Annotated in this window: 59 protein-coding genes (1 of these 59 only partly in view); 30 read left to right on the top strand and 29 right to left on the bottom strand. The window is 73.4% G+C overall.

Annotated elements, in window-relative coordinates:
* The first annotated feature begins 54 nt into the window (after positions 1 to 54).
* The 6 genes from IOD16_RS07375 (at position 55) to IOD16_RS07400 (ending at position 3676) form a co-directional block, all read left to right on the top strand.
* Positions 55 to 534, top strand: a complete 480-nt coding sequence (locus IOD16_RS07375) for a DUF2975 domain-containing protein (RefSeq protein ID WP_123742929.1) — start codon at positions 55 to 57, stop codon at positions 532 to 534.
* Complete coding sequence (locus tag IOD16_RS07380) at positions 534 to 788, top strand: helix-turn-helix domain-containing protein (protein WP_123742928.1); 255 nt, start codon at positions 534 to 536, stop codon at positions 786 to 788. Before IOD16_RS07375 ends, IOD16_RS07380 begins: the two co-directional genes overlap by 1 nt.
* Complete coding sequence (locus tag IOD16_RS07385; RefSeq protein WP_201439433.1) at positions 785 to 1717, top strand: ABC transporter ATP-binding protein; 933 nt, start codon at positions 785 to 787, stop codon at positions 1715 to 1717. The genes IOD16_RS07380 and IOD16_RS07385 overlap by 4 nt, the downstream gene beginning before the upstream one ends.
* The gene (locus IOD16_RS07390; RefSeq protein ID WP_201439434.1) at positions 1714 to 2490 is read left to right on the top strand and encodes a hypothetical protein; all 777 of its coding nucleotides are present in this window, start codon (positions 1714 to 1716) and stop codon (positions 2488 to 2490) included. Before IOD16_RS07385 ends, IOD16_RS07390 begins: the two co-directional genes overlap by 4 nt.
* Before the next feature lie 179 nt (positions 2491 to 2669).
* Entirely contained in the window at positions 2670 to 3152 is a 483-nt protein-coding gene (locus IOD16_RS07395) for a methylated-DNA--[protein]-cysteine S-methyltransferase (protein ID WP_201441235.1), read from the top strand.
* Positions 3153 to 3202: 50 nt separating this feature from the next.
* The gene (locus IOD16_RS07400; protein ID WP_201439435.1) at positions 3203 to 3676 is read left to right on the top strand and encodes a YcxB family protein; all 474 of its coding nucleotides are present in this window, start codon (positions 3203 to 3205) and stop codon (positions 3674 to 3676) included.
* An 88-nt stretch (positions 3677 to 3764) separates the two neighbouring features.
* On the opposite strand, the gene IOD16_RS07405 is transcribed toward IOD16_RS07400, so the two are convergent.
* The 5 genes from IOD16_RS07405 to IOD16_RS07425 all read right to left on the bottom strand — a co-directional run bounded on the left by IOD16_RS07405 (position 3765) and on the right by IOD16_RS07425 (position 9390).
* Positions 3765 to 4658, bottom strand: coding sequence for a glycoside hydrolase family 11 protein (locus IOD16_RS07405; protein WP_201439436.1), 894 nt, complete (start codon positions 4656 to 4658; stop codon positions 3765 to 3767).
* A gap of 254 nt (positions 4659 to 4912) precedes the next feature.
* On the bottom strand, positions 4913 to 7021 hold the full coding sequence (locus IOD16_RS07410; protein ID WP_201439437.1) for a CotH kinase family protein: 2109 nt from the start codon (positions 7019 to 7021) through the stop codon (positions 4913 to 4915).
* Positions 7012 to 7845 (bottom strand): polyphosphate polymerase domain-containing protein, encoded by an 834-nt coding sequence (locus IOD16_RS07415; RefSeq protein WP_201439438.1) that lies wholly within the window; start codon positions 7843 to 7845, stop codon positions 7012 to 7014. Before IOD16_RS07415 ends, IOD16_RS07410 begins: the two co-directional genes overlap by 10 nt.
* Positions 7842 to 8444, bottom strand: a complete 603-nt coding sequence (locus IOD16_RS07420; protein ID WP_201439439.1) for a DUF4956 domain-containing protein — start codon at positions 8442 to 8444, stop codon at positions 7842 to 7844. The genes IOD16_RS07415 and IOD16_RS07420 overlap by 4 nt, the downstream gene beginning before the upstream one ends.
* A 379-nt stretch (positions 8445 to 8823) precedes the next feature.
* Positions 8824 to 9390: a TetR/AcrR family transcriptional regulator gene (locus IOD16_RS07425; RefSeq protein ID WP_201439440.1), complete on the bottom strand. Its 567-nt coding sequence runs from the start codon at positions 9388 to 9390 to the stop codon at positions 8824 to 8826.
* An 81-nt stretch (positions 9391 to 9471) separates the two neighbouring features.
* On the opposite strand from IOD16_RS07425, the gene IOD16_RS07430 reads away from it, so the two are divergent.
* The 3 genes from IOD16_RS07430 to IOD16_RS07440 all read left to right on the top strand — a co-directional run bounded on the left by IOD16_RS07430 (position 9472) and on the right by IOD16_RS07440 (position 13382).
* Positions 9472 to 9966, top strand: coding sequence for an FBP domain-containing protein (locus IOD16_RS07430; protein ID WP_123742919.1), 495 nt, complete (start codon positions 9472 to 9474; stop codon positions 9964 to 9966).
* 152 nt (positions 9967 to 10118) lie between these two features.
* Positions 10119 to 11570, top strand: coding sequence for a DHA2 family efflux MFS transporter permease subunit (locus IOD16_RS07435; protein WP_201439441.1), 1452 nt, complete (start codon positions 10119 to 10121; stop codon positions 11568 to 11570).
* A gap of 234 nt (positions 11571 to 11804) precedes the next feature.
* Positions 11805 to 13382: a right-handed parallel beta-helix repeat-containing protein gene (locus IOD16_RS07440; protein WP_236594797.1), complete on the top strand. Its 1578-nt coding sequence runs from the start codon at positions 11805 to 11807 to the stop codon at positions 13380 to 13382.
* Between the two features lie 56 nt (positions 13383 to 13438).
* Here the strand turns inward: IOD16_RS07440 and IOD16_RS07445 are convergent, their stop codons facing one another.
* Positions 13439 to 13579, bottom strand: a complete 141-nt coding sequence (locus tag IOD16_RS07445) for a hypothetical protein (protein WP_201439442.1) — start codon at positions 13577 to 13579, stop codon at positions 13439 to 13441.
* Positions 13546 to 14454 (bottom strand): hypothetical protein, encoded by a 909-nt coding sequence (locus IOD16_RS07450; RefSeq protein WP_201439443.1) that lies wholly within the window; start codon positions 14452 to 14454, stop codon positions 13546 to 13548. The genes IOD16_RS07445 and IOD16_RS07450 overlap by 34 nt, the downstream gene beginning before the upstream one ends.
* Before the next feature lie 138 nt (positions 14455 to 14592).
* On the opposite strand from IOD16_RS07450, the gene IOD16_RS07455 reads away from it, so the two are divergent.
* Genes IOD16_RS07455 through IOD16_RS07470 form a run of 4 tightly spaced genes read left to right on the top strand, consistent with a single transcriptional unit; the run spans position 14593 to position 18029 of the window.
* The gene (locus tag IOD16_RS07455) at positions 14593 to 14985 is read left to right on the top strand and encodes a GntR family transcriptional regulator (RefSeq protein WP_201439444.1); all 393 of its coding nucleotides are present in this window, start codon (positions 14593 to 14595) and stop codon (positions 14983 to 14985) included.
* On the top strand, positions 14982 to 15863 hold the full coding sequence (locus IOD16_RS07460) for an ABC transporter ATP-binding protein (protein WP_201439445.1): 882 nt from the start codon (positions 14982 to 14984) through the stop codon (positions 15861 to 15863). Before IOD16_RS07455 ends, IOD16_RS07460 begins: the two co-directional genes overlap by 4 nt.
* Positions 15860 to 16852, top strand: coding sequence for an ABC transporter permease subunit (locus IOD16_RS07465; protein ID WP_201439446.1), 993 nt, complete (start codon positions 15860 to 15862; stop codon positions 16850 to 16852). The genes IOD16_RS07460 and IOD16_RS07465 overlap by 4 nt, the downstream gene beginning before the upstream one ends.
* A 22-nt stretch (positions 16853 to 16874) precedes the next feature.
* Positions 16875 to 18029 carry an alpha/beta hydrolase family protein gene (locus IOD16_RS07470; protein WP_201439447.1) on the top strand — a complete coding sequence of 385 codons (1155 nt, stop codon included), beginning with the start codon at positions 16875 to 16877 and terminating at the stop codon, positions 18027 to 18029.
* On the opposite strand, the gene IOD16_RS07475 is transcribed toward IOD16_RS07470, so the two are convergent.
* On the bottom strand, positions 17993 to 18688 hold the full coding sequence (locus IOD16_RS07475; RefSeq protein WP_123742910.1) for a GntR family transcriptional regulator: 696 nt from the start codon (positions 18686 to 18688) through the stop codon (positions 17993 to 17995). The two genes, IOD16_RS07470 and IOD16_RS07475, sit on opposite strands and share 37 nt — an antisense overlap.
* A gap of 28 nt (positions 18689 to 18716) precedes the next feature.
* On the opposite strand from IOD16_RS07475, the gene IOD16_RS07480 reads away from it, so the two are divergent.
* From IOD16_RS07480 to IOD16_RS07490, 3 genes are read left to right on the top strand one after another with little or no spacing between them, the layout of a single operon-like run.
* A complete protein-coding gene (locus IOD16_RS07480) occupies positions 18717 to 19133 on the top strand; it encodes a VOC family protein (protein WP_201439448.1) in 417 nt (138 codons plus the stop codon).
* Positions 19130 to 19807 carry an SDR family NAD(P)-dependent oxidoreductase gene (locus tag IOD16_RS07485; protein WP_201439449.1) on the top strand — a complete coding sequence of 226 codons (678 nt, stop codon included), beginning with the start codon at positions 19130 to 19132 and terminating at the stop codon, positions 19805 to 19807. The genes IOD16_RS07480 and IOD16_RS07485 overlap by 4 nt, the downstream gene beginning before the upstream one ends.
* A 9-nt stretch (positions 19808 to 19816) precedes the next feature.
* Entirely contained in the window at positions 19817 to 20773 is a 957-nt protein-coding gene (locus IOD16_RS07490) for an LLM class flavin-dependent oxidoreductase (protein ID WP_236594798.1), read from the top strand.
* A 23-nt stretch (positions 20774 to 20796) separates the two neighbouring features.
* On the opposite strand, the gene IOD16_RS07495 is transcribed toward IOD16_RS07490, so the two are convergent.
* Positions 20797 to 21378, bottom strand: a complete 582-nt coding sequence (locus IOD16_RS07495; protein WP_201439451.1) for a TetR/AcrR family transcriptional regulator — start codon at positions 21376 to 21378, stop codon at positions 20797 to 20799.
* 89 nt (positions 21379 to 21467) lie between these two features.
* On the opposite strand from IOD16_RS07495, the gene IOD16_RS07500 reads away from it, so the two are divergent.
* The 9 genes from IOD16_RS07500 (at position 21468) to IOD16_RS07540 (ending at position 30024) form a co-directional block, all read left to right on the top strand.
* Complete coding sequence (locus IOD16_RS07500) at positions 21468 to 22214, top strand: class I SAM-dependent methyltransferase (RefSeq protein ID WP_201439452.1); 747 nt, start codon at positions 21468 to 21470, stop codon at positions 22212 to 22214.
* Between the two features lie 84 nt (positions 22215 to 22298).
* A complete protein-coding gene (locus tag IOD16_RS07505; protein WP_201439453.1) occupies positions 22299 to 23591 on the top strand; it encodes a sensor histidine kinase in 1293 nt (430 codons plus the stop codon).
* A complete protein-coding gene (locus IOD16_RS07510) occupies positions 23588 to 24274 on the top strand; it encodes a response regulator (RefSeq protein WP_123742903.1) in 687 nt (228 codons plus the stop codon). Before IOD16_RS07505 ends, IOD16_RS07510 begins: the two co-directional genes overlap by 4 nt.
* A 60-nt stretch (positions 24275 to 24334) precedes the next feature.
* The gene (locus IOD16_RS07515; protein ID WP_201439454.1) at positions 24335 to 25228 is read left to right on the top strand and encodes an ABC transporter ATP-binding protein; all 894 of its coding nucleotides are present in this window, start codon (positions 24335 to 24337) and stop codon (positions 25226 to 25228) included.
* Complete coding sequence (locus IOD16_RS07520; RefSeq protein WP_201439455.1) at positions 25228 to 26343, top strand: ABC transporter permease; 1116 nt, start codon at positions 25228 to 25230, stop codon at positions 26341 to 26343. The genes IOD16_RS07515 and IOD16_RS07520 overlap by 1 nt, the downstream gene beginning before the upstream one ends.
* 151 nt (positions 26344 to 26494) lie before the next feature.
* Positions 26495 to 27088: an RNA polymerase sigma factor gene (locus IOD16_RS07525; protein WP_201439456.1), complete on the top strand. Its 594-nt coding sequence runs from the start codon at positions 26495 to 26497 to the stop codon at positions 27086 to 27088.
* Positions 27081 to 28154 carry a CU044_5270 family protein gene (locus tag IOD16_RS07530; RefSeq protein WP_201439457.1) on the top strand — a complete coding sequence of 358 codons (1074 nt, stop codon included), beginning with the start codon at positions 27081 to 27083 and terminating at the stop codon, positions 28152 to 28154. The genes IOD16_RS07525 and IOD16_RS07530 overlap by 8 nt, the downstream gene beginning before the upstream one ends.
* Before the next feature lie 131 nt (positions 28155 to 28285).
* Positions 28286 to 28792: a SigE family RNA polymerase sigma factor gene (locus tag IOD16_RS07535; protein WP_201439458.1), complete on the top strand. Its 507-nt coding sequence runs from the start codon at positions 28286 to 28288 to the stop codon at positions 28790 to 28792.
* On the top strand, positions 28789 to 30024 hold the full coding sequence (locus tag IOD16_RS07540; RefSeq protein WP_201439459.1) for a hypothetical protein: 1236 nt from the start codon (positions 28789 to 28791) through the stop codon (positions 30022 to 30024). The genes IOD16_RS07535 and IOD16_RS07540 overlap by 4 nt, the downstream gene beginning before the upstream one ends.
* 61 nt (positions 30025 to 30085) lie before the next feature.
* On the opposite strand, the gene IOD16_RS39980 is transcribed toward IOD16_RS07540, so the two are convergent.
* The gene (locus IOD16_RS39980; RefSeq protein ID WP_236594799.1) at positions 30086 to 31297 is read right to left on the bottom strand and encodes a pectate lyase; all 1212 of its coding nucleotides are present in this window, start codon (positions 31295 to 31297) and stop codon (positions 30086 to 30088) included.
* A gap of 218 nt (positions 31298 to 31515) precedes the next feature.
* On the opposite strand from IOD16_RS39980, the gene IOD16_RS07555 reads away from it, so the two are divergent.
* Positions 31516 to 32361: an SDR family oxidoreductase gene (locus tag IOD16_RS07555; RefSeq protein WP_201439460.1), complete on the top strand. Its 846-nt coding sequence runs from the start codon at positions 31516 to 31518 to the stop codon at positions 32359 to 32361.
* Between the two features lie 6 nt (positions 32362 to 32367).
* Here IOD16_RS07555 and IOD16_RS07560 read toward each other — a convergent pair whose 3' ends face one another.
* The 12 genes from IOD16_RS07560 to IOD16_RS07615 form a co-directional block, all read right to left on the bottom strand.
* On the bottom strand, positions 32368 to 32919 hold the full coding sequence (locus IOD16_RS07560) for a GNAT family N-acetyltransferase (RefSeq protein ID WP_236594800.1): 552 nt from the start codon (positions 32917 to 32919) through the stop codon (positions 32368 to 32370).
* Positions 32916 to 34388, bottom strand: coding sequence for an ABC transporter ATP-binding protein (locus IOD16_RS07565; RefSeq protein WP_236594801.1), 1473 nt, complete (start codon positions 34386 to 34388; stop codon positions 32916 to 32918). Before IOD16_RS07565 ends, IOD16_RS07560 begins: the two co-directional genes overlap by 4 nt.
* Positions 34385 to 35155, bottom strand: coding sequence for an ABC transporter permease (locus tag IOD16_RS07570; protein ID WP_236594802.1), 771 nt, complete (start codon positions 35153 to 35155; stop codon positions 34385 to 34387). Before IOD16_RS07570 ends, IOD16_RS07565 begins: the two co-directional genes overlap by 4 nt.
* A complete protein-coding gene (locus IOD16_RS07575; RefSeq protein ID WP_201439461.1) occupies positions 35152 to 36096 on the bottom strand; it encodes an ABC transporter permease in 945 nt (314 codons plus the stop codon). The genes IOD16_RS07570 and IOD16_RS07575 overlap by 4 nt, the downstream gene beginning before the upstream one ends.
* Positions 36093 to 37628 (bottom strand): ABC transporter substrate-binding protein, encoded by a 1536-nt coding sequence (locus IOD16_RS07580; RefSeq protein WP_201439462.1) that lies wholly within the window; start codon positions 37626 to 37628, stop codon positions 36093 to 36095. Before IOD16_RS07580 ends, IOD16_RS07575 begins: the two co-directional genes overlap by 4 nt.
* A gap of 10 nt (positions 37629 to 37638) precedes the next feature.
* On the bottom strand, positions 37639 to 38433 hold the full coding sequence (locus tag IOD16_RS07585; protein ID WP_201439463.1) for a class I SAM-dependent methyltransferase: 795 nt from the start codon (positions 38431 to 38433) through the stop codon (positions 37639 to 37641).
* Positions 38430 to 39611 carry an MFS transporter gene (locus tag IOD16_RS07590; RefSeq protein ID WP_201439464.1) on the bottom strand — a complete coding sequence of 394 codons (1182 nt, stop codon included), beginning with the start codon at positions 39609 to 39611 and terminating at the stop codon, positions 38430 to 38432. Before IOD16_RS07590 ends, IOD16_RS07585 begins: the two co-directional genes overlap by 4 nt.
* On the bottom strand, positions 39608 to 40609 hold the full coding sequence (locus IOD16_RS07595) for a dipeptide epimerase (RefSeq protein WP_236594803.1): 1002 nt from the start codon (positions 40607 to 40609) through the stop codon (positions 39608 to 39610). Before IOD16_RS07595 ends, IOD16_RS07590 begins: the two co-directional genes overlap by 4 nt.
* A complete protein-coding gene (locus tag IOD16_RS07600; protein WP_442978096.1) occupies positions 40606 to 41679 on the bottom strand; it encodes a PLP-dependent cysteine synthase family protein in 1074 nt (357 codons plus the stop codon). Before IOD16_RS07600 ends, IOD16_RS07595 begins: the two co-directional genes overlap by 4 nt.
* On the bottom strand, positions 41676 to 42512 hold the full coding sequence (locus tag IOD16_RS07605) for a Rossmann-like domain-containing protein (protein ID WP_236594804.1): 837 nt from the start codon (positions 42510 to 42512) through the stop codon (positions 41676 to 41678). Before IOD16_RS07605 ends, IOD16_RS07600 begins: the two co-directional genes overlap by 4 nt.
* A complete protein-coding gene (locus IOD16_RS07610; protein WP_201439465.1) occupies positions 42509 to 43765 on the bottom strand; it encodes an ATP-grasp domain-containing protein in 1257 nt (418 codons plus the stop codon). Before IOD16_RS07610 ends, IOD16_RS07605 begins: the two co-directional genes overlap by 4 nt.
* 142 nt (positions 43766 to 43907) lie before the next feature.
* Positions 43908 to 44438, bottom strand: a complete 531-nt coding sequence (locus tag IOD16_RS07615) for a CGNR zinc finger domain-containing protein (protein WP_201439466.1) — start codon at positions 44436 to 44438, stop codon at positions 43908 to 43910.
* 39 nt (positions 44439 to 44477) lie between these two features.
* Here IOD16_RS07615 and IOD16_RS07620 point away from each other — a divergent pair, with 39 nt between their 5' ends.
* Positions 44478 to 45410 carry an EamA family transporter gene (locus tag IOD16_RS07620; RefSeq protein WP_201439467.1) on the top strand — a complete coding sequence of 311 codons (933 nt, stop codon included), beginning with the start codon at positions 44478 to 44480 and terminating at the stop codon, positions 45408 to 45410.
* A gap of 1 nt (position 45411) precedes the next feature.
* Here IOD16_RS07620 and IOD16_RS07625 read toward each other — a convergent pair whose 3' ends face one another.
* Positions 45412 to 46641, bottom strand: a complete 1230-nt coding sequence (locus IOD16_RS07625; protein WP_201439468.1) for a serine hydrolase domain-containing protein — start codon at positions 46639 to 46641, stop codon at positions 45412 to 45414.
* 230 nt (positions 46642 to 46871) lie between these two features.
* Between IOD16_RS07625 and IOD16_RS07630 the strand changes: the two genes are divergently transcribed.
* Positions 46872 to 47612 carry a GbsR/MarR family transcriptional regulator gene (locus IOD16_RS07630; RefSeq protein ID WP_201439469.1) on the top strand — a complete coding sequence of 247 codons (741 nt, stop codon included), beginning with the start codon at positions 46872 to 46874 and terminating at the stop codon, positions 47610 to 47612.
* Between the two features lie 10 nt (positions 47613 to 47622).
* Here IOD16_RS07630 and IOD16_RS07635 read toward each other — a convergent pair whose 3' ends face one another.
* The 5 genes from IOD16_RS07635 to IOD16_RS07655 form a co-directional block, all read right to left on the bottom strand.
* On the bottom strand, positions 47623 to 48102 hold the full coding sequence (locus IOD16_RS07635) for a DinB family protein (protein ID WP_201439470.1): 480 nt from the start codon (positions 48100 to 48102) through the stop codon (positions 47623 to 47625).
* A gap of 21 nt (positions 48103 to 48123) precedes the next feature.
* A complete protein-coding gene (locus tag IOD16_RS07640) occupies positions 48124 to 49050 on the bottom strand; it encodes an alpha/beta hydrolase family protein (protein ID WP_201439471.1) in 927 nt (308 codons plus the stop codon).
* A 174-nt stretch (positions 49051 to 49224) separates the two neighbouring features.
* Positions 49225 to 50229, bottom strand: a complete 1005-nt coding sequence (locus IOD16_RS07645; RefSeq protein WP_201439472.1) for a tetratricopeptide repeat protein — start codon at positions 50227 to 50229, stop codon at positions 49225 to 49227.
* 181 nt (positions 50230 to 50410) lie between these two features.
* Positions 50411 to 50782 carry an RNA-binding S4 domain-containing protein gene (locus IOD16_RS07650; protein ID WP_123742885.1) on the bottom strand — a complete coding sequence of 124 codons (372 nt, stop codon included), beginning with the start codon at positions 50780 to 50782 and terminating at the stop codon, positions 50411 to 50413.
* A 74-nt stretch (positions 50783 to 50856) separates the two neighbouring features.
* Positions 50857 to 52209, bottom strand: coding sequence for an alpha/beta fold hydrolase (locus IOD16_RS07655; protein WP_201439473.1), 1353 nt, complete (start codon positions 52207 to 52209; stop codon positions 50857 to 50859).
* A gap of 103 nt (positions 52210 to 52312) precedes the next feature.
* Between IOD16_RS07655 and IOD16_RS07660 the strand changes: the two genes are divergently transcribed.
* Together IOD16_RS07660 and IOD16_RS07665 are read left to right on the top strand one after the other, a co-directional pair.
* Positions 52313 to 53353 (top strand): sensor histidine kinase, encoded by a 1041-nt coding sequence (locus IOD16_RS07660; protein ID WP_201439474.1) that lies wholly within the window; start codon positions 52313 to 52315, stop codon positions 53351 to 53353.
* Positions 53350 to 53979 (top strand): response regulator, encoded by a 630-nt coding sequence (locus IOD16_RS07665; protein ID WP_201439475.1) that lies wholly within the window; start codon positions 53350 to 53352, stop codon positions 53977 to 53979. The genes IOD16_RS07660 and IOD16_RS07665 overlap by 4 nt, the downstream gene beginning before the upstream one ends.
* Positions 53980 to 54027: 48 nt before the next feature.
* On the opposite strand, the gene IOD16_RS07670 is transcribed toward IOD16_RS07665, so the two are convergent.
* Positions 54028 to 55125, bottom strand: partial view of a serine hydrolase domain-containing protein gene (locus tag IOD16_RS07670; protein ID WP_201439476.1) — the 3' portion only. Its footprint extends 93 nt past the window's final position; 1098 of the gene's 1191 nt are visible here — the last part of the coding sequence; its start codon lies off the right edge, out of view; its stop codon occupies positions 54028 to 54030.

Consider the following 55125-nt stretch of genomic DNA (forward strand, 5'->3'; position numbering starts at 1 on the left):
GTGAAACGATAGGTACCGATTGACATTCGATAGGTAGCGCGCGAGACTCGATGCATGGTCACAACGCATCGAGCGGTTGTCGCGCTCCGGGTGTTCCTCGTGCTGATGTTCGGCGTCCTGGTCCTGTTCCAAGTCATGTCGCTGCCGGGGCAGTTCCGGCACATGGCCGAGGAGTCGCCGGACCTGGCCCACCTGAGGTGGCCGCTGACCGCCGTGTCGGTGTTCTGGGTGCTGTGCGTGCAGGTCGTCGTGGTGTCCATCTGGAAGCTGCTCACCCTGGTCGAGAAGGACCGCATCTTCAGCGAGGCGTCGTTGAAGTGGGTGGACGCGATCGTGTGGGCCATCGCCGCCGCGTGGGTCGTGTTCCAGTGCTTCTTCCTCTACGTCGGCTTCAACGCGGACGACCCCGGCGTGCCGCTCGTGCTGTTCCTCATGTCGATCGGCATCACCGTGGTGGGGCTGCTGATGGTGGTGATGCGCGCGCTGCTGCGGCAGGCCACCACGCTGCGGTCCGACATGGAGCAGGTGATCTGATGGCGATCATCGTGCGCATCGACGTCGAGTTGGCCAAGCGCAAGATGAGCGTCGGCGAGTTCGCCGAGCGGATCGGGCTCACGCCGTCGAACGTGGCGGTGCTGAAGAACGGGCGGGCGAAGGCGGTGCGGTTCAGCACGCTGGAAGCCATGTGCCGGGTGCTGGAGTGCCAGCCCGGCGACCTGCTCGAATGGGTGGACGACGACGAGGACGGCGTCATCGTCGCCCCGACCGGGGACGAGGGCGACCGGTGATCGAGGTGCGCGGACTGACCAGGCGGTACGGCGACGTGCTCGCGGTGGACGACCTGAGCTTCACCGTCGAGCCCGGCAAGGTGACCGGGTTCCTCGGCCCGAACGGCGCGGGCAAGTCCACCACGATGCGGGTCGTGCTCGGCCTCGACCGGCCGACCTCCGGCACGGCGCTGGTGAACGGGCGGCCGTACGCGGCGTTCGCCGAGCCGCTCCGGGAGGTCGGCGCGCTGCTCGACCCCGGCGCGGCGCACCCCGGCCGCACCGGGCGCGCTCACCTGCGCGTGGCCGCCCGGTCGAACGGCCTCCCGCGCCGCCGGGTGGAGGAGGTGATCGAACGGGTGGGCCTCGGTCGCGCGGCACGCCGGCGGATCAAGGGCTACTCGCTCGGCATGAGGCAGCGGCTGGGCATCGCGACGGCGTTGATCGGCGACCCCGCCGTGCTGATGTTCGACGAGCCGATCAACGGGCTCGACCTCGACGGCGTCCGGTGGATCCGCGGCCTGCTGCGGCAGCTCGCCGACGAGGGCCGCACCGTGCTGATCTCCAGCCACCTGCTCGGCGAGATGGAGCAGATCGCCGACCGGCTGGTCGTCATCGGCCGCGGCCGGCTCATCGCCGACGCCACGACGGAGCAGATCCTGAGCGGGCTCGGGCACGTCCAGGTGCGCGTGCTGAGCCCCGAACCGGACCACCTGCTCGCCGGGCTCCGCGAGCACGGGTTCGACGCGCAGCGGGTCGGCGCGCGCGAGCTGCGGGTCGACGGCGGCACCGCCGAGGAGGTCGGCGGGCTCGCCCACGCGCTCAACGTCCCGCTGCACCACCTGTCCGAGGTGCGACAGTCCCTTGAGGACGCTTACCTGGAACTGACCAACAGCAGTGTCGAGTACCACGGCCGCGAGCCCGTGCTCACGACGGAGGAGGCACGGTGACGGCGACGGCGCGAGAGGTCGGCGTCGGCCGCGTGTTCGCGCGCGCCTGCGCCGCCGAGTGGACGCGGCTGTGGACGGTGAAGGCGACCTGGTGGTTCCTGGCGGCGGCGGCCGTGACGATGGTGGGCATCGCCACCATCGCGGGCCTGGAAGCGGCCGCCGACCCCGATCCGACGCCGGGCGGCACGGCGTGGACGGCGGCGGCCGTCACCGGCTTGCCGGGCCAGTTCGCGCTGCTCGCCCTCGCCCTCACCGCCGTGACGTCCGACTACGCGACGGGCGGGATCGTGCCCAGTCTCCAGTGGACGCCGCGGCGCGCGGTCCTGTTCCTGTCCCGGGCGAGCGTGGCGGTGGGCGCGGCCACGGTCGTCGGCGTGCTGCTGGCGTCCGCCGCGACCCTCGCGTCCTTCGTCGCGGCACGGCCGCTGCTCACCCTGGCGGGCGGCTGGGACGTGCTGCCCGACGTCGCGTTCGTCTTCGCCGCCGGGTCGGCGTTCGCGCTCGGGCTCGGCTTCCTGCTCCGCAACACCGCGGGCACCCTGGTCACGGTGTTCCTGCTGATGCTCGTGCTGCCGCTGATGCTGCCGAACTTCGGCTACGAGTGGACGTCCGCGCTCGCCGACCTGCTGCCCGGTTCGGGGGCGGCGTTCCTGCTGATCGGGGAAGTGCCCGGGATGACGCGGACGTCCTCGGTGGTCACCATGCTCTGCTGGGCGGGCGGCGCCCTGCTGCTGGGGTGGCTGCGCCTGGCCCGGGACGACGCCAACCGCTGACCCGCGCTGTTACGATGCGCCGTTCCACCCCGGCGGAAGGCGCCTTCTCCATGCACGGCAACGAAGTCGAGGCCGACGCGCGGCGCGACCCGCACGAGGACCGGTCGCCCGCGCGGCGTGCTCGCGTGGTGACGCCCGTGCCGGATGCGGTGGCCGTGCACGCGGTGGTCGTGCACGCGGTGGTCGTGCACGCGGTGGTCGACAGCCCGGTCGGCCGGCTCACGCTGGTGGCGCGGGGCGGTGTGCTCGCGGGTCTGTACCTGCCGGAACACCGCCACCGGCCGGCGCTGGAGACCTTCGGCGAGCGGGACGCGTCGCCGTTCGGCGAGGTGGTCGCCCAGCTGGAGGAGTACTTCGCGGGCCGGCGGACGGTGTTCGACCTGCCGCTGGCGATGACGGGCACCCCGTTCCAGCGGACGGTGTGGGACGCGCTGAAGGAGATCCCGCACGGCGAGACGACGTCCTACGGCGAGCTGGCCGCCCGCATCGGCCGGCCCACCGCGCCCCGCGCGGTCGGGCTGGCCAACGGCAGGAACCCCGTCAGCATCATCGTGCCCTGCCACCGGGTCGTCGGCTCGACCGGCGGTCTGACCGGGTACGGCGGCGGCATCGAGCGCAAGCGCGCGCTGCTGGCCTTCGAACGCGGCGAGCTCTCCTGGTGAGGGCCGGTGATCCGCCGTCGTCACCGCCGCGACCCGACTAGCATCCGCGAGTGCGGATTATCCTCCAGGTCCCCTATGACGAGCAGCGCCTGCGCCGGACGATCAAGTTCGTGCTGCGCCCGTCGGTCAAGAAGCTGCGCCTCGCGGGCGCGGTCATGGCGCCGCTCGGCGTCCTGCTGCTGCTCCTGGGCGTCGGCCCGCTGGTGCCGCTCCTGCTGATCGGCCTGGGTCTGCTCTACGCGTTCGCGCTGGAGCCGTTCATGGTGCGGCAGAGCCTGCGCGCCCAGAACCCCGTCGTCCGGCAGGGCTACCAGCTGGTCGTGGACGACGCCGGCTTCACCATGGAGGCCGAGGCGTACGCGCAGCGGATGGCCTGGTCGACGGTCCAGCGGGTCGAGGAGCAGCCCGACGCGTGGTTCCTGGTGATCAGCAAGGTGCAGGCCCTGGCGGTCCACAAGCACCTGATGACCGAGGAGCAGCGGGCCGAGTTCGCCGCCCTCCTGGCTCAGCGGGTGCGCCCCTGAGCCGGGCCGGCCACGCCGCGGACAGCGCGGTGGCGCGGCGGCCGGGGCCGCCGCGCCACGGAGGTGCGGGTGTCTCGTATCAGGGGGGTCAGCCGGCGGCGCAGGAGACCGAGGGCCAGGTCCAGTTGCCGTTCGCCTGGATCGTCACGCCGAAGTTGTTGCCGCTGCCGTTGGGCTTCGCGGTCAACGTCTGCGCGTTCGGGTAGCTCGCGCTGATGTTCCAGGTCGACAGGACCTTCGCGGGCGACGGCACGTTCATCGTCACGGTCCAGTTGGACGAGCCGCTGACCGAGACGTTGAGGTTGTAGCGGTCGCTCCACTTGTCGCCCGCCGACAGGGAGGCGGTGCAGCCGCCCGTGCCCGGGTTGCCGGGGTTGCCGGTGGAGGTGCCGTCGACGGTGATGTTCGAGCTGCCGCTGCTCTGGTAGCCCTCGGTCGCCAGGATCATGTAGTCGTGGCTGCCCAGGTTCATCCCGTTGCGGGCCCACGCGTCGAAGTGGTTGCCGGACGTGATGCTGCCGCCCGTCTTCTTCGACTGCCGGACGCTCCAGTACTGGTCGAAGGTCTTGTTCCCCTCGATCGACGGCGCGTTGTACCGGGTCGTCTTGTAGATGTCGTAAGTGCCGCCGTCGGTGGTGACCGTGCCCTTGTACGTGCCGGTCGGGCGGTAAGTGCCCCAGTTGTCGACGATGTAGTACTCGACGAGCGGGTTGCGGGTCCAGCCGTAGAGGGTGAGGTAGGCGTTGCCCGACGGGTTGAAGCTGCCGGAGTAGTTGACCGTCCGCCGACTGCCGGTGGCCCAGCCCTTGCCCGCCACGAAGTTGCCGGTGTTGCGCCACGACGTGCTGTAGTTGCCGCCGGAGCCCAGGTCCATCGAGACCGTGCCCTGGCTGTCGGTCCAGAACGAGAAGAAGTACCCGTTGTTGGTGCCCGTTTGATTGGTGGTCACGGCCGCCTGGGCGTTCGACGTCACGATTGCCATGAGCAGGAAAGTGATCGCCGTCAACGGGAGCAGCCTCCCGCCTCTGATCTTGCCTGACATCGGCGAAATTCCTTTCAGCAGCGCTGCTGATCGACGGGAAATAGCATCAAGTCGACGCCCGGAGCTGTCAACGGTTTGCGAAACTTTCCGGTCGGGGCGGTAGATCGGATTCAGGTGGTCGAGTCGGAATGCATTCGCCCATGCCCGCGTGCCCGGCACCGCGAGTGGTGTCGGGCACGCGGGTCCGCCGGGCGTCAGCCGGCGGTGCAGGTGAGCGTTGGTGTGCTCGGCGCGCCCGCGGACGACCCGAGGAACCCGAACGTGGTGGCGGCGCCCGCGCCGACCGAGCCGTTGTGCGCGGCGTTGCGGGCGGTGACCGTCGAGCCCTGGCTGGTCACGGTGGCGTTCCAGGCCTGGGTGACCGTCTCGCCGCCCGCGTAGGTCCACGAGACGGTCCAGTTGCCGATCGGCGACGTGCCCGCGGTGACGCGGACCTCGCCCTGGAACCCGCCTTGCCACTGGTTGACCACCGCGTACGCGGCCGAACACCGCGCACCGCCGGGCTGGGTGGTCGTGGTCGTCGTCGTAGTGGTGGTCGTGGTGGTGGTGCCCGTGGTCGTGGAGGTCGGCGTCGTGGTCGACGTCGGCGTGGTCGAACCGCCCCAGCCCGACGTCGAGTCGAGCCACGTGATGCGGCGCTGCATCCAGTCCCGCATCGCCTGCACCTGGCCCTGCCAGGTGGGCGCGGTCGGGGTGCGGAAGAAGCTGACGGTCGGCGAGCTGAGGTTCGGCCAGCGCTGGAAGTTGCGCTGCGCGCCGTTGGTCAGCGGCCGGGACAGGGCGTCGACCCGGGCCGCCAGCGAGGAGTCGGAGAGCAGGCCGCGCCGCAACGACTGCCAGCGCGACTTGACCTGGTTGACGAACGCCGGGTCGCGCAGCAGCTGCGCGTACCAGTCGTTGGCGATCGGCTGCCGGGTCTGCAGGTGCTGCCAGCCGGCGACCTGGTCGTTCTGGAAGAACCCGCCGACGCCGAAGGTGAGGTCGAAGTCCCACAGCGGCCCGGCGAAGATCTTGCTGTCCCGGTCCTTGTAGAAGTGGGCGCTGCGGAGGTAGGCGTCCATGCCGCGGCTCAGCTCGTTGACGATCATGTGGTCGACGAACGACGGTACGTCGATGTACTTCTGGTACCCGGTGGTCGGGTCGGCGAAGTTCGGCGCCCGGAGCACGTCGTGGAACTCCTGGATGTGACCGCGCAACCAGTCCCGCTGCTGGGTGTTCAACGGGTCGGGGTCGGCCACCTCCAGGTAGTTCCAACAGGTGTTCGTCGGCCCGGTGCACGCCAGCGTCGGCTCCTCGGCCGCCATCCACTCGAACTTGAAGATGTACCCGCCCTGGATCTTGGGCAGGGTGGTGTCGTCCTCGTCCAGTCCCTTGAGGTCCAACCGGTTCTTCGAGTTCTTGATGGTCTCGACCATCATGTAGACGCCCATGTAGTCACCGGCGCCCACGGGGGTGGCGTCGGTGTTGAGGTAGAACTCGACGAACTTGTACCGGGGCGCCTTGAGCCCCATCTCGCGGCCGAGGTCGTAGATGAACGCCTCGCGGATCAGGGACTTGTCGGTGAACGGGCCGCGCAGCACCCAGTCGGAGTCGGCGGGCATGCCGAGCACCGGGTAGTCGGCGTCGTCGCCCGCGTTGTCCCAGAACTCCAGCCGGTACGGCGCCTTCTCGAACGAGGCCGACGACTGCCCGCGCAGCTTGAACCCGCCGCGCGTGGCGACCGTCGGGGTCGCGGCCAACGACGTCGTGCCGCCCGCCTGCGGTTCGAAGATCATGGTGGCGCCGTCGAAGTACTCGCGCTGGGGCTTGCCCGCGCCGTAGGAGTCGATCGCGACCACCGGCAGGTCGTGCGCCGTGGCGGTGGCCTCGCGGGCGACGTACATCGCCGTGCCGGGACGGCCGGACGCCGCGTTGGCGACGAACGCCTGCGCGCGCAACTGGGTGGTCCGGGTGAGCTGCACCGGTGAGCCCTGGTAGGGCGTCGACTGGGCGTCGGGCAGCTGGCCGTTGGTGGTGTAGCGGATCTGGGCGCCGGCGATCGCGGTGCTCAGCGACACCGACACCTGTCCCTGGAACGTGCCGCTGGGCACGGAGAACGTGATGTCCCCGACCAGGTCCTCGGCCGCCGTCGCGGCGGCGATGGCGTCGGCGGCGGCCGTGCCGCCGGCGGACCCGGCGGGGGAGCCCGGTTCGGCGCCTGCCGACAACGGGATGAGCAGACCGGTGAGGAGCACGGCGGCGACCGCCAGGCCCTGGGCCTTGTGGGTTGCCGCGGCGCCGTTGCTGCGGGAGGTCAAACGCACGATGCCTCCTGTTCGGGTCGGTGGGACGGGGTGGTCGGTGCCGCGCCCGCCGACGACGTGGCGTCGCGGAAGTGGCGGCGCAACGTCCGCCGCCACGGCGCGTCGGGCAGGTCGAGGCGGAGCGCGGCCAGACCGGTGGCGTACTTGGAGATCCGGGCGGGACGCACCCCTCGCTGCCACAGCATCCGGTCGACCGGCGACGCGGCCGACGCGGTCTTGGTCTCGATCACGGCCAAGCCGGACAGGCGCAGCGCGGCGGCGTCGTGCCGCCAGGACAGCGCGGTGTCGATGGTGACCCGGCTCGCGGACTCCGGCAGCAGCAGCGTGGTGCGCTGGTAGCCGGTGACCAGGACCGGGTCGAGCGAGCCGTCGTCGCCGGGCGCGATCGACTCGCGGGAGAGCGCCTCGTCGACGAAGTCGCGTCCCGGGCGGACCGTGTCGCAGTCGCCCGGGTGGTAGGGCAGCCGGTGCTTGGTGATGCTGCCCCGGGCGCCGCTGATCTTGACCTCCAGCCAGCACTCGGCGGAGTCGAGGTACGTGCGGGTGCGCACCTTGAACCGGCGTCGCCTGCGGTAGGCCGCGGAGTGGTAGCTGTCCAGCCGCGGCGTGTCGAAGTAGACCGACTCGTAGCGGAACGTCCGCTCACCGCCGATGTCGAGCACCCGCGCGTGCGGCGCGAGCTGCTCCAGCAGGTGCGGCAGCGTCGCGGCCGGCACGACGTACTTGCGGTCGACCCTGGTCTGCAGCGCGGCCCGCTCGATCAGCTCGGCCAGCCCGACCGGGCTCATCCGCGCGAGGGCGGGCATGGCGGTCGTCGTGGTCATCGGCGCGCTCCGGGGTGTGCGGTCGCGGCGGGCGCCTTGGTGAGGGCGTGCTCGGTCAGCGCGTACCGGACGTCGACGATCGTGGTCTCGTTCACCAGGTCCAGCCGCTGCACCGTGACGGAGTGCACCCTGGCGTTGAGCAGTTGCTCCAGGTGCGCCACGAGCGTGACGTGGTCGGTGATGGCCGAGTCCAGGACCAGGACCTGGTGCCGGTAGTGGCGGAACAGCCTCCGGTTGTCGCCGAGGAACATCACCACGACGATCAGCGCCATGAGGCCGCCGTTGAGCCACAGCGAGGACGTGCTCAACGCGCCGAGCAGGCCCAGGGCCAGGGCGGAGAAGTAGTACGCCACCTCGTGCTGGTCGAGCTCCGTCGACCGCAGGCGGATGATCGACAGCACGCCGAACAGCGCCATGCCGAGCCCGATGCCCGCGCCGGTGTTGCTGGTGCTCAGCGCGCTCGCGACGGCGAGCACGCCGATGTTGACACCCAGGTAGGCGACGACCAGGTCACGGCGGCGATGTCGTGGGAAGTAGAGCCCGAAGACGAGCAGCGCCACCGCACAGATGTCGATCGCGAACAGGACGAGTTGGGACATCTCGTTCGTTCCTCCTACAGCCGCGTGCCGAGGTCGGCTGGGCACCGCCCGCTTCTTGGCGGGGGTCTGCAGGACGGTCGCCGAAACTTTCGAATATTCGGGTAAACTTTCGGGAACTGGTTCGAAACGATAGGGGGCACCACGGTGTCACGTCAATGAACTGGAGGTGTACCGACGCATACCGTGGGAGGGAGAGTTCGCTGGTAGAGGCCATTCGGACGCGGCTGGAGCGGCCTTTCGGCGGGCCGGCAGCGCAGCACGAACCGTCATCAGCCCATGTCAGCGGGTGTCGAAAGTTTCGACTCCCGCTCTCGTGCTGGAGCACGGGCGGTCGGCGGCGTCACGCTCCACGCGGACGTGTGGAGCGGCGGTGCGCCCGTCAGGACGGCCAGTTGCCGAGGGCCACGTGGAGCACGTCGAGGGTCTTCGACCACGACGCCTCGGTGTCGCGCGGGTGGTGGCCGAAGCCGCCCGACGCCTCCAGGGTCGTGTAGCCGTGCAGCGTGCTGTGCAGCATCCGCACGGCGTCGGTCTCGGCCGGCTCGGGCAGGTGGTAGCCGCGCAGGATGGCGCGGGTCATCTCGGAGTGCCGGTCCGCCCGGCTGGTGGCCGCGATCTCCGGGGTCAGGTCGACCCGCATGGCGGCGTAGCGCCCGGGGTGCTGCCGGGCGTAGTCGCGGTAGGCGTTGGCGAAGGCGACCAGCGCGTCCTTGCCCGCGCGCCCGGCCAGTGCGGAGGCGGCGCGGTCGGCGAGCTCGGACAACGCCAGCACGGCCACCCGCTCCCGGAGGTCCCGCGCGTTCTTCAGGTGGGAGTACAGGCTCGCGTCCTTGACGCCGAACCGGCGGGCGAGCGCGGAGACGGTCAGGTGGTCGAACCCGATCTCGTCCGCCAGTTCCGCCGCCGCCTGGACCAGTCGTTCGACGGTCAGCCCCGCGCGTGCCATGTCGCCCTCCCTCAACCTAGGGGTCCTAGGCTAACACTTATACATTTGTCGCTTCTGGCTAGCTGACGTAGTTTGGCGGGCATGGAACCCGTGACCGAGCGCGAGATCCGCGCGTCCTTCGTCAACTGCACCAAGGGCGAGGCGAAACGCCTGTCCGTGCCGGGTGACCTGGCCACGCGACCGTGGGACGACCTGGACTTCCTGGGCTGGCGCGACCCGGCGTCACCGCAGCGCGCCTACCTGGTGACCCCGTCCGGTGACGGCCTGGTGGGCGTGGCGCTGCGCCTGGCCGCACCGCACGCCGGCCGGCCCCGCCGCACCATGTGCTCGCTGTGCCTGACCACGCACCAAGGCGGCGGTGTCTCCCTCATGACGGCGCGCAAGACCGGGCGCGAGGGCCAGCAGGGCAACTCCGTGGGCGTCTACCTGTGCGCCGACCTGGCCTGCTCGCTCTACCTGCGCGGCAAGAAGGACGCCGGCCCCGGCGCGCGGCTGCACGAGTCGCTCACCTCGGCCGAGAAAGCCGACCGGACCGCGGCGAAGCTCGCCGCCTTCCTCGCGCGGGTGACCGGCTGAACGCCGGCCGTCACCACCTCTGTGGACTGTGCCCGCGAGTTCGCCGACGGGAAAAAGTGAGGTGGTGTCGGGAACTCCGGAGGTAGGGTTGAGGGGTTCGGGGCGCCGTCGCCTCTTCGTCGCGCCCTTCTTTTCCTCTGGGGGATCCACGCATGACTTCCGCAGGTGTGTCCGACGCCGTGACGTCGCCGCCCGCGCTCACCCGCGCCGACCGCGCCGTGATCGGCGTGCTGCTCGTGGCCACGTTCGTGGTCATCCTGAACGAGACCATCATGGGCGTCGCACTGCCCGTGCTGCTGACCGAGCTGAACGTGACCGCCGCCGTGGGGCAGTGGCTCACCGCCGGCTTCCTGCTGACCATGTCGGTGGTCATCCCGATCACCGGCTACCTCATCCAACGGGTCTCCACGCGCGTGCTCTACGGCGTGGCGATGGGCCTGTTCAGCGCCGGCACGCTGCTCGCGGCGCTGGCGCCCGGCTTCACGGTGCTCCTCGCGGCACGCGTCGTGCAGGCCTGCGGCACGGCCATCATGCTGCCGCTGCTCATGACGACCGTCATGACGCTCGTGCCGCCGGCCCGGCGCGGCGCGGTGATGGGCAACATCTCCATCGTCATCTCCGTCGCGCCCGCCATCGGGCCGACGGTGTCCGGTGTGGTGCTCGACATGTTCAGCTGGCGCGCCATGTTCTGGGTCGTGCTGCCGATCTCGGTGGCCGCGCTGGTGCTCGGGCTGCGCTGGGTCACCCGCATCGGCGAGGCGAGCAGCGCGCCGCTCGACGTCGTGTCGGTCGTGCTGTCGGTGTTCGGCTTCGGCGGCCTGGTCTACGGCCTGTCGAGCATCGGGCACAGCGGCGGCGGCTCGTCCGCCACGCTGTGGGCGTCGCTCGCGGTCGGCGTGCTCGGCATCGTCGCGTTCGTGCTGCGGCAGGTGCGGTTGCAGCGGCACGAACGGGCGCTGCTCGACCTGCGCACGTTCGCCTTCCGCACGTTCACGCTGGCCAGCGCCCTGATGATGGTGATGATGGGCCTGCTGCTCGGCGTCGTCACGATCCTGCCGATCTACACCCAGAACGTGCTGGGGCTCGACCCGCTCGCCACCGGCCTGCTGCTGCTGCCGGGCGGTCTGCTGATGGGGCTGCTGTCGCCGTTCGTCGGCCGCCTCTACGACCGGGTGGGGCCGCGCGTCCTGCTCATCGTCGGCACGGTCGCCACCAGCGGCTCGCTGTGGTTCGCCACGACGTTCGACGAGGGCACGCCCACGCCGCTCGTGCTGGTGTTCCACCTCGTGCTGAGCCTGGGCCTGGCGTTCTCGTTCACGCCGCTGTTCTCCTCCGGCCTCGGCGCCCTGCCCGCCCGGCTCTACTCGCACGGCAGCGCGATCTTCAGCACGACCCAGCAGCTCGCCGCCGCGGCGGGCGTGGCGTTGCTGGTCAGCGTGATGAGCGCGCGTGCCGCCGAGCTGGCCGCGGCCGGCGGGGCGACCACCGGCGCCGAGATGGGCGGCATGCACTCCGCGATCGTGCTGGCGGCGATCCTGTCGCTGGTCGCGGTGGCCGGTTCGTTCATGGTCAAGGCGGGCAAGGCCGAAGAGGCCCCGCACTAGCGATCGGCGGGCGCGGGGGCGGCATTCGTCCCCGCGCCCGGTCCGACGGTCGCGGCAATTCGTTCATCATTGTGAAACCGCCGTTCATCATTGTGAAACCGCAGGGTCGTCCGCACCGGACATTGCGTGCTTCCGAAGATGTGCGTTAGCGTGCCCGGGATCGCTCCCAGAATGGGTTTGCGCAGTTCAGAAGCGTGAACCCAGGCCGCTTCGCGTCATCCCAAGGGAGAAACAATGAGGTTGAAACCCTTTGTCGTCGCCGCCGCGGTGAGCGCGGTCGCGGCCCTCGGGTCACCCGGCGCCACCGCGACCGCGGCGACCACGCACCACGAAGCCGAAACCGCGCCGGCGGTGTGTTCGGGCGTCATCGAGAGCAACTGGTCGGGTTACTCGGGCACGGGCTTCTGCAACGCGGACAACGCCGTCGGCGCCCACGCGCAGTTCACCGTCACCGCGCCGGCCGCGGGTGCCGCGACCGTCCTGGTCCGGTTCGCCAACGGCGGCACGTCCGCCCGCGCCGCCGACCTCGTGGTCAACGGCTCCACCGCGCAGGCGGTCTCGTTCGAGGCGACGGGCGCGTGGTCGACCTGGGCCTCGAAGACCCTGTCCGTGACGGTGCCGGCGGGCGCCGTCACCATCCGGCTCAGCCCCATCACCTCGGCCGGCCTGCCGAACGTCGACCACCTGGACTTCACCCAGGACGGCACGCCGCCGCCCGCCGGCGCGCTGTACGTGGCGACCGACGGCGACGACGGCAACCCCGGCACGCTCGCCGCGCCCCTGCGCACCATCCAGCGCGGCGTCGACCTGGCCGAGCCCGGTGACACGATCACCGTCCGCGGCGGCACGTACGCGCCGAGCACGAACATCCAGCTGCTCAAGAACGGCACCGCGAGCGCGCCGATCACCCTGCGCGCCCACGACGGCGAACGCGTGGTCATCGACGGCGAGAACATGCCGCACACGCCGGGCGCGGTCGGCTCCAGCATCCCGCGCGCGGAACGCGGCGCCGTCCACATCGAGGGCGACCACTGGCGGCTGATCGGTCTGGAGATCGTGCACGGCCCTTACGGCGTGTTCGGCCTGGACGTCGGCAACACCGTCTTCGACCGGCTCGTCACGCGCGACAACTACGAGTCCGGCCTGCACCTCCAAGGCGCGTCGAGCGACAACCAGATCATCAACCTGGACGCGTACGGCAACCGCGACCCGCGCAAGAACGGCGAGAGCGCCGACGGCCTGGCCATCAAGGAAGGCTCCGGCTCCGGCAACGTCGTGCGCGGCGCGCGGCTCTGGAACAACTCCGACGACGGCCTGGACTACTGGATGTTCTCCTCGCCGATCCTGCTGGAGAACAGCCTGGCCTGGGGCAACGGCTTCAACCGCTGGAACCTGCCCGGGTTCACCGGCGACGGCAACGGGTTCAAGCTGGGCGGCAACGGCGTCGCCGCCGACCACACCGTGCGCAACACGATGACGTGGGACAACGCGGCCGGCGGCTTCGTGGACAACAACAACCCCGGCCGGCACCGGGTCGAGCGCAGCACCGCGTGGGACAACCCGAAGACCGGGTTCCAGTTCGACCGCTCGGCCGCCGCGCTGACCAAGAACCTGGCCGCGGCCAACGGCGCGAACGTCTCGCTCGGCTCGAACTCCGGCGGCAGCGGCAACTCCTGGGACCTCGGCGGCTCGTGGTCGTTCGCGAGCACGGACCCGGGCACGATCACGGGTCCGCGCGCCGCCGACGGCTCGATCCCGTCCTCCACCTTCCTGCGCCCGGCCAACGGCGCCGACGTGGGAGCGCGTTTCTAGGTCCGGCACCGAGGCGGGGCCGGGCACGACGTCCAGCCCCGCCGTCGTGCCCGGCGCTACCCGCAGCGCCAGACCGTGGGCAGCTGCCTGGCGCCCGGCGCGGGCACGCTGCGCCCGGCGACGGCGCCGTCGTCGGCGGACACGTCCGCGCTCGGCTGGTCGGTCAGCGCGGCGGTCTGGGCGTCGAACCGCCACACGCCCAGGTGCCGGTGCCCTCGGACCAGCCGACCGACTGACCGGCCCGGTTGACCGAGTGCACGTAGGCGCTGCCCGCCGGCCGGGACGGGACGCCGTCCTGGTTCCACAGCGCGCCCTTGCCGTCGTAACCCGACGCGGGGTAGGTCTCGCCCGCGACGCGACCGTTGGACAGGTCCCGGCCCCGCACGGTGACCGTGCCGGAAGGGTTGGCGAGCTTGCGGGCCGTGCCCGCCTTCCATAGGTACAGCGCGGTGGCCGAGCCGGAGTCGCGGGTCGGCAGGTGTTCGACGAGCACCGTGCCGTCCTGGTCGATCGCCTTGGCCCGCGCGTGCCCGGTGGTCGGCAGCCCGGTCAACAGCACCGGCGCGGAGCCGTTCGCGGGCCACAGCACGGGTGTGGAGATGGAGTGCGGCGCGGTGTCCGGTGGTGTGCTGGACGCGTTGCCGACGATGTCGCCGTTGTCGTTGACGCCCTCGGCCGCCGCGCCGCTGAAACCGGCCGGCGTGGGCAGCGCCTCCAGCGCACCGCCGCGTGAGCGGATGGCACGCCCGGCGGCGGAGCCGACCACGGTGCCCTGCCGGTTCACGTCGGTCACCGCCGGGTTGACGCCCCCGAACCGGCCGAGGTCGGTGGCCTGGCCGTCGACCCAGCGCATCGCCCTCATCGTGATGGACCAGCCGCTCTTGACCGCCCAGCCGTAGCCCGCGTAGCCGCCCCCGCTGTCGGCGGCCGTGACGGCGCCGTCGGGCAGGTCCGCCGGCAGCGCGAGGTAGCTCGGCGCGCACGTCGCGGCGGACGCGGCCGGCGCGGCGACCGCGATCAGCGCGCCGGCAAGGGCCGCGACGGCCGCGACGGCCGTGTGCTTGGTGCTCATGGTGCTCCCTGTGGACGGTGGAATTCCTGTGCGCACCACCGTCAAGGCGCCTGCTGACCGCCCGCTGACCGGTGGCCGACTCGACACGCTCTTCCTAGGTACCTATAGTGCTAGGTAGGTAGATAAATGGAGGTGTGCGTGATCGAGTTCCACCTGGACGGCAGGTCGGGCCTGTCGCCGTACCAGCAGCTTGTCCGGCAGGTGCGGCACGCGCTGCGGCTGGGCCTGCTGCGCGAGGGCGACCAGCTGCCGAAGGTGAAGGACGTGGTGGCGGACCTCGCGATCAACCCGAACACGGTGCTCAAGGCCTACCGCGAACTCGAGCACGACGGCCTGGTCGCCGCCCGTCCCGGCGTGGGCACCTTCGTCACGGGCACGCTGTCCGGCACTTCGCCCGCCGCGCTCGCGCCCCTGCGCCAGGACCTGCGGCGCTGGCTCGCCAAGGCCCGCCGCGCCGGCCTGGACGACGAGGGCGTCGAGGCGTTGTTCCTCACCACGTTCCGCGCCGCGGCCGCGGAGGACATCGCGTGACCGCGCTGCGCGCCGAGGGGTTGGGCAAGAAGTACAAGCGGCGCTGGGCGTTGGCCGGTTGCACGCTGGACGTGCCCGCCGGGCACGTGACCGGGCTGGTCGGCCCGAACGGCGCGGGCAAGTCGACGCTGCTCGGCCTCGCGGCCGGGATGCTCGAACCGTCGAGCGGCACGATCGAGGTGTGCGGCGGCGTGCCGGGCAGCGGTCCGACCCAGCTGGCGAAGGTCGGCTTCGTCGCGCAGGACGCCCCCGTCTACGCGAACCTGACCGTCGAGGAGCACCTGCGCCTCGGCGCGCGCCTCAACCCCGGCTGGGACGACGGGCTGGCGCGGGCCCGGATCGCGCGGATCGGGCTCGACCCGGCGCTGGCCGCGGGCAAGCTGTCCGGCGGCCAACGCGCCCAGCTCGCGCTCACCCTGGGCATCGCGAAGCGGCCCGAACTGCTGCTGCTGGACGAGCCGGTCGCCTCGCTGGACCCGTTGGCGCGCCGGGAGTTCCTCCGGGACCTCATGGAGGCCGTCGCCGAGCACGGGCTGAGCGTGGTGATGTCCTCGCACCTGGTCGCCGACCTGGAACGCGTGTGCGACCACCTCATCGTGCTGGTGGACTCCCGGGTCCGGCTCATCGGCGACGTCGACGAGCTGCTCGCCACGCACCGCAGGCTGACCGGCCCGCGTCGGGACGTGGACACCCTGCCCGGGGACCAGCGGGTCGTCTCCGCGCGCCACACCGACCGCCAGACCACCGTGCTGGTGCGGACGGAGGCGCCGATCCTCGACCCCGCCTGGGACGTCGGCGAGCTCGGCCTGGAGGACCTGGTGCTGGCCTACCTGGCCGACCCCGGCGTCGGGCGCCCGGACCTGGGAGTGGTCCGATGACCTGGTTGACGTGGCGGCAGCTGCGCTTCCCGGTGGCGTCGGTGTACGCGGCGCTCGCGCTGGCCGGCGTGGTGCTGGCGGTCGGCCGCCCGGTCCACGGCGACTTCGGCGACCAGGAGTTCCGCTACCTCGGCAGCCTGCTCGCCGTGCAGCTGCTGCCGGCCGTCCTCGGCGTGTTCTGGGGCGTGCCGATGATCGCCCGCGAGCTGGAGGCCGGCACGCACACCCTGGTGTGGAACCAGAGCGTCACCCGCTCCCGGTGGCTCGCGGTCAAGCTCGGCGTCGGCGCGCCGGCCGCCGTGGTCGCGGCGGGCCTGCTCAGCCTGCTGGTCACGTGGTGGGCCGACCCGATCGACACGGCGGCGGGCCTCGACACCGGACGGGGCTTCGAGCCGCGCGTCACGCCGGTGGTGTTCGCCGCGCGGGGGATCGCGCCCGTCGGGTACGCCGCGTTCGCGTTCGTGCTGGGCGTCGCCATCGCGATCCTGTTGCGCCGCACCGTGACCGCGATGGCGGTGACGCTCGTGGTGTACGTCGCCGTGCAGCTGGTGGTCCCGGTCGCGGTCCGCCCCCACGTGCTGCCGCCCGTCGAGGAGTCCGTCACGCTCACCGCGCGCACCATCGCGGGCATCCAGACGAAGACCGGGCCGAACGGCGAGGTGCCCCAGGCGTTGCGGGTCGTCGAACCCGCGGGCGCCTGGGTGCTGGCGAACGAGACCGCGGACGCGGACGGCGTCGCGGCGCACCCGCTGCCCTCCTTGGTGGACGACTGCCTGCCGTCCTCGCCGGCGGACCCCGTCACCCCGCCGGACCTCGACCGGATCCGCGGGTGCTTCGCCCGCCTGGACGACCTCGGCTACCGGCAGCACCTGGCCTACCAGCCCGCGAGCCGGTTCTGGCCCCTCCAATGGGTCGAACTGGCGCTGTACCTCGCGTTGTCGGCGCTGGTGACGTGGTTCTGCTTCCGCCGGCTGCGCCACCTGTCCTGACACCATCACGAAGGGGGAAACCATGCGCGGTCCCACAGTCCTGATCGCACTGGCGCTCGTCCTGTCCGCCACGCCCGCGTCCGCCTCGTCGGCCGGCTCCGGCCCCGCCGCCGACGACCCGACGCCCCGCCTGCCCGCGCCGACCGGCCGGCACGCGGTGGGCACGACCTCGCTGCACCTGACCGACCCCTCGCGGCCCGACCCGTGGGTGCCGACGACGAACCGGGAGCTGATGGTCTCCCTCTTCTACCCGGCGGCGTCGGCGCGCGGGCCGAAGAAGCAGTACCTGACGGCGGCCGAGTCGGCGGCGGTGCTCGACGAGGCGGGCGTCACCACCCTGCCGGCCGACGTGTTGAGCACCGTCCGGACCCACGCCGTCGTGGACGCGCGACCGGCGGGCCGTCGGCACGGCCTGCCGCTGGTCGTGCTGTCGCCCGGGTTCAAGAGGCCGCGCGCCACCCTGACCGCGCTGGCGGAAGACCTGGCGAGCCACGGTTACGTCGTCGTGGTGGTCGACCACACCTACGAGAACGTCGCCACCACGTTCCCGGACGGGCGGGTCACGCCGTGCGCCGCCTGCGGCCGGCACGACATCGAGTTCTGGGTGAAGCTCCGGGACGGGCGGGCGGCGGACGTGTCGTTCGTGCTGGACCAGCTCACCGGGCCGCTGCGCCACCGGCCCGGCGCGAACCTGGTCGACGCCTCGCGGATCGCCGTGGGCGGCCACTCGGTCGGCGGTGCGAGCAGCCTCGCCGCGGCCCGCGCCGACGGGCGCCTCCGCGCCGCGATCGACGTGGACGGCTCCATCGACACCCTCGGGACCGAACCGGCCCTGTCCCGCCCGGTCATGCTGCTGGGCCGGCGGAACGCCTACGCGCCGGGCGCGCCCGGCGGCGCGGCCGACACCTGGGCGGCGCACTGGCCGTCGCTGACCGGCTGGAAGCGGTGGCTGGTGGTGGCAGGCGCGGAGCACCCGTCGTTCACCGACCTCGGGGTGGTGGGGCCGCAGCTGGGCCTGGACTTCGGCGCGGAGGTGGGCGGCGAGCGCGGCGCGGCGATCACCCGCGCGTACGTGCGGGCGTTCTTCGACCTGCACCTGCGCGGTGAGCCGCAGCCGCTGCTGGACCGGGCGTCGGCGAGCTACCCGGAGGTCTCGGTCGTCGAACCGTCGAGCTGACCGACGAGCACCCGCATCGCCGAGTGGACGTGCTCCTCGGCGAAGCGGGTGACCTCGGCGGCGTCGCCCGCGTCGAGCAGGCGCACGATCTGCCGGTGCTCGTCCACGACCACCGCGCGGTAGTCGTGGTGGCCGAGGCGGATGCGGGTGAGCTGGAACAGGTGCACCTGCGACCGCACGGCGCGCCACGCCTCGAGCAGGCGCCGGTTGTCGGCGGAGCGGTAGATCGTGTCGTGGAACTCCATGTCCAGCGCGAGCAGCTCGTCGCTCGGCGCGCCCGCGGCCAGCCGGCGGGCCATGTCGTCGACCAGCGCGCCGAGCGCGTCCAGGTCGACCCGCCCGATCGCGCGGCGGCCCGCCAGCCCCTCCAGCGCGGCGCGGACCGAGTAGACCTCCTCGGCGTCCTGCGCGGTGAGGTCGACGACCCTGGCTCCCCGGTGCCAGGCGCTGCGCACGAGCCCTTCGCGCGCCAGCACGGCGAGGCCTTCGCGCACCGAGCCGCGACTGACGTCCAGCGACGCGGCCAGCTCCACCTCGCGCACCGGCGAGCCGGGCGGGAACACGCCCGCGAAGATCGCTTCCCGGATCAGGTCGGCGGCCTCGTCCGCGAGGCCCCGCCGGTCGGCCTTGCGCAGCTGCATGATGTCGAATGTTGACATCGGCCGGGTCGTTGGTCAAGGTGAGGGCATGAGACCCGGTTTCCACCTCGCCGTCCCCGTCGACGACCTGGCCAGGGCCCGCGAGTTCTACGGCGGCGTGCTCGGGCTCGAAGAGGGCCGATCGGCCGAGAAGTGGGTCGACTGGGACTTCTACGGCCACCAGTTCGTGACGCACGTCGTGCCCGGACCGCGCGACGACGCCGGTCGCAACCCGGTCGACGGCCACGACGTGCCCGTGCCGCACTTCGGCCTGCTCCTGCCGATCCCCGAGTTCCACGCGCTGGCCGAGCGGCTGCGCGCGGCGGGCACGGCCTTCGTGATCGAGCCGTACCTGCGGTTCGAGGGCGAGCCGGGCGAGCAGTGGACGATGTTCTTCCGCGACCCGGCGGGCAACGCGCTGGAGTTCAAGGCCTTCAAGGACGAGTCGCAGGTGTTCGCCAGGTGAGCCGCGGCGTGCTGGTCACCGGGGGCAGTCGCGGCATCGGCGCGGCGATCGTCCGAGCCTTTCGGGACCTCGGTGACGAGGTGGTCGCACTGTCCTCTTCGGACGTCGACCTGGCCGACCCGGCGGCGGTCGAGCGGGTGGTCGACTCGGCGGCGGATGCGCTCGGCGGCGTCGACGTCCTGGTGAACAACGCGGGCCTGGTGGAGCTCGGCTCGCTGGACCTCCCGTACGCGCAGTGGCAGGCGTTGTGGCGGCGCACGTTCGCGGTGAACGTGTTCGGCGCGGCGGACATGTCGTACTGCGTGGCCCGGCACATGATCTCGCGCGGCACGCGCGGGCGGATCGTCAACGTGGGTTCGCGCGGCGCGTTCCGCGGCGAGCCGGACATGCCCGCGTACGGCGCGAGCAAGGCGGCGTTGCACTCGATGGGCCAGTCGCTGGCGGTGTCCCTCGCGCCGCACGGCATCGCGGTGGCGTCGGTGGCGCCCGGGTTCGTCGGCACCGACCGGGTGGCGGAGCTGGTGACCGACGAGGTGCTGGCGCAGAGCCCGTTCGGGCGGGTGGCGACACCGGAGGAGGTGGCCGCCGCCGTGGTCTACCTCGCCTCGCCGGCGGCCGAGTGGGCGTCCGGCGCCGTGCTCGACCTCAACGGCGCTTCGTACCTGCGGACCTAGGAGCACGTGGTGAGTCGTTCCGGAGCTGTCGGGCTGATCCTGCCCCGCGACCTCGCGCCGTCGCGGGTGCTGCCGTTCGCGAAGCGCGCCGACGAGCTCGGGTTCGACGAGCTGTGGGTGGTGGAGGACCTGGGTTTCCGCGGCGGGATCAGCCAGGCGGCGGCGGTGCTGGCGGTGACCGAGCGCATCCGGGTCGGCATCGGCCTGCTGCCTGCGGGCGCCCGCAACGCCGCGTTCGCCGCGATGGAGGTGGCGACGCTGGCCCAGCTGTTCCCCGGCCGGGTCGACATCGGCATCGGGCACGGCATGCCGGGGTGGATGCGGTCGGTGGGCGAGTGGCCCGCCAGCCCGTTGACGTTGCTCGAGGAGTACCTGGGCGCGGTGACGGCCCTGGTGCGGGGTGAGTCGGTCGAGCCGGGTGACCACGTCCGGCTGGACGGGGTCCGGCTGGAGCCCGGGTGCGTGCCCGGGACCCCGCCGCGCGTGCTGGCCGGCGTGCGTGGCCCGCGGTCGCTGGCGGTGTCCGGGCGGGCGGCGGACGGGACGGTCCTGGCCGAGCCGACGACGCCGGAGTACGCGCGGGCGGCGCTGGCCCGGGTCGACGCGCGCCGGCCGCACCGGCTCGTCGGCTACAACGTGGCCGCGGTGCACGCCGACGCGTCGGTGGCGGTCGAGGCGGTCCGGGCGGGGCTGGAGTGGATCGGCGAGCCGGACTGGGCGCCGCACATCGCCCCGCTGCCGTTCGCGGCGGAGTTCGCGGCGTTGCGGCGGGAGTCCGGGAGCCGGGACGAGTTCGTGCGCCGGCTGCCGGAGGAGTGGGTGCGGCAACTCGCGGTGACCGGCACACCGGAGGACGCGCGGACCCGGCTCGAAGAGCTGTTCGCGGCCGGTGTGGACAGCGCCGTGCTCTTCCCGGTCGGCCCGGACCCGCTGGCGGCGATCGAGGAGCTGGCCGCCGTCCTGTAGGCGCTGCGACCGCCGGGGCCTGGTCAGAGCACGGCGGCGACGACCGTCGTCACCGCCGTGCGCACGGCGTCGCGCCCCGGCCGCGCGCCCCGGTCGGCGAACAGCAGGTGCGCGGTGCCGATGAGGGTGGGCGCGAGGGCGTCGACCGGGGCGTCCGGCGCGATGCGGCCGAGGTCGCGTTCGGCGGCGAGGTAGGTCGCGATCGTGGTCACCGCCTCCGTCAGCACCGGCACCCCCGCCGGCCACGCCCGCCGCAGCCGGGCGCGCAGCTCGTCCCGGAAGGTCACCAGGGCGACGATCGCCACCGCGACGGACCCGAACAGGGCGATCAGCGCGTCGGTGAGGTTGTCGGTGACCGTGCCGGAGCCCGCGGCCTCGCGCAGGGCGGCGGCCTGGGCGTCCATCCGGTGCACGCGGTCGAGCACGAACTCGGCCAGGAAGGCGTCGAAGTCCTCGAAGTGCCGGTGCAGGACGCCCTTGGCGCAGCCCGCCTCGGTGGTGACGGCACGGCTGGTCAACGCGCTGGGACCGTCCCGCAGCAGGATGCGGTCGGCGGCGTCGAACAGCTGCTCGCGCACGTCGCGGATGGCCACACCGGTGGGCACGGTGCTCCTCTCGGTTGACGAGTGGGCGCTTGCCCACTCATAGTGGGCACATGCCCACGATACCTTCGGAACCTCACCACGCCCGCGGGATGGCCGAGTCGTTCGGCACCGACCCCGAGCGCTACGACCGCACCCGACCCACCTACCCGGACGCCCTGGTGGAGGCGGTCGTCGCCGCCAGTCCCGGCCCCGACGTGGTGGACGTCGGCACGGGCACCGGCATCGCGGCCCGGCAGTTCCAGGCGGCCGGGTGCCGCGTGCTCGGCGTCGAGGTGGACCCCCGGATGGCCGCCTGGGCCCGGCGGCGCGGCCTCGACGTCGAGGTGTCCTCGTTCGAGGACTGGGAGCCCGCCGGCCGGCTGTTCGACGCCGTCGTGTCCGGGCAGACCTGGCACTGGGTGGACCCGGTCGCGGGCGCGGCCAAGGCGGCGCGCGTGCTGCGGCCCGGCGGCCGGCTGGCCGTGTTCTGGAACGTCGCCCAACCCCCGCCCGCCCTGGCCGAGTCCTTCGCCGACGTCTACCGCCGCGTGCTGCCGGACTCCCCGCCCGCCCGCGCGTCCACCACGACCGGGTACTCGCCGTTCACCGACCGCGCGGTCGACGGCATCCGGCGGGCGGGCGCGTTCGGCGACCACGAGCAGTGGAGCTTCGACTGGACCCGGACCTACACCCGGGACGAGTGGCTGGACCAGCTGCCGACCTCGGGCGCGGCCGCCCTGCTGCGGCCCGAGGAGCTGGCCGAGGCGCAGGCCGGCGTCGGCGCGGTCATCGACGCGGCGGGCGGCAGCTTCACGATGGCCTACACGGCCGTCGTGATCACCGCCACGAGGTCGTGACCCGTCCACGCCTCGCGGTGACCTCCGGTGAGCCGCGGTGGTCCGGCGCGTCGGGCGGACGCGGGTCGGGTTACGTTCTCGGACATGTCGGACGAATGGTCGCGTGAGGGCGGTGACGAGCCCGTGTGGGCGCGATGGCGGCGTCCCGGGCCCACCGCGGCCCAGCGGCGGCACGACGTGTGGCTCGCGCTCGCGGCGCTGGTGGGCGCCGCGGCGGTGACCTTGCTGGTCAGCAGCATGGGCGCGAGCCCGTGGGACGGCGGGCCGTCGCTGGTCGAGCAGCTCCTCTGGGGCGCGGCCATGACGGTGCCGCTGGTGGCGCGGCGGCGCTTCCCGCTGGTCGTGCTGCTCGTGGTCGGCGCGGTGCTGATCGCGGCGCAGGCCCGGCGGGTGGGCGACAACCTCGTGCCCTCGGTCGCGTTGTTCCTGGCCATGTTCAGCGCGGGCGCCTGGGGGCAGGACCGGGCGCGGGCGCGGTGGGCGCGCATCGCGGTGATCGTGGCGATGTTCGCGTGGCTCGGGTTCTCGCTCGTGCAGTTCCTGGTGCACCCGGCGCCGCCGTTCGAGGGCGCGACGGGCCCGCTGGACCCGGTGATCGCGTCGGTGCTCTACGGCATCGGGTTCAACCTGCTGTTCTTCCTGTCCGCCTACTTCTTCGGCGACATGGCGTGGGAGTCGGCCCGCCGGCAGGCCGAGCTGGCGCACCACGCCGAGCAGCTGCGCCGGTCGCAGGAGCAGAACACCCGTGGCGCGATCGTCGCCGAACGCATCCGCATCGCCCGCGACCTGCACGACGTCGTGGCGCACCACGTGTCGGTGATGGGCGTGCAGGCGGGCGCGGCGCGGCGGGTGCTCGACCGCGACCCCGACCTGGCCCGCGAGGCGTTGCGGACCGTCGAAGGCACCGCGCGCACCGCCATCGGCGAGCTGCGCGGCCTGCTGGGCGTGCTGCGCGCCGACCAGGACGAGACGCCGGCCCAGGCGGGCGAGACGTCGTCGCCGGGGCTGGACCAGCTGCCCGAGCTGGCCGAGCTGGCGCGGTCGGCCGGGCTCGACGTGGAGCACGGCGTGTACGGCGAGCCCCGGCCGGTGCCGGAGGGCGTCGCGCTGTCGGTGTACCGGATCGTGCAGGAGTCGCTGACGAACGTGGTGAAGCACGCGGACGCGCGCAAGGCCGACGTGCGGGTGCGGTTCCTGGACAGCTCGCTGGAGGTCGAGGTGGCCGACGACGGCCGGGGACGACCGGGCACGGCGCCGGGCCGGGCCGGGTTCGGGCTGGTCGGCATGCGGGAACGGGTCGCGGTGCACGGCGGCGAGCTCGAAGCCGGACCCCGCCGTGACGCCGGGTACCGGGTCCGTGCGAGGTTCCCGGCATGACGACCCCCTTGCGCGTGGTGCTCGCCGACGACCAGGACCTGGTGCGGGCGGGCTTCCGGGTGATCCTCGGCACCGAGGACGACATCGAGGTGGTCGGCGAGGCCAGGGACGGCGTCGAGGCCGTGGCGGTGGTCGGCCGGCTGCGGCCGGACGTCGTGCTGATGGACGTGCAGATGCCCGGCGTCGACGGGCTGGAGGCCACCCGGCGCATCCTCGGCCCGGCCGGCGCGGGCCACCCGATCAAGGTCGTCATCCTCACCACGTTCGACCGCGAGGACTACCTGTTCGAGGCGCTGCGCGCGGGCGCGAGCGGCTTCCTGCTCAAGAACGCCTCGCCGGAGGACCTGGTCGACTCGGTCCGGGTCGTCGCCCGGGGTGACGCCCTGCTCTCGCCCGAGGTCACCCGGCGCGTCATCGCCCGGTTCGCCGGGCCGTCGCCCGCCACGCCCGCGCGCCGGCCCGCGGAGCTGACCGACCGCGAGTTCGAGGTGCTGGTCCACCTCGCGCGCGGCGCGAGCAACGCGGAGATCGCCGGTGCGCTGTACCTGGGCGAGACGACGGTGAAGACGCACGTGTCGCGCATCCTGGCCAAGCTGGGCCTGCGCGACCGCACGCACGCCGTCGTGTTCGCCTACGAGCACGGGATCGTGGAACCGGGCCAAGGGGGTCCTCCGCGAGGATGACCCCCGGAGTCGATCTCGCGCCGGACGTGCCGCGGGCGCGCGCGGCCTAGCGTTGCGCCCATGTTGACAGTGACGTCGGTGAGCCGGAGCTTCGGCGACCTCCAGGTCCTCGACGAGGTGTCCTTCGAGGTCCGACCCGGCCGCATGACCGGGTTCCTGGGCGCGAACGGTTCCGGCAAGACCACCACCATGCGCATCGTCCTGGGCGTCCTCGCCGCGCACGGCGGCACGGTCGCCTGGCACGGCTCGCCGGTGACCGGCGGGGTGCGGCAGCGGTTCGGGTACATGCCCGAGGAACGCGGCCTGTACCCGAAGATGGCCGTCGGCGAGCAGATCGCGTGGCTCGGGCAGCTGCACGGCCTCGACAAGGACACCGCGCGGCGCAACACCGAACGCCTGCTCGACCAGCTCGAACTGGGGCACCGGGCCAAGGACAAGCTCGAGGAGCTGTCGCTGGGCAACCAGCAGCGCGCCCAGGTCGCCGCCGCGCTGGTGCACGACCCGGTCATGCTGATCCTGGACGAGCCGTTCTCCGGGCTGGACCCGATCGCGGTCGAGACGGTGCTCGGCGTGCTGCGCGAGCGGGCCGCGAACGGCGTGCCCGTGCTGTTCTCCAGCCACCAGTTGTCGGTGGTGGAACGGCTGTGCGACGACGTGGTGATCATCTCCGGTGGCCGGATCGCGGTCAGCGGCGCGCGCGACGAGCTGCGCGCCCGCTACGGCGCCACCCGGTTCGAGCTGGTGGTGGCGTCCGACGCCGGGTGGGTGCGCGACGTGCCGGGCGTGCGGGTGGTCGACGTGGACGGTCCGCGCGTGGTGTTCGAACCGGACGGTGGCGCCGGGGTGGACCAGGTGGACCAAGTGGTGCTGGAAGCCGCCCTGCGCCGGGGTTCCGTGCGCAGCTTCACCCCCGTCGTGCCGACGCTCGGCGAGATCTTCATGGAGGCGATCTGATGACCGGCGTGACGGAGCGGGAGCGGGACGGCGGGTCGCGCGGGTTCGCCGCGGCCACCAGGCTGGTCGCCGAGCGGGAGATGAAGACCTTCCTGCGCGCCAAGGCCTTCTGGATCGGGCTCGGCGTGATCGTGGTGGGGCTGTTCGCGATGTCGATCCTGCCGACGGTGCTCGGCGGCGGCGAGACCAAGGTGGCCACGGTCGGCGCGCCGGCCGCCGAGGCGTTGACCGGCACCGGGGTGGAGGTCCGCGCGGTCGACGACCTGGCCGCCGCCGAGGCGTTGGTGCGGTCGGAGGAGGTGGAGGCGGCGGTCGTGCCGGACACCACGGGCGAGTCGGCCACGGGCATCCGCGTGGTCGCGCTCGCCGACCCGCCGACCGACGTCGTGGCCGCGCTGCGCACCGCGCCGCCGGTCGACCTGCTCGACCCGGCCGAGGTCGGCCAGGGGCAGCGGCAGCTCGTGATCATGGTGTTCGCCTTGGTGTTCCTCATGTTCGGGATGAGCGGGACGGCGATCGCGCAGAGCACGGTCACCGAGAAGCAGACGCGGATCGTGGAGATCCTGGTGTCGACGGTGCCGGTGCGCGCGCTGCTGGCGGGCAAGATCGTGGGGCACTCGCTGCTGACGATCGGCCAGGTCCTGGTGATCGCGGTGGCCGCGCCGGTGGCGATGCGGCTGGGCGGGCACTCGGAGCTGCTGGCGCTCGTCGCGCCCGCGCTGGGCTGGTTCGTGCCGTTCCTGGTGCTGGGGTTCGTGCTGCTGGCCGCGATGTGGGCGGTGGCCGGGTCGCTGGTCAGCAGGCAGGAGGACCTGGGGTCGAGCATGGGCCTGGTGATGCTCCTGGTGATGGGGCCGTACTTCGGCGTGATGTTCTTCTCCGACAACGTGGCCGTGCTCACCGTGCTGTCGTTCCTGCCGTTCTCGTCGGCGATCGCGATGCCGGTGCGGCTGTTCGCCGGCGACGCGGCGCTGTGGGAGCCGCTGCTGGCGATGGGGCTGCTGGCCGGGACGGTCGTGCTGACCGTGATGCTGGCCAGTCGCGTGTACTCGGGGTCGCTGCTGCACACCGGCGGCAAGCTCGCGCTGGCCAAGGCGTGGTCCAGGGAGGCGTAGCCGCCCGGTCGCACCGGATGTCCCGCTCGCCCGCCGCGAGCGGGGCACCCGCGCGTCGGGACCGCGCCGGCCGCGCACTTGCCGGCGGACCGCGCCGTCGCCCTCGGGCCGTGAACGTGACGGCGCGCTGCGGGCAACACCTGGTGTGAGGATGACGAGCGAGCACGCGGGCGGCGGGGCCACGGCCGCCGACGACCGGCCGGACCTGGCCGGACCGCACCCGTCGTGGCTCTTCGGGCAGCTGTTCGACCGGCACTCCCGGCCGCTGCACCGGTACCTGGCGCGACGGGTCGGCGACCTGGCCGACGACCTGGTCGGCGAGACGTTCCTGATCGCGTTCCAGACCCGCGCGGGCTACGACCCGGGCCGCGGCACGGCGCGTTCCTGGCTCTACGGCATCGCCACGAACCTGCTGCGCAGGCACGTGCGGCAGGAGGTGCGCGGGTTGCGCGCGGCGGCGCGGGCGGCCGGGTCGGCGGCGGGCGTCGAGGACCACGGCGCCCGGGTGGCCGCCGAGGTCGACGCCTCGACCCGCGCCCGGCTGCTGGCCGGCGCGCTCGTCGAGCTGGACCCGGGCGACCGGGACGTGCTGCTGCTGACCAGCTGGGCCGGGCTCGACTCGAACGAGGTCGCCGAAGCGCTCGGCATCCCCGTCGGCACGGTCCGCTCCCGGCTGCACCGCGTGCGGCGCCGGCTGCGGGCGCACGCGTCGACCACCGAACACACGAGGAGCGGCGATGAGTGACGACGACATCCGCCGCCTCTGGACCGAGGACGAGCTGGACTCCGCGCTGGACGCCTTGAACGCCGACGTCCGCGCGGACGGGCCGGTGCTCGTCAAGGCCAGGGCGGCGCTGCTCGCGACCATCGAGGGAGCCGGGGTGACCGCGGCGTTGGAAGCGCCACCTCGCCGGACGATCCGGCGCCGGCTGGCCGGCGCGGCGGCGGTCGTCGTGCTGGTGGCCGGCGGGCTCATCGCGCAGACCGTGTCGTTCGGCCCTCCCGCCCCGGCGACCGCCGAAGCCGTGCAGACGCTCGACCGCGCGGCGACCCGGGCCCTCGGCGCGGTGGACGAGCCCGTCGGACCCGGCCGGTACCGCTACGTCGCCACGCGCGCCTGGTGGATGGGCACCACCTCGACGGAGGACAGGAGCTTCGCCCTGCTCACGGAGAACCTGCTGGAGACGTGGGTGCCCGCGAACCCGCGCGACGAGTGGATGCTGCGCCGGGAGGTGACCGGCAACCGGCAGTGGGTCGTCGGCACGGAGGAGGAGGCCAGGGCGGCCGGCGTGGCCGACCAGCGCGGCCTGCCGGCGGGGGAGTGGCGCGCGGCCTGCGGCGACTTCCACGGCGAGTCGAAGTGCCACGGCGGCTCCTGGCAGAACCCGACCGCCGAGTGGCAGGCGGGCCTGCCGACCGACCCGGCCGCGTTGTTCGACCGGTTGCGGGCCGACGCACCGGACAACGACCGGGGCGACGCCGCGCTGCTGACCTACGCCGCCGACGCGTTGCGCAGCGGGCTGGTCGGCAAGGACGTGCGGGCCGCGCTCTACCAGGCGCTGACCAGGATCAGGGGCCTGGAGGTGACCGAGCAGCGGGCCGACCTGGGCGGCCGGGTCGGCATCGCGCTGGGCGTCGACGACGGCGAGCGGCGGAAGGAGATCATCGTCGACCCGGAGACCGGCGGGTTCATCGGCGAGCGGCAGGTCGCGACCGACGACGTGGACGACTTCGAGGCCGGGACCGTGCTGGAGTTCACCTCGGTCACCACCGGGGTCGTGGACGCCATCGGGGTGAAGCCCGCCGGCTGATCGGGGAACGAGGCGGTTCGCCGGGCCCGTGCGGGATGCGCACGGGCCCGGCGGCGTGGTCACGCAAAGTTACGGGCAACGGGGTGGGCGCGGTCGCCGTATAGGAGGTGACCGAGTGGAGGAGGTGTCACGTGCACGATCGGGACCGCGAGTTCCGGGCGTACTTCGAGGCACGGGCGGCCGTCGTGCGGCGGACCGCCTACCTGTTGTGCGGCGACTGGCACCGGGCCGAGGACCTGGCGCAGACCGCGCTGGCCAAGGTCTACGTGCACTGGGGGCGGTTGGACCGGGACGGGCGGGTCGACGCGTACGTGCGCAAGGTTTTGGTGCGGGCCGTGATCGACGACTCGCGGTGGCGGGGACGGCGGCCGGAGACGGTGGTCGAGGCGGTGCCGGAGGTGGCCGAGGCGTCCACCGGGGTCGAGGAGGCCATGGACGTGCGGCGGGCGCTGGCCGCGCTGCCGCCGAGGCAACGCGCCGCGGTCGTGCTGCGGTACTGGGAGGACCTGCCGGTCGCGGAGACGGCGGCGGCGCTGGGCTGTAGCGAGGGAACGGTGAAGAGCCAGGTGGCCAAGGGGTTGGGCGCCCTGCGCCGGGCGCTGGCCACCAAGCGGACCGTGCTGTGGGAGGGCTCGTGAGCGACGAGGTGCGGGACATGATCAGGTCGGCGTTGGCGGACGAGCCCGCGTTGGGCCTGGCGTTCGAGCAGGTCGTCGAGGACGGGCGCAAGCGGCGGGCCAGGCGGCGGCTCGGCGTGCTGACCGTCGCGGCGGTGGGCGTCGTCGCGGTGGCCGCGGTCGCGGTGAGCGGGACGTTCGCGCAGACCTCGGCCCCCGCCGCCGGGGTGCTGTCCACCTCCCCGACGAGCGCGACGTCGTCCGTCGCGGCGGCGCTTGGCTGCGTCGTGGAGGCGATGACCGGGGGGTTCCCCGACCGGCCGCGCGGCACGGCGACACCGGCGGAGCTGGCCGAGTCGGGTCGGCTCACCGAGGCGTTCCGGCAGTTCGCGCTGCCGCTGCCGGCGGGGGTCGAGGCGACACCCCTGCGGTTGTGCGCCATCGACGGCAGCTGGGGCGGTGACTTCAGGATCACCGGAGACCGGTCGGTCTTCGTCTACGTCCGGCCGCTCGGCGGCCAGCCGCCCGGCGAGTGCGTCCTGTTCACGCCGGAGACGCAGTGCTCCGTCAAGGTGCTCCCCGACGGCTCCACGGCACGGGTCACGGTGGAACCGGGTGCGGAGGCGACTTTGGTCAGCGCCGACGTGTGGCGCACCGACGGCACGTACGTGCACGTCATGGAGACCGGCGGCAGGGGCTCGGTGAGCAGGGTCCTCGACGACGACCAGCTGACCGCCATCGCCGTCGCGCCGCAGCTGGAGGTGCGGTCGACGGGCCGCGCGGTGCCCGCCGCCCCGTCGGACCGCCGTGCGGCCGAGCTGGGCGCGGTGCTGGTCGGCGCCATGCCGCCCGGCCTGGAGGTCGAGCGGACACCCGCCGACGAGGCGCTGGTGTTCCGCGTCCGGCAGGGCGGCTACCGCGCGATCGCGAACCTGACCGACCCGGCGGGTCGCGGCTGGGTGATGGTCGACCTGGAGAAGCCCGGTGACGGCGAGGTGACCTGCGGAGGTCGTGCCACGTGCCGCCTGGTCGACCTGTCGGACGGCCGCAAGGCGGCGCTGGAGACCGCGGTGGACGGCGGCGTGACCAGGCTGTCGCTGAACGCGCGGGCGGCGGACGGCACGTGGGTGAGCGTCCAGACCTCCAACGCCGCGGACACCGGCGGCGGGTCCGCCGCGCCGAGCCGCCCGACGCCGCCGCTGGCGGAGACCGACCTGGTCCGGATCGCGGAGCTGCCGGACCTGCACTGGTGATCGGTGACGCGGGCGCGGCGTTCGAGGGGTTGTCGCGCCCGCGTCACCGATCCGGGTGTCGCTACCGCTGGGTGATGTCGGACGGCGAGTAGAAGCAGTTCACGCCGTCCGCGCCGGAGCCGATCTTGGTCGGCTCGCTGCCCTTCGGGACGCCCTTGTACTTGTCGCAGATCGACGTCGTGCCGTAGACCGTGATGCGGGAGAAGCGGGCGGTGTCGCCCCAGTTGGTGTTGATGCCCGCCAGGACCTTCGTGCTGCGGGCGGTGACGCCGTCCATGACCACGTGGCGCTGGTAGGACGTGGAGCAGTTGCCGCAGGCGCGGTAGAGCTTGCCGCTGCTGTGCACCTGGAAGTTCCGGATGGTCACGGTGCCGGCACCGTTGTGCTGGAACACCTTGTCCGCGCCCGACTTCGCGCCGCCGCCGTCCACCAGGTAGGTGGCCGAGGAACTGGAGCCCAGGAACGTGGCGGCGTCCTCGCCGACGTCGTTCCACCAGACGTTGCGGATGGTGCAGGAGCCCAGGCAGTGGATCCCGTCACCGGCCGGCGCGTCGATGATCACGTTCTGGATCGTGCCCCCGTTGGCGACCTCGAACATCGGGTCCTGGCCCTCGCCCTGGCCGCCGTCGCCGATGCCGTAGTACCGCTTCATGCCGCCGTCGAAGAACGTGCCGGCGTCGCGGGTCGTGGTCTGGTGCACGCTGCCGGTGTCACTCGGCCAGGAACCGCTGCCGTCGCCGCCACCGGGGTTGGACGTCGTGGTGGTGGTCGTGGTCCGGCTGGTGGTCGTCGTCGTGCGCGACGTGGTGGTGGAGGTGGAGGTGCCGGTCGGCGAGCCGGTGCACGTCACCCCGTTGAGCTTGAACGAGGTCGGCGCGGGGTTCGAGCCGGACCACGTGCCGTTGAAGCCGGGCGTCGTGCTCGCGCCCGTGGCGAGGGAGCCGTTGTAGCTCGCGTTGCGGACGGTCACCGTGCTGCCGGACTGGCTGAACTCGCCGCCCCACAGCTGGTCGACGCGCTGGCCGGCGGTGAAGGCCCACTCCAGGTTCCAGCTCGACAGGGCGTCACCCAGGTTGGTGATCGTGACGTTCGCGCCGAACCCGCCGCCCCACTGGTTCGTGACGGTGTAGTCGACGCGGCACCCGACGGCCGCGTAGGCGCTTTGCCCGCCCGCCACCACCATCGCCGCGGCCATCGCGGTCACCGAGGTCGCGGCGGTGATCGCCGCGACCGTGCCGGTCAGCTTTCTCTTGCGCGTGCCGGTCAGCGTCATCTCGCGTCGCCTCCTTGCGGGCAGGACATTTCTGGGAGCGCTCCCAGGAAGCGTAGACCCGAGCGGTCGCAGTTGTGCAGAACATTCATGGACGTGAAGGGGAACCGGTATTTCGACGAATTCGCGAATGGTCGTCGAATGGCGATCGCATGCACACGGCGCGCCGCCGGCTCGGCCCGGTGGGAGACTCCGCGGAGCCCGTCGAGAGGAACCCGAGCATGTCCCCGATCGCCGTCACCGGAGCCACCGGCAACCTCGGGGGGCGGGTCGCCCGCCGCCTCGCGGACGCGGGCCGGTCCCAGTCGTTGCTCGTCCGCGACCCGGCCCGCGCGCCCCGGTTGGCCGGCGTGACCGTCGCCGCGGCCGAGTTCGCCGATCACGACGCCGTGCGCCGGGCGCTCGACGGCATCCCGACGGTGCTGATGGTCTCGGCCGCCGAATCGACCGACCGGGTGGACCGGCACCGGGCCTTCGTCGACGCCGCCGCGGCGGCCGGGGTCGCCCACCTGGTCTACATCTCGTTCGCGGGCGCCGCGCCGGACGCCACCTTCACGCTCGCCCGCGACCACTGGGCCACCGAGCGGCACATCGAGGCCAGCGGCCTGGGGTTCACCTTCCTGCGCGACAACCTCTACGCCGACTTCCTGCCCGCCATGGTCGGGGACGACGACGTGCTGCGCGGACCCGCCGGGAACGGTCGCGTGGCCGCCGTGGCGCAGGACGACATCGCCGACGCCGCCACCGCCGTGCTCACCGACCCCGGCCCTCACGCCGGTCGCACCTACGAGCTCACCGGCCCGGCCGCGCTCACGCTGGGCGAAGTCGCCGACGTGCTGTCCGCGGCCACCGGCCGGACGATCACCTACCACCCCGAGACCGTCGAAGAGGCCTACCGCTCGCGCGCGGGGTACGGCGCGCCGGACTGGCAGCTCGACGCCTGGGTCTCCACCTACACCGCCATCGCCGCCGGCGAGCTGGCCGAGGTCACCGACGCCGTGCCGGCCCTCACCGGCCACCCCGCCACGTCGTTGGCGGACCTGCTGCGCCGACGACGTGACGGGTGAACGGGATCAGCGCGCCAGCGGGATCTCGAAGTGGACGGTCTGGAAGCTGATCGGGTCGCCGTCACGAGCGTCGTGCACCTCCTCGGCCACGGAACGCCAGAACGGCTCGGCCCCCGCGATCCGGGTGTCGGTGTGCAGGTAGAGCTGCTCGTAGCCGGGCGTGGCCGCGACGAACGCGGTGGCCATCCCGACCAGCGCCCGCGCCAGCCCGGCCCGGCGGTGGTCGGGCCGCACGTACACGCGGAACAACTGCGCCGTGCTGCCGTCGGCGTACCGCGCGGCCAGCCACGCGGGGTGCGGCGGGCTGGCCGGCGCCGTGGCGCGCACACCGGTCGTGCCCACCACCTCGTCGCCCTTGACCGCGACGAACAACGCGTGCCGCGCCGGCCGCAGGTACGCGCCGTCGAGGTCGACCACGTCGCGGTGCCACTCGGGCCGGTAGCCGTAACCGAACTCCTGGTAGAACGTGTCCAGCATGACGCTGCGCGCGCCGTCCACATCGGACGGCGAAGCCAGGCGGACCTCGTAGGGCCCTACTTCGCGGTGGTACACGGTCATGTCTTCCTCTCCTCTGTTCCTTCCATCGAGCGGCCCAGCAGGCCGATGGTCACCGGGTGGGTGGGGGAGCCCAGGACGTCGCCCGCCGGGCCGTGCTCGACGACGTGCCCCCGGTGCAGCACGGCGACGCGGTCGGCCAGCCGCGCGACGACGGCCAGGTCGTGGCTGATCAGCACCACGGTGCAGGTCAGCGCGGCGAGCTGGTCGAGCAGGCTCGCCTGGGTCAGGGTGTCGAGGCCGGAGGTGATCTCGTCGCACACCAGCACGTCCGGCCGGGCCAGCAGCGCCCGCACCAGCGCCGCGCGTTGCAGCTCGCCACCGGACAGCGCGGCCGGTCGCCGGGTCACGGTCGCCTCGTCCAGCCCCACGGCCGCCAGCTCCGCCAACGCCGCCGAACGCGCGTCGGCCACCCCGCCGAGCCGCACGGCGGTCCGGCCGACCTGGTCGAGCACGGTGCGGTGGGCGTCGAACGACGCGCGGGCGTCCTGGAACACGTACTGCACCGCCGCCAGCTGCGCCCGTGAACGGCGGCGCAACGACCGGGGCAGCGGGCGCCCGTCGAGCAGCACGTCACCGGTGAACCCGGCGTGCAGCCCGGCGACGCACCGGGCCAGCGTGGTCTTGCCGCTCCCGGACCGCCCCACGACGGCCAGGCACTCGCCGGCGCCCACCCGGACGTCCACGTCGTGCAGCACGGTCGTGGCGCGGTGCCGGGCCGTGACCGCGCGCGTCTCCAGTCGGTCCGGCGCGGCGGGCCGCTCGGCGGGCACCGCGACCCGGGGCTGCGCCGCGACCAGCGCGGCGGTGTAGGCCGACCGCGGCCGGTCGAGCACGTCGGCCACCGGACCCGCCTCCACCACCTGGCCCGCCCGCAGCACCACGACCTCGTCGGCCAACGCCCGCACCACGTCCAGGTCGTGGGTGAGCAGCACCAACGCCACGCCCTGCGCCACGACCGACGACAGCTCGTCCACCACCTCGGCCCGGGTGATCGGGTCCTGGCCGGTGGTCGGCTCGTCCGCGACCAGCACCGCCGGGGCGCCGACCAGCGCCTGCGCCAGCACCACCCGCTGCTGCTGGCCGCCGGACAGCTCGTGCGGGTAGCGGCGCAGCAGCTCCACCGGCACCCGGGCCCGGCGCAGCGCGTCGGCGATCACCGCGTCGCGGTCGCCGGGGTGCAGCGCGGCGATCTCCCGGAACACGCCACCGAGCCGCCGCACCGGGTTCAGCGCCGCCGAGGGCTGCTGCGGCACGAACCCGACCCGCCCGGTCACCGTGATCCGCCCGGTCACCGTCACCCCGGGCGCGTGCTCGCCGAGCAGCGCCAACCCGGTGGTGGTCTTGCCGCTGCCGGACGCGCCGACCAGCGCCACCACCTGCCCGGCGGACAGCGCGAAGCTGACGCCGTCGACCAGCGTCCGCGACCCGGCCACCGCGCGCAGGCCCTCCACGTGCACCACAGTCGTCACGTCCGCGCCTCCGCCCGCAACGCCCGGTCGAACACCAGGTTCAACCCCACCGACAACGCCACGATCAGCAACGCGGGCACGACCACCGCCCACGGCTGGATGAACAGCCCCACCCGGTTGCGGTCGACCATGACGGCCCAGTCGGCGGCGTCCGGCGCGACGCCGACACCGAGGAAGCTGGCTGAGGCGACCAGGTACAGCGCGCCGGTCAGCCGCACGCCGAGGTCGGCCGCCAGGGTCCGCAGCATCGACCGTCCCGTGTAGACGATGGACGTCCGCCACCACGTCTCGCCCTGCAACCGCATCGCCTCCAGCGCGGGCCGCCCGGCGATCTCCAGCGCAGCGGCCCGCGAGATCCGCGCCACGTCCGGGAAGTTGACCAGCGCCACCACGCCGACGAGCACCGGCAGCCCCGGCCCGGCGATCGCCGCGACCAGGATCAGCACCAGCAGCGACGGCACCGCGAGCAGCAGGTCGAGGGGCCGCATCAGCACCTCGTCCACGATCCGCAGGCGGGTCATCGCGGCGACCACCCCCCACGGCACGCCCAGCAGGTAGGACGACACCGACGCCAGCAACGCCACCAGCACCACCGTCTGCCCGCCCGCGAGCACCTGGTGCCACACGTCCCGGCCGACGAAGTCCGTGCCCAGCGACGCGTTCTCCGCGAACGGCGCGCCGCGCGTCGGCTCGTCCGGCACGAACCACGGCCCCACCAGCGCCAACGCCAGCGGCACCACCAGGAGCAGCCGGCCGACGCCCCTCACGCGATCGCCACCGATCGCGGCGCGAGCCGGAACACGAGCAGGTCCGCGACCAGGTTCACCACCACCGTGGTCACCGCGAACACCACCGCGAGGCCCTGCACCACCGGCAGGTCGCGGCCCGCGACCGCGTCGACCAGGATCGTGCCCAGGCCGGGGATGACGAACACCGCCTCGACCACGATCACGCCGCCGAGCAGCCAGTCGGTGGTCCGCGCCACCTGCTGCACGGCCGGGGCCAGCGCGGTCGGCAACGCGTGCGCGAACCGGACCCGCGCCACCCCGATGCCCAGCCGCCGCGCGTGCCGGACGTGGTCGGAGGCCAGCGCGTCGATCATCCCGGCCCGGACGAGCCGGCTGATCGAGCACAGCGGCCGCGCGACCAGCACCACCAGCGGCAGCACCAGCACGGCGGGCTGCCCGAGCAGGTCGGCGCCGACCGCGGTGGGCGGCAGCCACCGGAGCTGCACCCCGAACACCGCGATCAGCACCACGGCCAGCGCGAACTCGGGGATCGAGTGCAGGCCCACGGTCACCGTCGTGACCGCCTTGTCCAGCGGGCCGCCCTCGCGCAACGCCGCCAGCACGCCCAGCAGCACCGCCAGGGGGACCAGCAGCACCAGGGCGAGCACGGCCAGCACGAGCGTCGGCCCCAACCCGTCGTGCAGGAACTCGGCCACCGGCCGCCCGGAGATCAGCGACTCGCCGAAGTCGCCCCGCGCCAACCCCCACAGCCAGTCGCCGAACCGCTGCACCGCGGGCCGGTCCAGGCCCATCGCGGCGCGGATCTGCTCGATCCGCGCCGGGTCCGGGTTGTCGCCGGCCAACGCCACCGCCGCGTCGCCCGGCAACGCCTGCACCAGCAGGAACACCGCGGTGACGACGGCGAGCACCTGGACCAGGCCGATGGCCAGCCGCCGGGCCGCGTACCGGCGCAAGCTCATCCCAGCCACACCCGGTCGAACCGCGCCCAGTCGAGCGTGTTCGCGGGCGCGGTGGAGATGCCGCCGACGTTCGGCGCGGCGCCGACGATCCAGTCCGCGAAGCCCCACATCAGGTAGCCGCCCTCGGCGTGCAGGGAGCGCTGCATCTCCCGGTACACCTCACCGCGCCCCTTGTCGTCCACAGTGGACACCGCCTGGTCGTACAGGGCGTCGAACCCGGGACGGGTCCACTTGGTCATGTTGGTGCCCGAACCGCTGAGCAGGCGTTGCGCGATGTGGGTCTCGATGGGCATCGCGCCGGACCGGAAGCTCGACAGCGAGCCGTTCTTGAGCGTGTCGGACCAGTAGCTGTCCTTGTTGCCGGTGACCACCTCGACGGTCAGCCCCGAGCCCTTGACCTGGTCGGCGAACACCGTGGCGGCCTCGACCATGCCGGCCGCGGCGGTGGAGGTGTCCAGCTTCACCGTGAGGCCCTCGGCGCCCGCGCGGCGGATCAGGAACTTCGCCTTGTCCAGGTCGCGCGTGCGCTGCGGGATGTCGTCGGCGTAGTGCTGGTAGCCCTTGCCGAACAGGTCGTTGCCCACCTGCCCGCTGCCCGCGAGCACCGACTCGACCAGCTGCGGCCGGTCGGCGAGCAGGAACATCGCCTCGCGCAGGTCCCGGTTGTCGAACGGCGGCCGGTCCAGCTTCATCGCGAACGCCTGCACGGCGCTGTTGGGCGCGCGGTGGATCGCCATCCGGTCGCCCGCCGCGTGGCTGCGCGCGGTGGTCGGGGTGAGGTCGTGGGCGTACTCGACCTGGCCGCCGAGCAGCGCGTTCGCCCGCGCCGACTCCTCGTTGGCGATCACGAACTCCAGCTCGTCCAGGTGCGGCGCGCCCTCCCAGTACCCGTCGTGCTTCTTGAGCAGCACCGACTTGCCCGGCTCGAACGACACGAAGCGGAACGGCCCGGAGCCGACGGGCGTGGTGAAGTCCTCCGTGCCGGCGGGCACGATGTACGCGCCGAACGCCGCCAGCACGTTCGGGAACTCCACGAACGGCCGCTTCAGCGCGAACTCCACCGTCCGCTCGTCCACCGCGCGGCTGTTCGGCAGGTCGATCAGCGCGAGGCTGGACTTGGCCCGGAACGCGCGGGCCGGGTCGAGGATGCGGGCGTAGCTGGCCAGCACGTCCTGCGCGCGCACCGGCTGCCCGTTGTGGAACGTGGCCGGCCGCAGCGTGATCCGCCAGCGGGTCAGGGTGGCGTCCGGCTCCCACTTCTCGGCGAGTCTGGGCTGGGCGGAGACGTCCGGGCCGAGGTCGGCGAGCTTGTCGAACAGCGCCTTGGACCGGGCGGCCTCGACGAACAGGTTCGCCAGGTGCGGGTCGAGCACCTCCTTGGCGCCGCCGCCGGCGAACGCGGCGCGCAGCCGGCCACCGGCGCGCGGGGCGGACGCGGAGGAGGTCGGCTCGGCGGCGCCGCACCCGGTGAGGGCGGCGATCGAGAGGCCGGCGGTGAGGCCGAGGAAACCGCGGCGGTTGAGGGGGTGCATGTCGTTCCTTTCAGTGGCGCAGGCGCGCGACGAGGTGCAGGCGGTCGCCGGAGAGGGCTGCGCCCGGTTCGGCGTCGGCCGTCCACGGCCGGTCGGGCGCCCAGGGAGGTTCGGTACGCGGTCCCGGCGAGTCGAACAGGGCGAGCACGTCGAAGCCGGCGTGGTCGAGGAAGTGCCGCAGCTCCTGCGGGAACAGCAGCCGCCACGCCGAGCGCTGCACCAGCGGCTGCGCGCCGGGCCACCACCACTCGCGGCGGCGGCGCAGCAGTTGGGCGGCGTGGTCGATCCAGAGCCGGGTGTGCGAGGTGTAGGAGACGCCTTCCCAGACGACCGTGCGGGTGCGGACGTCGTCGAGCAGCTCGGTGCTGCCGAGGAAGAACGCGCCGTTGCGCATCTCCGCCACCAGCAGGCCGCCCGGTTCCAGGTGCTCGCGGCAGCGGCGCAGGAACTCGTCCAGGTCGGCGTTCGTGTGGCAGTACAGCAGGGCGCTGTCCAGGCACGTGATCACGTCGAAGCGCCGGCCGAGGTCGAACGTCCGCATGTCGCCGAGCGCGAACTCGACCGCCGGGTGGTGCGCGCGGGCGTGCTGGACCATGCGCTCGGAGCTGTCCAGGCCGACCACGTCGTAGCCGAGGCCCGCCAGGTGGCCGGCGTCGCGGCCGGTGCCGCAGCCGACGTCCAGCAGGGCCCGGCCCCCGCCGAACCGCGTCACAACGTCGTGCGTGAACCGGGCGGCGACGTGGTCGGGGTCGGGGAACTGCTGCTCGTACAGGCCGGGGTTGTCGGTCAGCAGGTTCTCGCTCATGTGGCCACCTCTCGGTTCGCGGTCAGCACGCCACGCCGGTGCAGCCGGGCCACGGCCGCCGCGCAGCCGAGCCCGACCGCCACGCACAGCAGCGACGCGGCCGGGGCCGACCGGCCGAACACCCAGCCGATCACCGCGTTCCCCAGTGCCGCGGCGAGACCGGAGGCCAGGTAGAACACGCCGAAGTAGGTGCCCGCCAACCCGGTGCGGCCGAACGCCGGGATCAACTCGTAGACGAACGGCTGGGAGATCATCACGCCGAGCGACAGCAGCAGCGTGGCGACGAGCACCGGCGTGATGCCGCCGAGCGACCCCAGGTGGCTCACCGCCGTGGCGACGAAACCCAGCCCCATCACCGCGATGCCGAGCGCGATGGCCCGCCCGCGCGCGAACCGGTCCAGCGCCCGGGTGATGCGCACCTGGAACAGCAGGGTGGCGACGGTCGACACCAGGAACACCGCGGCGACGGCGAACGACGACCCGCTCAGCCGTCGCGCCTCCAGCGGCAGCACCAGGTAGAGCTGGTTCTGCAACACGAACACGCCCGTCAACGCGCCGGTGAACGCCAGGAACCGCCGGTCGGTCAGGCACTCGCGCCAGTCGTCCAGCACCGTGCCCCGGTGCGGCGCCGCGGGGCGGTCGGGCAGCACCACGGCCTGCGCGACGGTGAGCGCGGCGAAGATGCCGGCCGCGACCAGCGCCGCGAGCCGGAAGTCCCACAGCAGCAGCAGGCCGCCCAGCAGCGGCCCGGCCAGCGCCCCCGCCTGCCCGTAGGTGTTGAACAGCGCGAACGCGCCGGCCCGGTCCTCGGACTCCTCGGCGATGTAGGCGCGCACGGCCGGGTTGAACAACGCGCCCGCCAGCCCGCTGAGGACGGACGCGGCCAACAGCACCGCCACCGACTCGCCCGCCGCGAACAGCCCGAACCCGACGGCCCGGACCGCGCAGCCCGCGATGATGACCCGGCGCGGCCCGAGCCGGTCGGACGCCGTGCCGCCGACCAGGAACAGCCCCTGCTGGCTCAACGTCCGCACGCCGAGGACCACGCCGATGGTCGCCACGGACAGGCCCAGGTCGCCCAGGTGCGCCGCCAGGTAGGGGATGAGCAGGTAGAAGCCGGTGTTCACGCCGAACTGGTTGACCAGCAGCAGGCGCACCGACAGCGGGAAGCGCCTCATCGGGCCACCACGCCGAGCCCCGGCGCGCCGGTCAGCCGCAGCGTGCCGTCCTCGCCGCCGATGCCGGTCCAGGGGTCGTCGGCCAGCAGCAGGTGGCCGTCCAGGTCGACCCACCGCGCGTGACCGGTGAGGTGCACGGCGGGCGCGATGCCCAACGAGCTGGCCACCAGGCAGCCCAGCATCACGTCCAGGCCGCATGCCCGCGCGACGTCGACGATCTCGCGCGCCGCGGTGAGGCCGCCGCACTTGGCCAGCTTGACGTTCACCCCGTCGACCAGGTCCGCCAGCGCCCGCACGTCGGCGACCGTGGCGGCGTCCTCGTCCGCGATCAACGGCACCGGGCACCGCTCGCGCAGCCACGCCAGCTCGTCCCACCGACCCGGCGGGATCGGCTGCTCCAAGGCGTCGACACCGGTGAGCCGGTCGACCACGCGCACGGCCTGCTCGGCGGTCCAGCCGCCGTTCGGGTCGAGGACGAGCCGGGCGTCGGGCGCGGCGGCCCGGACCGCTTCGACCCGGGCCACGTCGTCCTCCGCGCCGACCTTGACCTTGAGCACGCGGAACCCGCGCGTGGCCAACGCGCCGGCTTCGGTGGCCGCGTCGCGCACCGAGCCGATGCCGATCGTGCGCGCCGTCGGCACGTCCGTCCACTGTGGAATGCCCAGGACGGCGTGCACCGGGACGCCGGCGCGCAGCGCTTCGAGGTCGTGCAGCGCAGCGTCCACCGCGGCGAGCACGCCCGGCGGCAGCTCGGGCAGGCGTGCCCGCAGCTCGTCGGGGTCCGCGCAGGAGGCGACCACGGGCGCGAGGTCCCGCAGCAGCCCGGTGATCCGGTCCACGTCCAGCCCGTAGTACCGGCTGGTCACGACCTCGCCGTGGCCGCGGACCCCCTCCCACCCCAGGATCACGCGCACGGCGTCACGACGCGCCATCACCGACCTGGAGATGCGCAACGGCGAGCGCAGCTCCAGCCCGTACACCGTCCAGTCGAGCTTCACGCGGGCACCCCGACGGCCTTGGGCGCGTAGACGGCCCGGCACCTGGCCCAGCTGGTGACCTCGATCTCGGCGGTGTCCGCGATCTCGACGGGCCGGTCCGCCGGGGTGGCCAGCAACCCGCGGGAGCGGCAGAAGTCGTCGTCGAAGATGGTGCCCAGGTAGCGGTGCGGGCCGTCCGGGAAGATCGTCACCACGGTCGCGCCCGGCTCGACGCGCGCCGCCCACGCCGACACCAGCGCGACCGCGCCGGTGCTCCAGCCGCCGGTGACGAAGCCGTCCCGCGCCAGCCGGCGGCACGCGTCGACCACCTCGACCGGTCCCAGCCAGTGCACTTCGTCGAACTCCTCGTGAGCGACGTTGCGGGGGTGGATGCTGCTGCCCAGCCCGCGCATGACCCGCGACCGGGCGGGTTGGCCGAAGATGGTCGAGCCGACCGCGTCCACGCCGATCAGCCGCACGTCCGGCCAGTGCCGGCGCAGGGCCGTGACGACGCCCGCGCTGTGCCCGCCCGTGCCGACGCTGCACACCAGCACGTCCGCGTGGTCGAGCTGGGCCGCGAGCTCCCGGGCCAGGCCCGCGTACCCGGCGGGGTTGTCCGGGTTGTTGTACTGGTCGGGCCAGTACGCGCCGGGCAGCCCGCGCAGCACGGCGTGCAGCCGGTCCAGCCTGGCCTGCTGCCAGCCGCCGGTCGGGTGCGGCCGGTCCACCACCTCCAGCCGCGCGCCGTGCGCCCTCAGCAGCGCGCGCATCGACGGCTCCAGCTCGTGGTCCACCACCAGCACGACCGGGTGCCCCAACGCCTGGCCGGCGAACACCAAGCCGAGGCCGAGCGTGCCGCTGGTCGACTCCACGACGACCGCGCCGGGGCGCAGCTCGCCGCGATCCCGGGCGGCTAACAGCATCGCGACCGCCGACCGCGCCTTCATGCCGCCCGCGCTCAGGCACTCCAGCTTCGCCCAGAACCCGCCGTGCCGGTGGGGCAGGGGAATGTCGATGCGGGCCACCGGGGTGTTGCCGAGCAGGTCGAACAGGTGGGGGTTGCGCATGCCCGACCGGGGGAGAGCGGTCACCGGGCACGCCCCGGCGCCCGGTAGTGGTGCACCGTGGTCGGGCCGCCGTGCAGCCAGAAGAACGGGAACGGCTCGGCCGACACCGCCGTGACGCCCGAGCCGAGGAACCACGGCACGATCGCGCTCGCGGTCTGGGCGAACACCACCAGGGGCCGGTCGGCCGCGACGGACGCGCGCAACAGGGGTTCGAAGCTGCCGTTGCCGACCGTCATGCCGGAGGCCAGCACCAGGTCGCAGTCGTCGACGGCGGCGAGCGCGTCGGTCACGATCGGCTCGTCCCACTCGGTGCGACCGCCCTTGAGGTCGCACGGCACGTAGCGCAGGCCTCGGGCGCGCAGGTGGTGGAGCAGCGAGTTGACCACGCCGACGACCAGCACACGTTGCCCCGGCCGGGCGTCGAGCAGGTCGACCACCGCCGACGCGCGGGCCATCGACTTGGCCAGCGAGTCGCCGGCGCCGATCACGACGTGGCGGGCGGCGGAGAGGTGGTGCGGGTGCGCGTGCATGAGGTACGCGTCCAGGACGGCCGTGCGGATCGCCGTGTCGGGGTGGGCGAGCAGGTCGGCCACGGTCTCCCCGACGCAGTCGGTCACGCCGGCGTCGTCCGCGCCCTCCGGTTCGACCGCGCACGAGCCGACCGCGTCGCCGACGCGCACGCTGACCACCGTGTTGCGGTACGCCTGACCCCGCGAGACGTGCCGCGCGCCCTGCCTGGTGGTGAACGCGACGCTGACCCGGGACTCGGCCGGGTCGGGCCCCAACGCCCCCGCCCGCGCCAGCGCGACCAGCTCGGTGACGCCCGACAGCGGGCGCCGGTCTGCCTGCGCGGTCACGCGGTGGGCTCCGCGTAGCGGACGTCCAGCGTGCCCACGACGCGTTCGGCGCGGGCGCGGGCGTTCAGGTCGGGGGAGGTGACCATGACGTGCCCGAGGTAGCTGTTGTTGCTGGTCGGCTCGCCGGCGCGGTGACCGGCGGGCTTCGCGGACCAGTCGACCACCTCGGGGTTCGAGGCCAGGGCGGCCACGCCGTCGATGCCCGCCACCACCCCCGCCCGCGGCGGCAGCAGGAACGAGATCGCGGCGCTGCGCACGCCGGTCTCCCGGGCCCGCAGGTCGGGTTGGCGGCCGACGGCGAGCTCGGCGAACACCGACGGCAGGTCGACGCCGGTCACCCGGCGGACCAGCTCGGTGATCCGGTTGCCCGCCGGGCGCGGGTTGACCTCGATCAGCCGGGGTCCGTCGGCGGTCAGCTTGACCTCGGTGTGCGCGACCGCGTGGTCGAGGCCGAGCGCGTCGATCGCGTTCACCGCGGTGTCCACGGCCGCGTCCCGGTCGGCGTCGGCGAGCGCGGCCGGGAACATGTGGCCGCTCTCCACGAACCACGGCCGCCCGGCCAGGCTCTTGTCGGTCACCCCGATCACGTAGGTGGTGCCGGCCGCGGTCACCGTCTCCACGCTCACCTCGGGGCCGACGAGCAGCTCCTCCAGCAGCACGGTCGGCACCCGCTCCTGGCCGCGGGCGTTGACGGGGAACGCCTCCAGCGCCAGGTAGGCCTCGCGCAGGGCCGTCTCGTCGCGCACGTCGCGCACGTGCATCCCCGCGCACAGGTCGACCGGCTTGACCACCAGCGGGTAGCCCAGCTCGGCGGCGGCCTTGGCGGTCGCGGGCCAGTCCCGGGTCAGCGCGAACCGCGGTCCGGGCACGCCCGCCGCCGAGGTGGTCGCGCGGGTGAGGTCCTTGCGGTAGGCGCGTTCGACGGCCCGGGGGTCCGCTCCGGGCAGGCCGAGGTGCGCGGCGACGGCGGCGACCGTGGAGAGGTAGTAGTCGCAGGAGGAGATCACGCCGTCGAACGCCAGCACGCCGTGCATCCGCTCCACATAGGACAGCAGCGACGGCACGTCGTTGGTCTCGGCGGTGAGCACGTTGTCCGCCGCCAGCAAGGGGTGCGGGTGCGCGGGGGCGGACCGCAGGTAGTGCTGCAGGTCGCGGGTGAGGAAGGTGAACCGGTGGCCGGACTCGTGGATCGCCCGTGGCAGCAGCGAACTCATCGCGCCGACCCAGCTCTCGATCATCAACAAGTGCGCCACGCGTGCTCCTCCGAAGGGGGCGTCGATCCAGGACTGGGAGAATGGTAATCATTATCAGTCCGGTGACGAGGCCGCCAATCGAGTGATGTGGCTCACTGGTGGTTCGGTCGGTCCTCCTTCGCGGTCGAAGTGCGAGCGGGCATCAGTTCTTGCGCGCCCGGTAGGCCGCGACGGCGATCCGGTTGCCGCACGCGGTGCTGCAGTAGCGCCGCGAGCGGTTGCGCGACAGGTCGAGCACGAGCCCGTCGCACGTGTCGTCGGCGCAGACGGACAGCCGGCTCAGCTCGTCGGTCCGGATCACGTCGACCATCGCCAGGGCCGTCTCGACGGCGATCCGGTCGGCCGGCGGCGTGGCGGGGTCGGTGGCGTGCAGGTGGTAGTCGAAGCCGTCGTGCCGCACGAGCTGCGGCACGACGTGGTGCCGCGCCAGGATGTCGTTCACGATCCCCGCGGCCGTGTCGCGGTCGCTGGTCAGGAGGCGGCGCAACGGGGCGCGCAGCGCGCGGACGGCTTCCAGCTCGGTCGCGTCGTGGGCACGGGAGCCGGTGTAGCCGTGCTCGGCGTAGAACGCGTCGAGCTGGGCCCGGTCGGTCAGCGTGTCCGGCTCCTCGGCCGAGTTCACCAAGGCGACCGCGGCCACGAGCGACGCGGTCGTGTCATGGGTGAAAAGCATGTTGACACATTACTCCCGGGGTCCATAGCGTCATCAGCCATGACGACGATGACGCATGGCAGGCCGGTGACCGGCCTGCGGGCCGGGCTGGGGTTCGCGCTGCTGTCCGCGTCGTCCTTCGGGTTGTCCGGACCGCTGGGCCGCGGGCTGATGGACGCGGGCTGGTCGTCGGCCGCCGCGGTCGCGGTGCGCGTGCTGCTGGCCGCCCTGGTGCTGACGCCGATCGCGGTCGTGCAGCTGCGCGGCCGGTGGGTCCTGCTGCGCCGCACCGCGCCGCTGATCACGGTGTACGGGCTGGTCGCGGTGGCCGGTTGCCAGTTGGCGTTCTTCAACGCCGTCGCGCACATGGAGGTCGGGGTCGCGCTGCTGGTCGAGTACACCGCGCCGGTGGCCGTGGTCGGCTGGCTGTGGCTGCGGCACGGTCAGCGGCCCACCCGGCTGACGGTGCTCGGCGGCGCCCTGGGCCTGCTCGGGCTGCTGCTGGTGCTCGACGTCGTGTCCGGCGCGCGGGTCAGCGTCGTGGGCGTGCTGTGGGCGTTGGGCGCGATGGTGGGCGCGGCGGCGTACTTCGTGCTCAACGCGCGTGACGCCGAAGGGCTGCCCGGGACCGTGCTGGCCGCCGGCGGGTTGCTGCTGGGCGGTGTCGTGCTCGTGCTGGCGGGCGCGGTCGGGATCGTCCCGTTCACGGTGTCGGCCGCACCGGTCGCGTTCGACGGGTTCGCCGTGTCGTGGTGGCTGCCGGTGCTCGTGCTCGGCGTGGTGACGGCGGCCCTCGCGTACGTCGCCGGCATCGCGGCGACCAGGCGGCTCGGCTCGCGCCTGTCGTCGTTCGTGGCGCTGACCGAGGTCGTGATGGCGTTGATCTTCGCCTGGCTGCTGCTCGGCGAGGCGCCGGGCCTGGTCCAACTCGCCGGTGGCGCGTCGATCCTCGCCGGGGTGGTGGCCGTGAAGCTGGGCGAGCCGAGGTCCTGAGTCAGTCGTCGAGCGCCTGGTAGACCGTGGCCCAGAAGTCGTGGATGGCGCGTGGCGAGTCCGGGGTCGACATCCCGACCTGGGTCAGCAGGACCCCGGTGAGCCCGGTGGTCCGGTCCGCGTAGGCGGAGGTGCCGGTGCCGCCGTCCCAGCCGAACTGGCCGACGGGCGCGTAGTCGCCGCGCCGGGTGCGCACCGCCATCCCGAAGCCCCAGCCGCCGTGCTGACCCTGACCGGACGACAGGTGGGCCATGGACCGGTACATGGCGGTGCGGGCGGCTTCCTGCTCCGGCGTGAGGCGGTTGGTGGTCATCAGCTCGACCGCGGGCCGGGACAGGATCCGCTCGTTGCCGTGCGCACCGCGGTTCAGCAGCATCGCGAAGTAGGCGTGGTAGTCGTCGACGGTGGAGACCAGCCCGCCGCCGCCGCCCTGGAACACCGGCGGCCTGCTGACCCGTCCGCCCGCCGCCTCGTCCCACACGAGGAACTCCCCGGTCCGGGGATCGGGCCCGTACAGGGGCGGCAACCGGTCGATCCCGTCGGCGGGCACGTGGAAACCGGTGTCCACCATGCCCAGCGGGTCGAGGACGCGTTCGCGCAGGAACGCCTCCAACGACCGGCCCGCGACCCTGGCGACGAGCACGCCGACCACCTCGTTGCTCAGGTCGTACTGCCACCGCTCGCCGGGCTGGTGCGACAGCGGCAGCTCGCCGAGGCGGCGCATCCACTCGTCCGGCTCGGGCGCCGGCCCGGACACCACGCTGTAGTCGGTCCGCTCGAAGGTCGCGTCCCTGATCGGCGAGTCCATCAGCTCGAAGTCCACGCCGAGCCCGAACGTGGAGGTCAGCAGGTCCCGCACGGTGATCGGCCGCCGGGCGGGCACGGTCTCGTCCAGCGGGCCGTCGGGCCGCTCCAGCACCCGGCGGTCGGCGAGCTCGGGCAGCCACGGGTCGACCGGGTCGTCCAGCCGCAAGCGGCACTCGTCGAGCAGCACCATCGCCGCCGCCATCGTGACCGGCTTGGACGTCGACGCCATCCGGAAGATCGTGTCCCGGCGCATCGGCGCGCCACCGTCGTGGCTCATCGTCCCCATCGCCTCGACGTGCGTCCGGCCGCCGCGGCTGACCAGGGCGACCAGCCCGGGGATCTTCCTCGACTTGACGTGCCGCGCCAGCAGGTCGCGCAGCCTGCGCAGTCCCGCCTCGGTGAACCCGCTCGTGCGGTGTCCCATCGTCGATCTCCTCGCGCCGTAGTTGCCTCGCTGTTTCCGGCAACGGAAACGCTAAGGAGCTTTTCGGCAGCGCTCAATGATCTCGTTGCATTCGAAGCTCATCTCTGCTGGTCGAACGTCTCGAATCCTTGCAATGGATCTGAAGTCAACGCAACGATCACCAGGTGATCTTTGCAATGAGTCGGACGTGAACGCTACGGTGGGCGTGACGTCGCACGGAGGAGGTCGCGGTGCCCGGAGGCAGGCTCACCCAGCAGGAGCGCCGGCGGATCGCGCTGGGGCTGGCCGAAGGCCTGGCGTACGCGGAGATCGCCCGCCACCTCGACCGGCCGACGTCGACCGTCACGCGGGAGGTGACGCGCAACGGCGGTCCCGCCACCTACCGCGCCGACCTGGCCCACCACGCCACCGGGCGCCGCGCCCGCCGGCGCCGCAAGGCCGGGCCGCCGGGCCCCCTGGCGCGCGGCGGCGACGCCGAGGCCGTGCGCGAGTACGAGGAGATGTTCGCGACCGTCTTCGTGCAGTCGGGGCTGCCCCGGATGACGGCCCGGGTGCTGGCCTGCCTGACCATCGCCGACACGGGCAGCCTCACCGCCGCCGAGCTCGCGCAGCGGCTCCAGGTCAGCCCGGCGTCGGTCTCCAAGGCGATCACGGTCCTGGAAGGGCTGAGCCACGTCCGCCGGGAACGCGACGAACGCCGACGCGAGCGCTACGTCGTGGACAACGACGTCTTGTACCAGTCGATGATGTCCAGCGCCCGCACCACCGCGCACCTCGTGGAGATCGCGCGGCAGGGCGTCGGCGTGCTCGGCCCGGACTCCGGGGCCGCCGCCCGCCTGGAGAACATCGCCCGCTTCCTCGACTTCGTCTCCCGGAGCATCGCCCGCGCCGCGGACGAGGCCCGCCAGTACCTCCACCCCGCTCCCGGGGCGACCGGGGCGGCGCGCGCCGGGTCCGGACCCGGCGCCTGAGGGCCGGCGCTCAGCCGGCGAGCACCTGCTCGCGCAGGATGTCGGCGTGCCCGCAGTGCTGGGCCAGCTCCCGCAGCACTTGCAGGTACACCCAGTGCAGCGTGCGCGGTCCGGTCCGGTGGCCGGTCACGACGGCGTCCAGCGGCAGGTCCGCGACCGCCGCCCGGGCCGTGGCGCAGGCTTCCCGGTGGGCCGCCGTGACCGAGGCGACGGTGTCGTCGTCGGAGAGCCGGAAGGACTCGTCCGGGTTCCCCACCAGGCCCAGCTCCCGGCGGGACGTGCCGCCGACGCACTCCTCGAACCACACCCGCTGCATCCACGTGACGTGCTTGAGCAGCCCGAGCAACGTCGTCGCCGACGGGACGAGCCGGCGGCGCGCCTGGTCCTCGGACAGGCCGTCGAGAGCGGCCTCGATGGCGGCGCGGTGCTCCTCGACGAACGCTTCGAGCTGCGTGCGCCCGTCCTCCAGCGGCACGTCGAACGAACCCATGGGGAACTCCTCTCGCTCGGCTCAGGCGCCCCGGTCGTCGGTCCGGTCGGTGATCCACCGGGTCAGGGCGTCGAGGTAGCCGGGCGCCAGGCGGGTGCCGCCGTCGGTCCGGACGCGGTGGTCGGCGCCGGGGAACACCCCGACGGCCAAACCCGCCCGGGGATCGCGGTCGGGGTGGCAGGCGGCGGCGGTGAACAGCTGGACGCTGTCGGCGACCGGGACCACGTCGTCGGCCGCGCCGAAGAGCGCCAGGTGCGGGCAGCGCAGGCGCACCGCGTCCGGCACGGGGTCGTGGTCCTGCTTGCGCTTGAGGAACGCCCAGAGGCGCTCGTCCACTTCGGCGGCGTGCTCGCTGAACGCGGTCGGCGGCGACTGGGCGATGCGGAGCGCCTCGGCGAAGTCGGCGTCGCGCCGACCGGCCTCGACCACGCGGTCGTAGCCGGCCAGCGCGGCGTCGACCTCCTCGTCGGTGATCCCCTCGGTCCGCCGCAGGGCGTTGGCCAGCGCGTAGCGGTCCTGCACGGCGGGTGTCGTGCCGGGACCGCCGTTGGTGACGACCCACGGCACGTCGTCGCGCAGCGCGGCGGCCCGCAGGACGACCCAGCCGCCTTCGCTGTGCCCGAACAGCCCGACCGCCCCGCCGCGCACCTCCGGCCGCGCCCGCAGGAAGTCCAGCGCGGCGGCGGCGTCGGACGCCAGGTCGTCGACCGTCGCGTCGAGCCAGTCGCCGGAGGACTCGCCGACGCCGCGCTTGTCGTAGGACAGCACGGCGATCCCGGCGTCGACCAGGTGCCGGCGGATCGGCGGGAAGTGCGTGTCGTTGTCCCGGTCCGACGGCCCCGACCCGCCGACCATGACCACGCCCGGCGCCGGCGCACCGCCCTCCGGCAGGGTCAGCGTCCCGGCCAGCACCACACCGGCGTTGGTGAAGGCGACGTTCTCCGCCAAGAGTCCCCCTGAGGCGCGTGGTCCGCGGACGAGTATGCCCCGGGCGCGGGCAGGTCGCGCGCGATTTTTGTCGGCGACCGCACGTCGACGCTCCCGGGTGGACTCGCTGACGTTGCTCGACGTCGTCGCGTCGGCGGAGGCGGTGGCCGCGCGGTGCCGCGGGTTCGCGCGGCGCTAGAACGTGGGTCGTTCGGCGGACTCCGGGTGCTGGTGCCACGCCAGCAACCTCGTCCGGCCGGTCCTGGCCCGGGCGGCGCGCTCCGCCTGGTCCGGCCGGGCGGACAGGACGCGTTCGGCGGTGTCGAACTCGCGCAACGCCTCGGTGTCCGCCTCGTCGGAGCCGATCGCGGCCAGGCCGACGCCCCGCCACAGCCGCAGCACGCCGACCACCGGCGCGCCGGGCGCCCGCGGCTCGATCACCGCGAGGTGCCGGTCGATGCCGGGCAGGGCGTCGTGCGGGCCTTCCCTCGCCAGCAGCACCTCGCACCACCGGTCGACGGCGTCGGCGGTCACGGACGCGTCCGGCGCGTGCCGCAGCAGCAGGTCGATGCCGCGCACGAGGTGCGCCTCGGCCTCGTCCGCCCGCCCGAGGTCGTCCAGCGCCTGCCGCAGGGCGTGGTGGCTGACCGCCGCCGCGAGGCCGCCGGGCGCGATCCGCTCGGCCAGCTCGACGGCCTCCCGGGCGGCGCGCTCCGCGGCCCGCCCCTCGCCCAGCGACCGGAAAGCGCGGGACAGGTCGTTGAGCGTGCGGATCACCGTCTCGCCGGTCCGGTCCGCGGCCCGCTGGATGGCCAACGCGTCGTTGAACGCCACGACCGCGTCGTCCAACGCTCCCGTGTCGCGCAGCGCGCACCCAAGGGAAGCGAGCGCGTTCGCGTGCAGCAGACCGTTCGGCTCGGCCTGCTCGACCAGGTCCAGGGCGGTCGTCAAGGTCTGCAACGCGCGGTGCGGGTTGCCGAGCTCCACGTCCATCCGCCCGTGCCCGGCCAGGGCCTGGGCGAGCAGCACGGCGACTTCGTGGTCGCGGCGGTCCAGGCCGTCCAGCTCGTAGACGGCGACGGCGTACTGGTCGGCGGCCTCCGGGAACCGGCCGGCGATCACCGCCGAATCGCCTTCCCGCAGCCGCCAGCGCGCCGGCCCGACCCGTTCGTTGCGCTCGTCCCGCCGCTTCCGGTCCACCGCACCTCCCCATCGTGGCGGTGCGGACCGCCCACGCGAGAGAACGCCTTCCTTTCCTTGATCGCCTCGACTTGATCGCCCGTTAGACGGACGTCACCTGATTCACCTGAACGGTCCAGGTCGACTGCGCGCTTTCCGGCCGGCGCAGGGGCCCGCCACCGGGTGGCGGGCCCCTGCGCCGTCAGAACTGGCCGGTGCGGAACTTGTCCAGGACCCGGCGTTCCCGCTTGGTCGGTCGACCCGCGCCGCGCTCACGGCGGGCGACCTGCGCGGGAGCTTCCGTCGGCGGCGGTGGCGGCGGGGTCCGGTCGATGAAGCAGCCGACCGCGTCGGCCGCGCCGACCCGTTTCTGGATCACCCGGACGACCTCCACGATCCGGGTCGTGTCACCCACTCGCGCGCGCACCTCGTCACCGGGTGACACCGCCGTGGCGGGTTTGGCCGGCCGGTCGTTGACGCGCACGTGCCCGCCCTTGCACGCCGCCGCGGCATCGGATCGCGTCTTGGTCAGTCGGACCGCCCACAGCCAGCGGTCCACACGGGTGGACTCCACGCCTACATCATGACCTGTCCGGGCCCGGACCGGTGGCGCGGCCGGATCGGCGGCGGTCGCCGGGCGGGCGGCGGTCAGGGGCAGGTGGTGCCCGCGGGCGGCAGGCGCCGGTCGGTGACGTAGGCGCTCACGTGCTCGATGACGCACGGGTTCGCCATGCCCGCGAACAGGTTGTGGCCCGGACCGTCGTGGTAGATCGCGCGGCTGCCCCGGACCTGGTCGGTGACCCGGGTCGTGAGCCCGTAGTCCTGCCAGGTGCCCGCGCCCAGGAACGGCGGCAGCGTCGACGGCAGCGGCGCGGGCGGGTTGGTGGTCGGCGTCGGCCAGCCCGCGCACGTCAGCGGCAGGTGCCAGGCCATGGGGAACGCCGCGCCGATGTTCGGCGCGATCCGCCGCAGCCGTTCGACGGTGCGCTCGACCTGCCGGAAGTCCGAGCGAGGGAAGTCCAGGCACTCCTTCACACCGCCGCCGGGCAGCCCCGGGTCCGGGTCGCGGCCGGGCGGCGCGAAACCGGACGCGTCACCGGCCTCGGCCGCCGTGACGGCCCGCAGGGCCTCGTCCCACCGGCTCGGACCGGGCCTGAGCTTGGCGAACGCGAGCGCCTGCAACTGGGTGCCGTCGTACGAGGTGCCCACCGAGGGCGCGGGGACCGGCTCGGCGTCGGCCTTGGCGACCAGGGCCTGCCAGCGCTCCTCGACGCCCGGCCCGGCCCAGTCGAGGAACCGCCGCACGACCGCTTCGTAGTCCCGGGCCATGGCGTCGAGCTCCCGGTCCCAGTCACGCGTGCTGTGGTTGCCCGTGCCGTCGACGTAGACCGTGCGCACCCGGTGCGGGAACTGCCGGGCGTAGGACTGCGCGATCACGCCGCCGTAGGACGTGCCGATGAAGTTCACCCTGGGCTCGCCGAGCGCGACCCGGATCACCTCGACGTCACGGGCGTCGCTGCCGGAGTCCATCCGGTCGACCAGCTCGGGGTCGGTGTCGCGGCACCGGTCGCCCCGCGCGCGGTTCTCGGCGACGAGCCGGTCGAACCCGGCCTGGTCGGTGGGGAAGCGGGGCGTGCGCAGCGTCCGCCAGTCGCAGTCCAGCACCGGACCGCTCAGACCGGGGTAGCCGCGCGGGTCCCACGTGACGACGTCCATGGACTCGCGGATCCGGTCGAAGATCCGCGGCCGGGACCGCATGATCGCGATCTGGTCGCCCTGGGGCCCGCCGAAGTTGACCAGGACCGTGCCCTTGCGGACGCCGGTGGCGGGCAGGCGGCCCAGCTTCACCGTGATGGCGCGGGTGGCGGTGAGGGGCACGGCCAGGTCGGCGCACTGGGCGGCGACCGCGCTGTCACCGGGACAGGGCTGCCAGTCGAGCGCGGGTGGCCGGTCGACGTGCGCGGGCACGACGAGCAGCAGCGGTAGCAGGAGTTTGATCACGCCGACCACGCTAGGAAGCCCTCGCCTCCCGCGGCTGTCCGCGATCGTCGCCGGCGGTGTTCACCAAAGTGGACCCGTCGGTCGCATGGCTAGGGTGGCGGCCATGGCGAGGACTGCGCTGCCGCTCGCAGTGGTGGTGGCCGACACGGGGTTCGGGTGGCTGGTCGGCACGTCGGCCGCGGGACTGGCCGCGTGGGCCGCGCTGACCGCCGCGGTGATGCTCCTGGCCGCCCGCCGCCCGCTCGTGGCGTTCCCGATCGCGCTGGCGTCGGCGCTGCTCACCGGCGGCGCGCTGGCCCTGCTGGCGTGCACGAGCTACCAGGCGGGCCGGCACGTGACCTCCCGCCGGCAGCTGGTCCTGACCGTCACCGCCGCCATCGCCTACCCGGTCGTGCTGCTGGCGCCGACGCCGCTGCCCGCGACCGAGCCGTACCCCGCGCTGGCCCGCATCGCGCTGCTGGTGGCGATGCCGCTGGTCGCGGGTGTGCACTTCACCAGGCAGGCCGAGCGGCTGCGCCGGGAACGGCGGCTGCACGCCGAGCGGGAGCGGTCGCGGGAACGGCGGCGCATCGCGGCGGACATGCACGACTCGCTCGGCCGGTGGCTCAGCCTGGTCTCGGTGCAGGCCGCGGCGCTGGAGGTGGCCCCGCTGCCGGCCGACCAGCGCCCGGTGGCGCGCAACCTCGCGCACGCCGCCCGCACCGCCGTGGACGAGCTGCACGCCGTCGTGGCCACCCTCCGCGCGTCGCCCGGCCTGGAGGGCGTCGACGACGTGGTGGCGCAGTTCCGCCGCGCGGGCGTCGCGGTGACCGTCGAGCGCTCGGGCCCCGCCCGGCCGCTCGCGACCGGCGACGCGGGCCACGCCGCCTACCGGGTCGTGCAGGAAGGGCTGACCAACGCCGCCCGGCACGCGCCCGGCGAGCCGGTGGTGGTGTCGCTGACCTGGCAGCCCGACGCGCTGCTGGTGGCCGTGGCCAACCCGACGCGCGAGCAGGTCGGCGGCGCCGGGGGAACGGGGCTGGCGGGCCTGGCCGAACGGGTCCGGTCGGCCGGCGGCCTGCTGCGCGTGCGCGCCGAGCCGGGCGGGTTCCGCCTGGTCGCGATGCTGCCCGTGGCGCCGGAGCGGGTCGAGGCCGTCCCGTGATCAAGGTGCTGGTCGCCGACGACGAGCCGCTGATCACGGCGGGCATCCGGGCGGTGCTGGAGTCGGCGGGCGACCTCGACGTGGTGGCGGTGGCCGCCGACGGCCGCGAAGCCGTGGACGCCGCCCGCCGGCACCGCGTGGACGTGGCGCTCCTCGACCTCGCCATGCCGGTGATGGGCGGCCTGGCCGCGGCCGCCGCGTTGAGCGGGCCGCGCGTGGTGGTGCTGACCGCGTTCGGCGACGAGGCCAACGTGCGGTTGGCGCTGCGCCAGGGGGTCGACGGGTTCGTGCTCAAGAACTGCGCGCCGGACGAGCTGATCCGCGCCGTGCGGGCCGTGCACGCCGGTGAGGCGTACCTGTCGCCCGCCGTGACGCGGCACGTGCTCGGGATGGTCGCGGTGGACGGTGGCGCCGAGGACGCGGCACGCAGGCTCGCCGCGCTCACGCCGCGCGAGTCGGACATCGCCGCGCTGGTCGCGCAAGGGCTGTCGAACGCCGAGGTGGGCCGCCGCGTGCACATGAGCGAAGCCACGATCAAGACCTACGTGAGCCGCATCCTGGCCAAGCTGGGCTGCCAGAACCGGGTGCAGGCGGCGCTGCTGGTCCGGGACGCCTCGCGGACGTGACACGGCGGTGGGGCGCCACGCGGACGTCCCACCGCCGGTCGGGGGGGTCTACTTCAGACCGCAGAGCGCGTGGTCGACCAGGTCCACGGTGACTTCCTTCGTCAACCGGGGCGCACCGGGCTCGGCCACCATCGAGTCGGTGTTGACCGACACCATCACGCTGCGCTTGCCGTCCGCCGTCACGCCGTTGCGGGTCATGAAGCCGGGGATGTTGCCGCCGTGCGACCAGTGGCCGCCGCACGAGTTCGGGATCCACATGAGACCGAGCCCGTACTCGGCGCCCGCCCACCCCGGGTCGAGCTTCGGCGCGCGCACCGTCTTCGTCATCTCGGCGAGCTGCGCGGGACGCAGCACCTTGCCGCCGATCAGCGCCTTGAGGAACTTGTTGCCGTCCTCGGTGGTGCTGATCATGTCGCCGGCCGCGCCGCCCCAGGACGGGTTGTAGTGCGTCACGTCGAGCGCCCGGCCGTACCGCGGGTCGGTCGGGTCGGCTTCCAGGCCCTTCTCCGGGAACCGCTCGTACGCCGTGGCGTGCGGCCCCGGCAGGAACGCGGACGTGCCCGGCAGGGAGGTGTCCCGCAGGCCGAGCGGCTGCACGATGCGGGTGCGCACCTCGTGCTGCCAGGTGTTGCCGGTGACCCGTTCGACGATCATCCCGGCCAGGAGGTAGCCGGTGTTGGAGTAGTTCCACTGCTCGCCGGGCTGGAAGTCCGGCGGCACCCGCGTGGCGAGCGCGACGAGCTGCTCGGGGCGGTGGGTCCGGAACCGGATCTCGTCGAACCGGTCCTCCAGGAACAGCTCCGGCAGTTGGCCCACGTAGTTGTTCAGGCCGCTGGTGTGCTGCAACAGGTGCCGCACGGTGATCTTCGTGCCGTCGTTGCCGTTGCCGGCGACGACACCGGGCAGCCACCGCTCGACCGTGTCGTCCAGGGACATGCGGCCCTCGCCGACCAGTTGCAGCACGGTCGCCGCCACGAACGTCTTGGTGTAGCTGCCGATGCGGAACTTCGCCTGCCACGGCACGGGCGTGCGCCGGTCGACGTCGCCGTAACCGCTGCGCACCCGCACGTCACCGCGCGGGGTGTCCACTTCGACCAGCACGCCGGGCGCGCCCTGTCGCAGCAACGCGTCGGCGTGCCGCTGGAG

Source organism: Saccharothrix sp. 6-C (assembly GCF_016695385.1).
Lineage (GTDB): Bacteria > Actinomycetota > Actinomycetes > Mycobacteriales > Pseudonocardiaceae > Actinosynnema > Actinosynnema texasense.

Excerpts from the sequence above, each read along its gene's own strand:
- IOD16_RS07375 (WP_123742929.1), top strand. The coding sequence starts at position 55 with ATGGTCACAACGCATCGAGCGGTTGTCGCGCTCCGGGTGTTCCTCGTG.
- IOD16_RS07380 (WP_123742928.1), top strand. The coding sequence starts at position 534 with ATGGCGATCATCGTGCGCATCGACGTCGAGTTGGCCAAGCGCAAGATG.
- IOD16_RS07405 (WP_201439436.1), bottom strand. The coding sequence starts at position 4,658 with ATGGCAATCGTGACGTCGAACGCCCAGGCGGCCGTGACCACCAATCAA.
- IOD16_RS07415 (WP_201439438.1), bottom strand. The coding sequence starts at position 7,845 with ATGACCACGACGACCGCCATGCCCGCCCTCGCGCGGATGAGCCCGGTC.
- IOD16_RS07420 (WP_201439439.1), bottom strand. The coding sequence starts at position 8,444 with ATGTCCCAACTCGTCCTGTTCGCGATCGACATCTGTGCGGTGGCGCTG.
- IOD16_RS07425 (WP_201439440.1), bottom strand. The coding sequence starts at position 9,390 with ATGGCACGCGCGGGGCTGACCGTCGAACGACTGGTCCAGGCGGCGGCG.
- IOD16_RS07430 (WP_123742919.1), top strand. The coding sequence starts at position 9,472 with ATGGAACCCGTGACCGAGCGCGAGATCCGCGCGTCCTTCGTCAACTGC.
- IOD16_RS07435 (WP_201439441.1), top strand. The coding sequence starts at position 10,119 with ATGACTTCCGCAGGTGTGTCCGACGCCGTGACGTCGCCGCCCGCGCTC.
- IOD16_RS07440 (WP_236594797.1), top strand. The coding sequence starts at position 11,805 with ATGAGGTTGAAACCCTTTGTCGTCGCCGCCGCGGTGAGCGCGGTCGCG.
- IOD16_RS07450 (WP_201439443.1), bottom strand. The coding sequence starts at position 14,454 with ATGAGCACCAAGCACACGGCCGTCGCGGCCGTCGCGGCCCTTGCCGGC.
- IOD16_RS07465 (WP_201439446.1), top strand. The coding sequence starts at position 15,860 with ATGACCTGGTTGACGTGGCGGCAGCTGCGCTTCCCGGTGGCGTCGGTG.
- IOD16_RS07470 (WP_201439447.1), top strand. The coding sequence starts at position 16,875 with ATGCGCGGTCCCACAGTCCTGATCGCACTGGCGCTCGTCCTGTCCGCC.
- IOD16_RS07475 (WP_123742910.1), bottom strand. The coding sequence starts at position 18,688 with ATGTCAACATTCGACATCATGCAGCTGCGCAAGGCCGACCGGCGGGGC.
- IOD16_RS07480 (WP_201439448.1), top strand. The coding sequence starts at position 18,717 with ATGAGACCCGGTTTCCACCTCGCCGTCCCCGTCGACGACCTGGCCAGG.
- IOD16_RS07500 (WP_201439452.1), top strand. The coding sequence starts at position 21,468 with ATGGCCGAGTCGTTCGGCACCGACCCCGAGCGCTACGACCGCACCCGA.
- IOD16_RS07505 (WP_201439453.1), top strand. The coding sequence starts at position 22,299 with ATGTCGGACGAATGGTCGCGTGAGGGCGGTGACGAGCCCGTGTGGGCG.
- IOD16_RS07510 (WP_123742903.1), top strand. The coding sequence starts at position 23,588 with ATGACGACCCCCTTGCGCGTGGTGCTCGCCGACGACCAGGACCTGGTG.
- IOD16_RS07515 (WP_201439454.1), top strand. The coding sequence starts at position 24,335 with ATGTTGACAGTGACGTCGGTGAGCCGGAGCTTCGGCGACCTCCAGGTC.
- IOD16_RS07520 (WP_201439455.1), top strand. The coding sequence starts at position 25,228 with ATGACCGGCGTGACGGAGCGGGAGCGGGACGGCGGGTCGCGCGGGTTC.
- IOD16_RS07525 (WP_201439456.1), top strand. The coding sequence starts at position 26,495 with ATGACGAGCGAGCACGCGGGCGGCGGGGCCACGGCCGCCGACGACCGG.
- IOD16_RS07530 (WP_201439457.1), top strand. The coding sequence starts at position 27,081 with ATGAGTGACGACGACATCCGCCGCCTCTGGACCGAGGACGAGCTGGAC.
- IOD16_RS39980 (WP_236594799.1), bottom strand. The coding sequence starts at position 31,297 with ATGACGCTGACCGGCACGCGCAAGAGAAAGCTGACCGGCACGGTCGCG.
- IOD16_RS07555 (WP_201439460.1), top strand. The coding sequence starts at position 31,516 with ATGTCCCCGATCGCCGTCACCGGAGCCACCGGCAACCTCGGGGGGCGG.
- IOD16_RS07560 (WP_236594800.1), bottom strand. The coding sequence starts at position 32,919 with ATGACCGTGTACCACCGCGAAGTAGGGCCCTACGAGGTCCGCCTGGCT.
- IOD16_RS07575 (WP_201439461.1), bottom strand. The coding sequence starts at position 36,096 with ATGAGCTTGCGCCGGTACGCGGCCCGGCGGCTGGCCATCGGCCTGGTC.
- IOD16_RS07580 (WP_201439462.1), bottom strand. The coding sequence starts at position 37,628 with ATGCACCCCCTCAACCGCCGCGGTTTCCTCGGCCTCACCGCCGGCCTC.
- IOD16_RS07585 (WP_201439463.1), bottom strand. The coding sequence starts at position 38,433 with ATGAGCGAGAACCTGCTGACCGACAACCCCGGCCTGTACGAGCAGCAG.
- IOD16_RS07590 (WP_201439464.1), bottom strand. The coding sequence starts at position 39,611 with ATGAGGCGCTTCCCGCTGTCGGTGCGCCTGCTGCTGGTCAACCAGTTC.
- IOD16_RS07615 (WP_201439466.1), bottom strand. The coding sequence starts at position 44,438 with ATGCTTTTCACCCATGACACGACCGCGTCGCTCGTGGCCGCGGTCGCC.
- IOD16_RS07620 (WP_201439467.1), top strand. The coding sequence starts at position 44,478 with ATGACGACGATGACGCATGGCAGGCCGGTGACCGGCCTGCGGGCCGGG.
- IOD16_RS07625 (WP_201439468.1), bottom strand. The coding sequence starts at position 46,641 with ATGGGACACCGCACGAGCGGGTTCACCGAGGCGGGACTGCGCAGGCTG.
- IOD16_RS07635 (WP_201439470.1), bottom strand. The coding sequence starts at position 48,102 with ATGGGTTCGTTCGACGTGCCGCTGGAGGACGGGCGCACGCAGCTCGAA.
- IOD16_RS07660 (WP_201439474.1), top strand. The coding sequence starts at position 52,313 with ATGGCGAGGACTGCGCTGCCGCTCGCAGTGGTGGTGGCCGACACGGGG.